Below are 57,671 nucleotides of genomic sequence, written 5' to 3' on the forward strand. Positions count from 1 at the left end.
TCATACAAAACGTGCCTCTCGCAAATGTAAGAAATCGGTGCAGTATTATGCAAGCATACTATTTTTCAGCGATCATTTTATCCATGAGGCTGTTGAATCCGACGACAAACTCGTCGTAGTATTTGCCGGTTCCGGGGCCGGAAAAGCCGGTGTGAATTTCACGCACCTTTCCTTTCTTATCAATGAAAATCGTTGTGGGATAAGACATTACCTTATTCAGCATGGGCAATGCTTTGGCAGTAGCTTCATCGGTATTTGTACCCGCAAGTACAATCGGATAATCGATATCGAACCGGCTGATCATCCGCTCGATCTTCGGATTGGAAACTTTCGGATCATCGGAACGCTCAAAGGAAAGACCGATAAACTCTACGCCGCGATCTTTGTTCTTTTTATACCAGGGCGACATAAAGTTGGTTTCATCCATGCAATTCGGGCACCACGAACCCATGATCTGGATCACCACGGGTTTACCGGCAAACCGCGGATCTTTTAAAGTCCATACTTTTCCTTTTGAATCGGCAAACTTAAAGTCGACTGTTTCAAACCCTGGTTTCAGGAAAGTAAGTTTCGCGGCATCCGGAAGTTTCGCATTCGGATCAAGTTTTGCCTCCCAGGTTTTGTACGCTTTCACGCCGGACCACATGGAGCCTTTCAAAATACCATCCTGGATGGCTGCTTTAAATAATTTGGCATTTGAACCATCAAATGTGGAAAGGTAGAGGCTATCCCCATTTACGCTGCCTGTGAGGAAACGGTAGTCGCCGGTAGTCGTCAGGAATGAGCCGGAGACATCGGTACCTTGCTGTGCCAGATTGCCAACTGCCTGCGTGGAATCACCTTTATCATCGATAAAATAGGTAGCCCATTTACCCGAAACATTTTTGGAGCTTTTGGCCTCGCCCGGTTTAAAGAATTTATACGAATCCCCAAATTTCGCTTCAAAAGGCAACGCCCCGGAAATTACACCGTTTGCCAGGCGGTAGTAAATGCCTTTCAGATGACTTTCTTCGGCTTTTGCGACGATTTTAGCATCGAAAAGCTGCATCGGTATCACCAGTGAATCGTTTTCAAAATAGGCTGTATCGAGTTCCAATTTCTCTTCTCCATTCAATGCGAAAACCTGATACGTTTTGCCATCCTGATTTTTTGAAATGTCGAGTAAAAGCGGAAGCTGCTGGTTGTCACGACTTAACGTCGCGCGCCAGGTACCGGTTTTCAAATTCGCCTCGGAAGTGGATTTGCAGCCGATCTGCGTGATTGAAATCAATAAAGCGACAACACAAATGATCAATCTCATAAACAGGGAATTAACATGGATACGTTAATGCAATAGTAAAATTAAATCCTCTAATACCGGACATTCCTACGCATTAAAATTGCTAAGTTTGTAACTGCCTGCTGGCAAAAAATAGTTCCTAAAACACGGGTATTAACAAATGGATCTGCAAAGTACTTATCATAAGCCGGTCATGTTGCAGGAATGCCTTGAAGGTCTGCAAATCAATCCGGAAGGTACGTATGTGGATGTTACATTTGGCGGTGGCGGCCATTCGCGGGCTATTCTGCAACAACTTACGACGGGCAGACTGCTCGTTTTCGATCAGGATCCGGATGCCGCCGCAAACGCTGCCGAATTCAAAGATGACAAGAGATTCACATTCATCGCATCCAATTTCCGGCACCTCAAACGTTACCTCAAATTACATAAAGCCGAAAAGGTCAATGGGATCCTGGCCGACCTGGGCGTCTCTTCCCACCAGATCAACACGCCGGAGCGGGGTTTTTCAACACGATTCGATGCGGACCTGGATATGCGGATGAACCCGAACAGCGAAAAAACCGCACGCGAAGTGATCAATACGCGATCGGCAGCGGAGTTACAACGGATTTTGGGAATGTATGGAGAGGTAATGAATGCAAAAACGGCGGCCGAAGCTCTTTCGATCGCCAGGCATAAATCCTCCATTGAAACGGTAAATGACCTGAAATCCATTTTAATGAAATATGCGCCGAAACATCGCGAGAATAAATATTTTGCACAGGTTTTTCAGGCATTGCGCATTGAGGTAAACGACGAATTGAGCGTCCTGGAAGAGTTTTTGACCCAGGCTCCGGAGGTTCTTGACGTGGGCGGCAGACTGGTAGTCATGTCGTACCATTCCCTCGAAGACCGGCTGGTTAAAAACTTTATCCAGAAAGGAAAATTCTATGGAGAAGTTGAAAAGGATTTTTACGGAAATGAGATCAAGCCTTTAAAAAGCATTACCCGAAAACCAGTGGAAGCATCTCAGGAAGAAGTAACTGAAAATCCCAGGGCGAGGAGCGCGAAGTTGCGGGTCGCGGAGAAGGTTTAGGGGTTGGGGTAGTTCGAAATTGTCAGGTATCGTCATTGATTGTCATTTGTTGTTTTTCCAATACAATCTGAACCAGAAACAACTTCGAACCAAACCATTCCAAACTAAACCGAAACAAAACAAAACAAAACCGAACCATATCGAACCGAAGTGACAATAAATGACAACCAGTGACTACAAATGACAACAAGTGACCATAACAACAAGTGACAATTTCTGACCACAAGTGACTTTTAAAAATGCCCGAAAACAAAAAGCGCCCCAAACCGATTCCACCAAAACCACCGAAGCCACCGAAGAAAAAACGGGAGTATCACCTGTTTAACTGGCTGAACCGGTTTTTGCCTTTGGACAAGGTTTTCGGGGAAAAGATGCCGGGAATGGAAGAAAGGTTACCGGTCAAGTACTTTTATTATTTTGGCTGGATCGTCATCCTTCTTGTTGCTTACGAACGCATTGGATTTCAGTCGGAACAATATGTGCGTAATAGCATCAAACTCAAACGGGAAGTGGACGATCTGCGCGCCGAGTATACATCGATCCATTCCGAGTATATGAAAAGCGGAAAACAATCGGTGGTTATCGAAAAAGTCAAGGACACAGGTTTGCAGGAAGACCTGAAACCTCCCAAGAAAATTATTATCAAAAAGGAAGAAAAATAAGGCTTTTCATCTCAACAAATCATGAAGAACGACATTGAAAGCGGGCAGAATAACAAGAAAGCCCTGATCAACCGTGCGAGGACCGTCGGTTGGCTTTTGTTTGGGCTGGCCATTCTGGTTTTTGTAAAGCTCATCCGCGTTCAATATTACGACGAGTTCAAAGGCAAAACCTGGGCCGAATATTCTGAAAAAAACGACCTGAAACTGGATACCATCCCGGCAATGCGGGGTAATATTTATTCCAATGACAACAGTCTCCTCGCTACCTCATTACCATATTACTACATCGGTCTGGATACGAAAACCTCCGATTCGGCATATTTCTACAATCATGTTGATGAACTTTCCTCACTGCTAGCAAAAAGTTTTGGCGAGAATACGGCAGCAGGCTACCGGCGCAAAATGATCAGTTACCGGGTTAGCAAAAGCAAAAGATATTTAAGATTAAAAAGCAAAACGATCACCCACCTGGATCGTGAAAAAATTAAGAAATGGCCATTTTTTGTCAAAAACAGAAAAGGAGGCGGCGGCAAATTTGAGACGATTTACAAACGTTACAAGCCCTTCAGTCCGATGGCCGACCGCACGATCGGCGGCATCGATGCCAAAAGCGGCCGGGGTTATATCGGATTGGAAGCCAGTTTCGATAAAAAGCTTGAAGGCAAACCGGGAGTTGGCTGGGTGGAAATGGTGGAAGGCGGCATTAAAATCCCGGTTGGAGATGCATTGAATGTACAACCGGAAGCCGGCAGGGACATTTACACTACGCTCGACATGAATTTTCAGGATATGGCTGAAATTGCATTGCGGAGAAAGCTGAATGAAATGGATGCGGACTTCGGCTCGGTCGTGATTATGGAAGTTAAAACCGGCGAGATCCGGGCAATGGCCAACCTTACCAAACGCGGTGAACATCAGTACGAGGAAGTTTTCAATTATGCCCTGGCGGGTAGCAACGATCCCGGCTCCACGTTTAAGCTGGCGACGATGGTCGCTTTGCTCGAAGAAACGGGCATGGATCCCGACAAAGTGATGGTGAATACGGGTTCAGGCGCAATGCCTTTTAAAAATCACGTGATCCGCGACGCGCACCGGGGTGGATTCGGCACCATTACCGCATCCCAGGTTCTGGAAAAATCTTCAAATATTGGAATCGTACAGTTGATGCTCCGATATTTTGCCAACAAACCTGACAAATATCTTCAGTACCTCAAACAATTTCACCTGACAGCTCCCACCGGCATTCAAATGAAGGGAGAGAAACCGCCGCTGATCCGTGACCGCAGTTCCAAGCTATGGAGCAGCTACTCGCTTTACTTCATGGCACACGGGTACGAAATGCAAATGACCCCATTACAAACGCTGGCATTTTACAATGCGGTCGCGAACGACGGATATTGGGTGCGGCCGATGATCGTGCGGGAAGTAAGAAATACGGGTGAATTGGAAGATAAGATGGTGCCATATGTGGAGGAAAAGCCGATTGCATCCATTGAAACAATAAAAAAGGTAAAGAAAATGCTGGAAGGCGTAGTAAATAACGGCCTGGCCAAACACATTAAAAGTGATCTTTACGATATCGCCGGAAAAACCGGAACGGCCCGAAAGTTGATCAACGGCGTTTATACCGAAGGGAAAAACTATACTTCGTTTGCCGGATACTTCCCCGCCGATAAACCCAAATACAGCTGCATTGTCATTATTGACAACCCTAAAAGTTCCGGCGCGGATTATACCCGTTATGCGGGAAGCGTGGCTGCGCCGGTTTTCAAAGAAGTTGCCGACCGGATTTATGCATCGAATGTAAGCATTCAAAAACCCATAAAAGATTCTGTCCCGGAAACTTCAAATAACGTGAAATGGGCGGGAAGAACTTCTGATCTGAAAGTGATCAGCAGCGAATTGAACCTCACCCCGGTCCCGGAAGGTGCGGAATATGCCTCGGCCTCACTTTACAAAAAAGGCAAAACCAACTGGCAGCCAAAAAGTTTTGAAGGAGCAGAAATTCCTGATTTGCAGGGCCTTACTATGCGTGACGCTTTATACATTCTTGAAAACAAAGGCTACAACGTTACATTCAAAGGTTCGGGTAAAGTAGTGGACCAATCACTCCCTCCGGGCACCAATAAATCGGGCGGCAAAACGATCCTTTTAACATTACAGTAATTCCATTTATGGAAAACAATTCAGAGAAAAATTTAAGCAATCTGTTGAACGAAGTGAAGGACGCGCGCGTGCTGGGTTCGGCAGATATTTTAATAAAAAGCCTGATTTTAGATTCGAGAAAGGTTTTACCCGGAAGCCTGTTCGTTGCATTGCGGGGCACTCAAACCGACGGTCATCAATTTATAGGTACCGCCACAAGCCTCGGCGCAGCAGCTATCCTTTGTGAAGAACTTCCCGAAAATACCAGCGATCAGGTCACCTACATGGTGGTCCCCGACTCTGCTGCGGCGATGGGACTTATTGCGGCAGCTTTTTATGGACATCCCTCGAAACAACTTACATTGGTGGGTGTTACCGGGACAAATGGCAAAACTTCCGTAGCAACCTTTCTATTTCAACTATTTCGGGCATTGGGTTATCGCTGCGGGCTGTTATCGACGGTCCAAAACCAGATCGAAGACGAGGTCATCGCATCGACCCATACCACACCGGATTCCATTGCATTGAACCAGTTGCTTGCTCAAATGCTGGCAAAAAAATGCAGCCACGTGTTTATGGAGGTGAGCTCGCATTCGGTGAGCCAGCACCGCATTACCGGGTTACATTTCGCCGGCGGGATTTTTACAAACATCACCCACGATCACCTCGATTTTCATAAAACATTTGATAATTACATTAAAGCGAAAAAAGGCTTTTTCGATGCACTTCCGAAGTCCGCATTTGCGCTGGTGAATATCGATGACCGCCGGGGGGCCGTGATGGTACAAAACACCCAGGCTAAAATCGAAACGTACTCATTGCAGACACTGGCAACTTTTAAAGGAAAGGTCATTTCTGATACGCTGGCAGGTATGCATATGGAAATTAATATGCAGGAAGTCTGGTTCAGGGTAATCGGGCGTTTTAATGCCTATAATTTGCTTTCCGTTTACGGGGCCGCATTGCTTCTGGGAGAAAATGCCGAGGCGGTTCTCACCGAGCTTTCAAACCTCAAAAGTCCTCCCGGAAGATTCGAACAGTTCCATTCTGCCGATCAGATCGTGGGTATCGTGGATTACGCGCATACGCCCGACGCACTGGAAAATGTACTAGAAACCATCGCGCATTTGCGGAGCGGAAATGAAAAAGTGATCACCTTGGTCGGCTGCGGTGGAAACCGCGATGCTCAAAAACGTCCGAAAATGGCTGCGATCGCCTGTAAATTGAGTAATAAAGTCATTCTTACTTCTGACAACCCTCGGTTTGAGGATCCATTGGATATATTGGAACAAATGAAAAAAGGTGTCCCGCCATTGGATTACAAAAAAACAACCGTTATCCCGGACCGTCGTGAAGCTATTTTTAAGGCAGGGTTAGAAGCTGAACCCGGCGACATTATCCTGATCGCAGGAAAAGGCCATGAGAATTACCAGGATATCAATGGTGTAAAGCATCATTTTGACGACAAAGAAGTGTTACAGGAAGTGTTCATAAAACGCCATTTTAATTAACATGCTATATTATCTATTCGACTACCTCGACAAGCATTTCAACATTCCCGGTGCCGGGGTTTTCCAATATATTTCGTTCAGGGCACTAGGAGCTACGGTTTTATCTTTGTTCATCGCCGCTACTTACGGAAAAACGATCATCAATTTCCTGAGAAAAAAGCAAATGGGCGAGTCCATTCGCGATCTTGGACTGACCGGCCAGATGGAAAAGGCGGGAACACCGACTATGGGCGGATTCATTATTCTCGCATCTCTGCTAATCCCCGTTTTGCTTTTTGCCAAACTAACCAACGTTTACATCGTTTTGCTGATCATTACCGCACTTTGGACGGGTTTGATTGGTTTCGTGGATGATTATTTAAAGAAATTCCGGAACAACAAAGATGGGCTGCACGGCAAGTTTAAGATCGTAGGCCAGGTAGGCTTGGGATTGATTGTAGGCATGACGCTTTCCTTCAATGACAGCGTGAGGATCAGGATCTACGAAAAGCCGCTGCTGAGCTCCAACCTGGGTGAGATACAAAGGTATCGGGACATCATCCATCCCACGGTCACCACAGTCCCATTTACCAAAAACAGTGAATTCGACTACAAGGCGCTGCTTTTTGGCTTGCCCGAGGAGTATACCTGGATCATTTACACCATTGTTGCGATATTCATCATCACTGCAATTTCAAATGGCGCCAACATTACCGATGGGATCGACGGGCTGGCGGCAGGTGTTTCGGGGATCATTGCACTTACATTAGGTGTGCTGGCCTATTTGTCGGGTAACACTAAATTTTCGCAGTATCTGAATATCATGTACATACCCAACTCGGGTGAGCTCGTAATTTTCTGCGCCGCATTTATTGGCGCGTGCGTCGGGTTTCTGTGGTATAATGCGTACCCTGCCCAGGTTTTTATGGGCGATACCGGAAGTCTAATGCTGGGTGGTGTGATCGCGGTAGTAGCCCTGGCGATCCGTAAAGAATGGCTGATCCCGATTATGTGCGGCATATTCATTATGGAAAACGCCTCGGTAATCCTGCAAGTCAGCTATTTCAAATATACGAAGAGTAAGTACGGGGAAGGACGAAGGATATTTCTCATGTCGCCGCTGCACCATCATTACCAGAAAAAAGGCATTCACGAATCGAAGATCGTGACGCGTTTCTGGATTGTCGGGATTATCCTGGCGATTCTGACGCTGGCTACTTTGAAGTTGCGGTGACCCTTCTCCCCCACCCCCTCAAGGGGGCTTAACTTTTGATTAGATTAGCCCCCTTGAGGGGGTGGGGGGAGAAGGGGAAATCACTACCTCCCCACAGCTTCACTATATCTCCTCGGATCATAACCTTTTGCGAAAAGCGGATATTGATCGAAAATACGTCTGACAACGCTTCTGTAATGGTTATTTGAGTTTTCAACACCTTTGAAAATTCCGGAGGCGTAACCTCTCCAGACTACCTGATCGCTTTCTGCATCAATTAGGGAAACGATAAGTGTTCCTTTGTCCAGGGCATATTTGATCGGCTCATAACGGAATCCGTCATTTTCCGTATCCACCCAGTTTTTGATGACCGGCTGCATATAGCCCTGATAGCGAAGGTTGTCGTAGAAAATTCCGTAATTGACTAGTAACGTTGGTTTTTCGGCGGTGAGCTTGTAGCCTCTCACCTGCATTTGTCGCCGGATCGCCTCGTAAATTTCTGTGCAGAGGTTATTGGTATCTCTCTCACATTCCAGAAACGTATAGGAAGAGTAATCTTTAAAATTCGTCTCGTAACTATAATCGTGCTCAACAAACACCTTTCTCCCACTGGAACAACCAGCGATTATAATTACCAATAGTAAAGCGGAATAAGTTAAAATAGACCTCAGCATAAGTATTTTAATTTGTCAGGTTGTAAATAAAAATATATATCAGAATGTATAATACACCATTGACAACCAACAACTTATAACTGACGTTTTGTAAAACTACCCCAAATAATAAGCTATTGATTTACGCATTTCAGAAGCAGTAACCACGATATCATATGCACATTGCCCCGCTCCTTCCAGCAATGAAAACCGCACTTCCTTTCCTTTATTTTTCTTATCCTGACGAGTTAATGCAATGATTTTCTCAACATCCTCAGGCTTAATGTTCACTTTACCATATGTGGCAAAAAGAAATTCTTCAATATCCGTCAACGTTTCCTGGTCAATCATTTTCCGTTCGAATGACAGGTAACTTTCCATGATCATTCCCACTGCGATCGCTTCTCCATGATACAGTCGCTGACCGGCTGGTTTATTTAAAAAACACGTTTCAACCGCGTGTCCGAGTGTGTGTCCGAAATTCAATATTTTCCTCAACCCTTTTTCCGTCGGATCCTGCTCAACAACCTGCTGCTTAATTTGCACGGAATGCGCGATCAGGTCCACCCAATTCTGTTCTTCAAAATCCTTTTGCCTGATTTCATCCCACTTTTTTGAGTCCGCAATCAGGCAGTGTTTAATAATTTCTGCAAATCCGGAGCGTATTTCCCTTTCCGGTAAAGTTTTCAAAAAAACCGGATCGATCAGAACTCTTTTCGGAATATTAAAAACACCAAGATGATTTTTAAATCCCTGAAAATCAATCCCAAGCTTCCCTCCAACGCTGGCATCGACCTGCGAAAGCAGCGTGGTCGGCACCTGTATAAAATCTATTCCACGCTTGTAAACTGCCGCACAAAATCCCCCCATATCACCCATTACCCCACCACCTACATTAATCACCAACGCATGCCTGTCAAGCTCTTCTTTTGTGAGCGCCTCCCATATTTTTTCACAGGTCGCCAGTGTTTTATATGCCTCACCAGGTGAAACGGTAACCACACTATGTTTTGGCAAAACAGCCTTCAAACTTTGATAACAATGCTTTTTTGTATTGTTATCGGCTATTACAACGATTTTTGAGTATTGAAAAGAACTTAGGAATTCCGGTAAGCTTTCGCTTATCGGAGCAATTACAACAGACTGATTCATTCGAACTTAAATTGAGACGAGCTCATCACATTTACGATGAGTGCAGCCAAATGGATGCGTAGACTTCCTTCTTCCTGAAATAATATTCTGGAAATCCAATTTAAAGATAGGAATTATTATGTTTATCATGTAAACAAATGGGTTTTGTATCCCAAGAAATTTTTTCCACACTTCACATTCGTTCCACAGTGGCTTTTATGCCTCCCGGTTTCCTTTTTATTTCGTAAAATTGCCGGTTCTTAAAACCCAGTTACAAATTCAGTTTCTTAATTATATTCTCAACAAATGAGTACGCCGCTGATTTCAGGAATTCAACAAGTAGGAATAGGGGTTCAGAATGTGCCCGATGCGTGGAAGTGGTACCGTCAGGTGTTGGGATTCGATGTCCCGGTATTCGATGAAAAAGCGGAGGCGCCACTGATGATTCCGTATACAGGCGGCGAAGTACATAAAAGACATGCAGTGCTCGCCATTAACATGGCTGGCGGCGGCGGACTGGAAATATGGTCGTTCACAAGCCGGAAATCGGCACCGGCAAATTTCAAACTGCAACCGGGCGATCTGGGAATCAATGCGATCCGTTTTAAAGCTCCTGATGTGCAAAAAGCACATGAATGGGTTAAAAGTAAATCCAAAGAAGCGGTGGGACCGATTGTGAAGCTGCCGGAAGGAGAAGGTTTTTGGGGTGTTGATCCCTATGGAAATTCTTTTCAGATTACCAGCGATGCTTCCTGGTTTCAAAAAACCAAAAAACCAGTTGGCGGCGTGGCCGGGGTAGTAATAGGCGTTTCAGACATTGACCAGTCGGTTATTTTTTATGAAAACCTGTTGCAACCGATTGAGGTTATTTATGACGTCACCGGCACTTTCGACGATCTGCCCTCGTCCATTCCCGGGCAGCGTTACCGAAGAATGTTGCTTCGCAAAAGCTTCACGCCCGACGGTGCATTCAGCAAACTTCTGGGAGATATTCAGATCGAACTTGTGCAGGCACTGGATAGAATTCCTAAAAAACTATTTGAAAACCGTTATTGGGGCGATTGCGGCTACATTCACTTGTGTTTTGACACGTTGGATATGAATGCATTAAAAACAAAATTGCAGGCACAAGGCTACCCATTTACGATTGACAGTGAAAAATCTTTCGGAATGGAATCCGCAGCCGGTCGTTTCGCCTATCTGGAAGATCCCGACGGGACCCTCATCGAACTCGTCGAAACCCATAAAGTACCTGTTTTGAAGAAAATAGGCTGGTTTTTAGATATTCAAAAAAGAAAAAACCAAAAGCCTCTGCCGGATTGGATGTTAAAAACGATGAGTTTGAACCGGGTGAAGGATTGATTCTAACCTACAATTAACCATGTAAATTTGTATTTCAAAAGTCAAATTACATGGTTAACTAATACCTCCCCCCCAGCCAGGCCAGTAACCACAATCCAAAAAACAGCCCGATTCCGGCTGGCCAGCCTGCGATGAAACCGAGGATGATGGAAAGAACACCTACCAGTACCGGATAGAGATAAATCAGCATACCGAAAAGAACAGAATCGTAGAATACCGTTCTTTTTGTTAATTGGTCCGCTTTGTCTTTGAAGACTGAATAAATCGGCTGATGGATAAGCCGGCCCAGGCTTCCTAATGCGCGCTGGATCGCATTTCCGCGGGGCGGTACTTTGCATTCACCAAAAAAAGCATCCATTTGCAGCCTTTGCTCTTCTTTTGATAATTCAGCTGGCAACGTCAGGATTTGGGCGTTCATTCTTTTATCAAGCAACTCATTAAACTCTCTAAGCCATTTTTCGTATTCAGCCGGACTGGTCTGAATATCTTCCTGACTAATTATTTCTCCAAATCGTAACGAAACCCGTTTGCCAGGCCCGCGGAACTGATCGTAATTAATACCCGTCGGAAGAACCTTCATTGCCGGAAGCGCATCGTCGCCATACCAGGTTTTATAAGCCATTCTTGCAGTACCTTTTCCCAGCGGCCGCAAACGCCATTCATTCACACAAACTCCCTCCGAAAAAACAATGACGACATCGCCCTTTTTCAACGCTGCGTGACTTTCATCAGCCGTAACATCGTAGTTTTTAACATATTGCCGACCTTCCGATCCTCGGAAAACGGGGATGAGGTTGATCTGCCGCAACCAGAATGCGATAGACGGTTTTTTGAAAGCATCCCCTCTCGCAAGCGTATGTATTTGTTTTTTGAGTACCGCACCAATCACCAGTGCGTCGAAAAATGAATCGGGATGGTTGGAGGCCAGTAATATGGGCGAGCCTTCCGGAAGTTTATCAAAATAGCGGACACACAGCTTTTTTAGATAAATAGGCAGTGCCAGCCGGATCAGGAAACGTGAGAAATAGTAAAACAAAATTGCAAAGGTAAGTTTTTACAAAATTATGAGATTATAGGCTCCTTCTAAGTTGCTACCTTTGAAATTATTTAACAATGCCCGTTATCGGATCGTCAACAGCTAAATAGCCTAACAATTTATCAGGAATGCGCTTAAAAGACTATCCCCAGATTATCCGTCAGGCCTGGACTGGTTTCGACAATTCCATTGGGGTGAAATTTGTGGAAGACATCAGTGCCAAAGTGTCGACAAATCACGTGTTCAGGGTCACGCTGGACAATGATGATAAGGTTATTGCCAAGCTTTCCTATTTCGGCAAATACGAACATTTTAAAGAAGATCACAAGATCATTCAGGCGCTTTCGAGTAACCTTTTATACCCATTTGAAAATGTGCTCGCCAAGTCGCTGGTAAAGAATAATCAGGTTTATACCTATCGCTACCAGGAAGATTTTGTGGATACCTGGGTCGTTTTTTACAATCCGATCCGCGTAATGAACCGTCTTCCCAGGCGGCTTAATGAAGATCAGATCAGGAAGTTAGGTAATGAAGCTGCGAAATTCCACCTTGCTTGTTTTCGGGCAAGTCATTCGCTCCCGAAGTCTTCAAAAAATCTTCGTACCGATATTCAACATTTGCTGGAAATACTTGAAAGTGACACGGGACAATACGAACACCGGGGTTATATCCACATTCTGAAAAAACAATGTGACATTTTCATGAAGAATATCCAACGCTTGAATGTTAGTTCTTTTGATTTAATGCCGGTTTTTGTTGACTGGAACATTGGCAATTTTTCGGTCACGGAAGATCTCAAATTCTATTCGCGTTGGGATTACGACTGGTTTCGCGTTTCATCCCGCATCATGGATTTCTACTTTTACAGTCGCGTGGTATCGAATGTAGGCGACCGGACGGTTTTCAGCTATTTAATGGGCCCGTTAATGGAAGACCGTTTCATGATTTTTCTTCAGGAATACCACAAGGTTTACCCATTAACAGAACGTGAAGTGCGGTTTATGAAAGAAGCATATCGCTTTTTTATCTTGAATTATGTAATCAAATACGGCAAGTATTTCTTTCACAGATCGTACTGCGCCAAATTGCAAAAAGAGGCTTACGAACTTTATTTTCCTTCAATAGACGGATTCGATGCAGATAAGATCCTTCGCGCATTAAATATCTGACACACTATTCACCACTCTACACTTCCATTTAAGACACCAACTCATGATCCTCGATAATTTCAGATCCGTAATTTCTAAATATGACGTCATTTTCTTCGATGCCTTCGGCGTTTTGAAAACCTATAATGGGCTCATTCCGGGCATTGAAAATACATTTGCATATCTGAGAGAAACCGGGAAAGATTTTTATGTTGTTACCAATGATGCATCGAGGGGGCCGGAGGAGCTGGCCGCAAGTTATGTTAAGTTGGGGATCAATGACGTTACACCCGATCGCATTATTTCGTCAGGAATGCTGGCAAGAGAATACCTCGACCTGAAAGTTCGAAAAGGCATTGTTGCCTATTTGGGAACCGAAAATTCGGCGCATTATATCGAAACTCCGGACCTGAGAACATTATCCATCCGAACACTGGATCTGAACGAAGTCAACGACATTAATGCATTGGTGTTCCTCGATGACGAAGGTTTTGATTGGAATACGGATTTGACAAAAACCCTGAACCTGCTCCGCAAACGCAATATCCCGGTGATCGTTGCAAATACGGACAAAACCTATCCCGCCTCAAAAAGCAGGTTATCCATTGCCGTGGGTGCATTGGCGAAGATGATTGAAGATACCATCGGCCGACAGTTCATACGTTTCGGAAAACCCGATCCGCAGATGTTTATTTTTGCTTACCAGCATATCAAAAACTATCCGAATGTGAGTAAAAGGGACATTCTGATGGTGGGAGATACGTTACATACCGATATTTTGGGTGGGAATAAATTTGGTTTGGACACTGCGCTTGTGTTGACGGGCAATACCCAGGCCGAAGATGCGGAAGTAAGGATCCGCGCCACCGGCATTATCCCTACTTACATTTGTGTTTCGGCGGTGGTTGAATAGAATTTACTCGCTTTTCAGGCTTTCAACGGGATATTTAATCAACGTAATATTCTTTTGCGCGTTGCTCTTCTTGTTCCGATTCCAGCGATTTTCCAAGCATATTCAATATCGCCGCACGTTTTTTATGACATTCGGCAGCGATATAGGAATCCGGAAAAGAACGGACCGAGCGTGTAAACAGATCGTATGCTTCCCGTAAAGACATTGTATCCTTTTTCGACATCAACCTATTCGCTTCCTCGAAATCCTGTTTCCACTGTTTGGCGATCGGCGTCATCCGTTCAGCTTCCTGAAATACCTTAAATGGCGGAATAGCCGGCACATTGGAATTTTTAACTTCTATTTTTTGAATTGGTTTTGCAAAAAAGGCCTCAATTGCTTCCGTATATGCGATTGCTTCATTCCGATTGTGTTTCTCTGATTTTAGTTTCTGTTCTTCCGCCGCATTGGTAAAAAAAGACGCTTCCGCCAAAATAGCCGGTATTCCGTATGTATTCCGTAAAACGGAAGCTCCCGCCTCGGCAAAAACGGTGAAGTCCGATACCAGGGAAATGGGCGATTTTGGCTTGTGCATGTACTTTAATAACTTGGCTCCAAGCAGTTTCCCAAATGCGACACTAGCCAGGTTTTCAGACTTATTACCATGAAAATAAATGATCGGGAAGTTGACAGAGGAATCTGCAGTTGCATTATGGTGAATGGAAACTAAAAGGTCTGCTTTGCTCTCAACGGCCATTTTTGAACGGTCCGGCAGCGGCACTACTTTATCTTCGGTCCGCGTCATGATTACTTTTGCCCCTTTTTCTTCGAGCATTTTCTGAAGCATTAAGCCTACCCTCAAATCAATCCATTCTTCCCGTTCGCCCCCCGGTCCCACCCGGTAACTGTCCGTTGCTGCCGTTCCACCATGCCCGGGATCGATACAAATGGTTTTTCCTTTGACCGGGCTTTCGTTTTTTTGACCAAAAGCATTTAAACTGACCAGAAATATGACTGCTAAGAATACCTTATTCATCGGATTGTCTATTTAATCATAAAATATACAGCAATCGTCTGATAGCCAAGCAATCACAGATTATTGATTTTGTTTCTCCGATTTCCTGCTATTTTTGCCCGTAATTTTCCTATTTAATTACTCAAATACACACACCATGTTAGCTAAAACGTACGGCAGTGCCGTCTTCGGCGTGGACGCCACCATCATTACCATCGAGGTAAATGTAGGTCAGGGACTCGGTTTTTATATGGTTGGACTCGCCGATAGTGCGGTGAAGGAAAGCCAGCAACGGGTCGAAGCTTCTCTTAAATACTTTGGGTATAAAATGCCGCGGCAAAAGCTGGTTGTGAACCTGGCGCCGGCCGACATTCGAAAGGAAGGTTCCGCGTACGACCTTCCCATTGCACTCTGCACGCTTCTCACTTCCGAACAGCTTACCTGCGAGCTGAGCCTGGAAGATTACATCATTCTGGGAGAATTGTCACTTGATGGGATTCTGAGGCCGATCAAAGGTGTTTTGCCGATTGCGATTGAAGCGCGTAAAGCCGGTTTCAAAGGAATTATTCTACCTGCTGAGAACGCCCATGAAGCCGCCATTGTCAACAACATCGACGTGATCCCGATCGAGACTTTAACGGAGGCGATCGCTTTCTTTGAAGGGAAACTTGCGATCCCGCCCCTGAAAGTGGATACGCGCGATCTGTTTTTCTCCTCCCAAAACGAGTATGAAGCTGATTTTGAACACGTTCAGGGACAAGAAAATATCAAACGTGCGCTGGAAATCACAGCTGCCGGCGGTCATAATGCGATTATTATCGGACCTCCGGGAGCGGGGAAAACCATGCTGGCAAAGCGCATTCCAAGTATTCTGCCTCCATTAAGTTTGCCGGAAGCCCTGGAAACCACTAAAATCCATTCTGTTGCGGGAAAGCTTGGGAAGCGTGCAACCCTGGTTTCACGAAGACCATTTCGTTCGCCGCACCATTCCATTAGTGACGTTGCATTGGTAGGCGGCGGCGGATATCCTCAGCCGGGTGAAATATCCCTGGCGCACAATGGAGTCCTTTTTCTCGACGAGTTGCCGGAATTCAAGAGATCGGTTCTGGAAGTCATGCGTCAACCACTGGAAGAACGGAGAGTAAGTATTTCGAGAGCCAAAATGACCGTCGAGTTTCCGGCCAATTTTATGCTGATCGCCAGTATGAACCCGTGTCCGTGCGGTTATTACAATCATCCCGACAAAGAATGCGTCTGCGGGCCCGGCGTGGTTCAAAAGTACCTCAACAAAATCAGCGGCCCATTGCTCGACCGCATTGACCTGCATGTAGAGGTAACTCCTGTTTCCTTCGAGCAGATTTCATCGACCCGAAAATCTGAAAACAGCGATCAGATCCGCGAAAGAGTCATTGCGGCACGCGAGCGGCAGACGGAACGATTCAAAAACCGAAAGGAAATTTACTCTAACGCGATGATGACGCCGGAAATGGTGAAAGAAATCTGCGTGATCGAAGATGTAGGAAAAGCACTTTTGCGGAAAGCAATGGAACGGTTAGGCTTATCTGCCCGGGCTTATGACCGCATTTTGAAAGTCTCCCGCACCATCGCCGACCTGGCTGGAAGTGACGAAATCAAAGTCGAGCACCTTGCCGAAGCCATTCAATACCGGAGCCTGGATCGGGAGAATTGGGCTGGATAAGGTAGTTAATCAGTAATTTTTAAACTATAAATTTATTAAATTTGGAAACACTACTTTTAGAAAGCCAATTTTTAAAAACTGAGATGGGTAAGCGAATGGTGTCAGACATCCTCAACGAACCGGACGCATATTTTGTAGTCCAGGCGGTAACTGATGTCTTGAATAAAGAACGTGACCGGCGAGCTAAATTTTATAACGACATTACCGAAGATGATAAAATCGAGTTTATTAACGGTGAAATTATTGTTCATTCTCCGGTAAAGCTGGGTCATAACTTCGCAACAACTATGCTTTCCAGGGCGCTAAGTATCTTCGTGGGAAAATTTGAGCTCGGTTTCGTGGGAGTTGAGAAAATTATGATCACTCTCACTCGTAATGATTATGAGCCAGATATCTGTTTCTTCATCAAAGAAAAGTCAAGTCATTTTACAAAAAATCAGACACTTTTCCCGGCTCCAGACTTTGTAGTTGAAATTACTTCACCGTCTACCGAAAAGCGTGATCGTGGCGTTAAGTTCAAAGATTATCAGGCGCATTCAATAGAAGAATATTGGATTATCGATCCGGATCAAGAGACTTTAGAGCAATATCACTTGAAAGGTGAAGAATACGAGCTTGTACTCAAATCCGCCATTGGAACAGTGACCAGTTTTGCAATACCTGGTTTTCAGATTCCTATTCAGGCGATCTTTAATGACGCTGAAAACCGGAAAGTAATTCAGAACTTCTAAATTTTCGGCGCCAATCCACTCAAAGTTCCTCTATACTTACTCCTCCCAATTCCTGAAATAGCGTTTGCCAGTAATGCGTGACGTGCGGGTTGTTTTCTTTGGTCGAAGCTGTGGGTTCAAATGGCGAGACGATGGTTACCTGGGGAGAGCCAATCGCATATTGATCCAACTTTTTCGTATCCGCTTTCGCGTCAGCCTCGGCTTCTGAGTCACTTTTTGGAGGATTAATGTGGAAATCCCTGCGGTCAGCGCCTTTGACACTTTCAATCATATCGCTGAAATAATATACTTTCACTTCCGAGCCACTTTCACCCGCCTTCGCGATCACAGGCAAACTAGCCCAGATATCCGTCGATAAATTGGACGCTCCTGTATTTTGCTGGTTCAATTTCGTTAATAGCTGGCGCAGGTAAATGCCCTTTTCTTTTTGCAGAGATAGCTGAAATGCAGTTTCAATTCCCTCGCGGTCCGTGGCGTTTGCAGCCGACATATCATCTTTCTCACTCCTCACAGTCAGCGACAATGCTCTGGCTTTAGAGGTATTTTCATGAATAAAATACACTTCCAGCTTATCGCCTTTATTCTTCATGTTGTTGTCAATAATGTCTGTCAAAGCCTGGCGGTACTTTTCATTAACGTAATTTTTATCGACGTGTACGCTCTGGGTTTTATCTAAAAAAACAAGTGTGTAAACGGGTGCATCGGGGGCAGCCTGTGTTTGTTCTTTTTCGCCACCGCACGATGAAACTGCTACGGATAATGCGATGAAAAGGATAAGTTTTGCCTGTCGGCTGAATTTTCTGAAAAAAGGGCGATTTGTTTTAGGTCTCATTTTTAAATATTTAATGGCTAAACTAATTGGTTCTCAAATAGAACACAACGGCAAACGGGTGTGAATGCTAAATATTTCATTAAAAACAGAAAACCCTTCAAAACGTGTGCCTTGAAGGGTTTTATAAATGAATATCTTCTTAAATCTATTTATTCTGAGCCTGGATCAATTCAACGATTTCTTCCGAAATACCGGTTGATGAATAGCCGCCGTCGTGATACAGATTTTGCATGGTTACGAAACGCGTCAGATCTGAGAATAAAGTAATGGCGTAATTGGCGCAATCGTCGGCCGTAGCATTGCCTAATGGGCTCATTTTATTGGCAAAATCATAAAATGCATCAAAACCTTCGATTCCTGAACCTGCTTTTGTTTTGGTAGGAGATTGCGAAATCGTATTTACGCGCACATTCTTGGCTTTCCCGTAACGATAGCCATAGCTGCGGGCAATGCTTTCCAGCAATGCTTTGGCTTCGGCCATATCACTATAAAATGAGTAGGTACGCTGAGCAGCAATGTATGACAATGCCACAACCGATCCCCATTCGCTAAGTGCGTCCTGTTTTTCAGCAACTTGCAGAAATTTGTGTAACGAGATCGCAGATATGTCAATGCCTTTTTGAAACCAATCGTAGTTCAAATCACCGTACTCTTTTCCTTTGCGAACATTCAACGACATTCCGATTGAATGCAGAACGAAATCGATTTTGCCGCCCAGGATCTCAACAGATTTTGTGAACAGGTTTTCAATATCTTCAACAGAAGTGGCGTCGGCAGGAATGATCTGAGCATCGCATTGTTTCGCCAAATCATTAATCGCGCCCATTCGCATGGCGATCGGCGCATTGGTTAACGTAAAAATGGCACCTTCTTCCTTTGCTTTCAGCGCAACTTTCCAGGCAATCGAATTTTCATCCAGTGCACCTGATATAATTCCTCTTTTTCCTTTTAATAAACCGTAAGCCATGTTTTCCTTTTATTGATAATTAACTAGGATATATCCGTTTAAGGCGGCAAAGTAAAGCATTTTTACCGGGTTAAACCAGTTTCAGCACCTCCCCAAAATTCCGCCGGCTGTGAGTTCAAGGTTGTAAAACTGCCTTTTCTACTGGTTTCAGACGCAGCTTTTCCTGAAAAAACTGATCTGTCGCCTGATAAACACCCTTTACATCTTTCGATCTCAGACGGGATGCAATCACATGGTCGCCACTCTCCGGGAAGGATTTTTCAACCTTCATTTCGGCCGGTGTACCCAGTTCCTGAAACATCTCTTTGATCGCTTCCACCGACACCACTTTATCCTGCTCCTCTTTATTTTTGTAATAATACCCTACAAAAACCGGCATTTTAACCTGCTCGTAAATGTCCCGCCGCGCAATCGCATCCATCATTTGCTGCAAAGTAATCAGGCCATTTGAATGGTATCCCTGAAGCCAGTATTTGGCTTGTTCGGAATCCTCGTCTTTGGTAATGTTGTGGTCGCCCATCACCTGGTGCAAAATTTTCACCCCCCAATGCCCCGTGATGAGTTTCAAAGAAGAATTCGCGACGGCCATGCAGGGCGAATAAAGAACGAGACCTTTGATCTCGGGATGCGTTGCCGCGAGATACACCGACAATAATCCTCCCGCCGAAGTACCGATCACAATCACACTATCTCCGATTGCTTTTCCGATAGCCAGTGCGCGTTTTGCCCCCGCCAGAAAGTTGGCTGGTGTGAGATCTTCAAATGCGTCGGGGTCGCTGATACCGGCGTCGTGCATACGTGCCAGATATAAATTCACGCCATATTTTTTAGCGAGGTCTTTATGGATTGGATCACCTTCCGCCCAGCTTGCACCGAAACCATGAATGTATATGATGCTATAAGGTGTTTTTGTCTTGTTTGCACTATCCGCCCAAATGATACGCGCCTCATTGTCAGGCTTTTTCATTGGAACAGCATTTTCCGTTCGTTTCACTTCTTCATCCAGCTTTTCCAGATCGGAAGTGATGGTAGGCAAAACAGGTGTAAGCTTTGCCTCAGGAACTCTGGGGCCAGACACAAATACAATACCCAGAATGGCGATCACGGCGACAATCCAAAGAAGTAATTTTAACATTATTTATGACGGATGAAGGTTTTACAAATACCAAAGATCACTAGTTTTAAGCGCACAACCGGTAACTTATCAAGTATCGGAGTGATTTCTGAGAGAAGTATTATTGACCCATCTCTATACTCTCAAGATACACTTTTACTATCTTGCAAACCTAATTAATTGCCATTCAGATGCCAAACCTCTTACTCGTGGAAGATGATGCCAACCTGGGATCTTTACTTCAGGAATATCTGATCGACAAGGGTTTCCCCACCGACCTGGCAACGGACGGTCAAAAAGGCTGGCAATCTTTCGTCGACAAGGAATACGACCTCTGCATTTTTGATGTGATGATGCCAAAAAAGGATGGTTTTTCGCTCGCAAAAGAGGTAAGAATGAGTGGACGGGATGTACCCATTATCTTTTTGACGGCCAAGTCCATGAAAGAAGATACCATGCAGGGTTTCCGGGTTGGCGCGGACGATTATGTGACCAAACCGTTTGACCGGGAAGAACTACTGTTGCGGATCGAAGCCATTCTGCGGCGCTATAAAAAGCAGCCTGATTCCAAGGAGGAATCAAAAATTTACCAGGTGGGTCAATATATTTTTGATTACGGCCACCAGCAGCTGACCGCGAATGATAAGTCTGCCAGGCTTACCAGCAAAGAATCCGAATTACTCAAACTGTTTTGCCAAAACCTCAATCAACCCATTAGCCGCAGTTTTGCATTAAAAACCATTTGGGGCGACGATTCTTATTTTAATGCGAGAAGTATGGATGTTTACATTACCAAACTACGCAAATACCTCCGCGAAGATCCTTCCATTCAAATTATGAACCTTCACGGTGAAGGGTTTAAACTGCTGGTCGGATAACCCAGGAACTTCAGTTTTCAACGGTTGGTTTTCTTAAAACAGTAATTAAGCCGCACAAAAAAAGCCGACAGCCGACAGCTGATCGCCGAAAGCCAATTTATGATCAATTTATCTCGTCGCCCCCGACGCAATAGAAAATCTGCCGGAATCAGAGACCTGGTTCAGGAAACCACTCTTCAGGTTTCCGATTTCATTTATCCGATGTTTTTGCAGGATGGTACCAACCAAAAGGTTGAAGTGAAGTCAATGCCGGGCATTTACCGTTTTTCTCTCGACAACCTGCTGGAAGAACTGAAAGAAGTTACCGATCTCGGAATTCGCGCCATTGACCTGTTTCCCAATTATCCAGAAAGTAGGAAAGACCGGTTTGCCAGCGAAAGTTATAATGAGGACACTTTTTATCTCAAAGCGATCACTGCCATTAAGGAGCGTTTTCCTGAGCTGGTAATAATGACGGATGTCGCCATGGATCCATATAGCTCGGATGGTCACGATGGGTTGGTTGAAAATGGCAAAATTCTGAATGATGCGACTTTGGACATCCTCGGAAAGATGTCACTGGCGCAAGCGCGGGCTGGTGCGGATATTCTCGGGCCGAGTGATATGATGGATGGCCGTGTCGGTTACATTAGAAAGCATTTGGATGACAATGGTTTTACAGACGTAAGCATCATGTCCTATTCAGCCAAATATGCGAGTGCATTCTACGGCCCATTCCGCGACGCACTGGAATCTGCACCAAAATTTGGTGATAAAAAAACCTACCAAATGAGCCCCGCCAACAAACGGGAAGCATTGCTCGAAGCACAACTTGATTTTGCGGAAGGCGCTGATATGCTGATGGTTAAACCTGCATTATCTTACCTCGATATCATTAGTTTGTTGGATCAGAACTTCGATATTCCCATCGCAGCCTATAACGTTTCAGGTGAATATGCGATGATCAAAGCGGCCTCTCTAAATGGCTGGCTCGATGGCGAACGGGCGATGATGGAGGTACTTATGAGCATCCGCAGGGCCGGCGCCAAATGCATTCTGACGTATTTCGCGAAGGAGGCGGCGGTGATTTTGAATAGGTAAAATGTTTATATTTGTTCAAAACAAATAGAGCTATGCAACACACTTTTCGAATAAATACTTCCCAGCTTAGCCCAAAATTCATTGAGCTAATTCAATCCAAGTTTGAAAGCAAGGATGTTAAAATTGTTGTTGAGGAAGTCAACGAAGTAAACAAAAATCTGAACACAGCAGAGAGAAAACGATTTCTCGATCACCGAAAAAATCATCCATCATTACATATTTCAAATAAGGATGATTTCAATGCGATCGTTGATGACGTAAATCTTGACTGATGACCTATTTTGATTCAGATGTGATCTTCAATTACATTGTAACACAAGATCCTGCAAAAAACCAGCAGGCCAATCAGCTTATTCTTGAAGCGATTACACGCAACGACTTCGTAATTTCTACATTAGTAGTGAACGAAGTAGGATATGGCTTGGCCCGCTTCAATGTAGAAAATCAAATCATTAAGTCGGAACTTGATTATTTGATTTCGCTAAACATGACTTCCATTCATCAGCAGCATTTGTCGAGAGCTTTGTATTTGTCAGAAGCAATTGGCTTCAAGCATATTAATGATTGCATTCATACTGCTGTGGCTGAGAGTATAGGTTGTGACACGTTTTATCCCTACAATAAATCGGATTTCAAACGCATTCAACGTTACACCGATCTCAAAATCGTTATTTTATAATAAATCAAAGCCATTATTTATATGAAAAGATTCTTTCCGCTCATCGCACTTTTTACTATAAGTCTTCTCCAACCAACCTTCTCCCAAAAGAAAACCCCGTCCCCTCCCGAATTTCAGGCGAAAAAGTCAGAAGCTGAGGCGCATATGCGTTTTTTGGCGGCGGATGAACTTCTTGGGCGGCGGACTGGCGAGCAAGGCAATTTGGTTGCTGCCAGGTATATCGCGGAACAATTCCGGAAATTGGGAGTCGTGCCTGTTCCGGGGAACCCGGGTTCGAATACGGTTTCTTATTTCCAGAATGTTCCTTTTGAAAAACTAGGTGCGGCGGGTGCCGGTGAAATCACGGCCGATGCTGAAATCCTGAAAAGCGGCACCGACTGGATATTGATGAATGGGGATGAAGCAAACCTGAAAGCACCGATCGTTTACGCAAGTTTCGGTCTTGAAAATGCAGCCAAAAGCTGGGACGATTACAAAGGCCTGGACCTGAAAGGCAAGATCGTACTCGTGGAAAGTGGTACTCCTGAAACGCAAACTCCGGCTGAAATTGTAGCCACATCGAATGAAAAACGTAAAATAGCAGCTGACAAAGGGGCAATTGCGGTGATCGAACTATTCAATGCGCCTATTCCGTGGAACGTAGTTATGCGGGCTTTTGGCGGAGAAAAAATGTCCGTTCTCGAAGGTGAAAAAGCAACCGGCCCTGCCATCCCGCACGCGTGGGTAAATGGGAAAGAAGCGAAGTTTGCCCGGGCTTTACGTGCTGCAAAGGAAGTGGATTTCAAAACTTCGGGTAGAAAATCGAAGATCGTGAACAGTTACAATGTAGCCGGACTGATCCCCGGCAGCGATCCCAAATTAAAGGAAGAATATGTATTATTAACTGCTCATTATGATCATGTCGGGGTTGGAAAACAAGGTGGGCAACCATTTACGCCAGAAGATAGTATTTTCAACGGTGCGCGTGACAATGCATTTGGTGTTGTTGCCTTACTGACCGCAGCAGAGGCATTTACAAAAACTCCACCAAAACGGTCGGTACTCATCATCGCGCTGACCGGCGAGGAAGTGGGACTATTAGGAAGCAAATACTACGCCGCACATCCACTCATGCCGTTGAACAAATGCATTTTCAACATGAATTCAGATGGTGCCGGTTATAACGATACAACCATCGTCTCTGTCATGGGTCTCGACCGGACAGGCGCGCGTGCCGAGATTGAAACAGCCAGCCGAGCATTTGGATTGGGCGTATTCGCAGATCCGTCACCGGAGCAGGGATTATTTGACAGATCGGATAATGTCAGCTTTGCCAAAGAAGGCATCCCCGCGCCAACGTTTACACCTGGCTTCAAGGAATTTAATGGCGATATCATGAAAAATTACCACCAGGTTTCGGACAATCCTGAAACGATTGATTTCAACTATCTGCTGAAATTCAGTCAGGCATATACCTATGCTACCAGGTTGATCGCGGACCGGAAAACGGTTCCACAATGGTCAGCAGGCGATAAATATGAGCCGGCAGCTAAGAAACTATACGGAAAGTAACAAATCCAATCAAGAACCGAGGTCGCATTGAAGGCGGCCTCTTTTTTTTACCTAATTTTTCAGGATCAGGTACACACCGGCTACAAGTAATATCGCCCCTGCAATGCGCGGCCAAGTGATTTGATGTGCTGCAAATCCCTGAAAACCAAAGTGATCAATCGTCATCGCGGCGATCATTTGACCTGCAACAACCAGACAAAGCATATTCGCCGGGCCAATATCTCGAATAATGAAGATCACGGTCAGCACATAGAATGCACCAAACACACCTCCCATAAAACGCATCCAGGAAACCTGCTTGAAATCATCCAACGAAGGAATAGGATTTTGATTAAAACACGCAAAAGCGATCAGCAGAACCACAAATCCGACGAAAAAGGAAGTTAACGCCGCCAGGATGGGGTTGTTAATGGATTCGCGAAGCTGCGCATTTACTCCGGATTGAACGGTATTACTGATTCCAATCAGAAAAGCAAAAAGTAAGAAAAGCCAGTTCATGTGCGTTGCAGAAGTTTTTTACTTTTTTAATTCACTAACCTCATCCGGATCCACTGTTTTGAACTGACCGTAAACCCGAAGAATGATAGCCAGAGCAACGGTAACTTCCGCAGCGGCGACCACAATCACAAACAGCGCAAAAAGCTGGCCACTCAATCTTTCAGGATCATGTCTGCTAAATGCGACCAGATTGATATTCACCGCATTCAACATCAATTCGATTCCCAGCAAAATGCCGATAAAATGGCGTTTGGTCACTGCTACTGCCAGTCCAATGCAAAAAAGTGCAGCTCCCACCAGTAAGTAATGTTGTATCGGAATGTGGTTCATGGCATTGGGTTACGGTTCATCGCAAGATATGCTGCTCCAACCAGCGAGACAAGAAGCAAAATGGCGACAATCTCAAACGGTAACAAGTGGCTGGTCATTAATTCCACTCCAATTGTCCGGATCGTCGATTTGCTGGTCATGGAATCACCCGTCATTTTGAAATCCGACGAGAATATGATTTTAACCAAAACAACAAAAAAACCGGCTCCCAGCAGAAACCCCCAGGTCTCCCGCCGGATCAGGATTTCCACGCGGTTATGTCTCGACGGATCGTTACTCTTATTTGCTTTTTGAGTGAGCATGATCCCAAAAATGAGCAGAACGAGGACTCCGCCCACGTAAATCATAATCTGAGATACTCCAAGAAAATCCGCACCTGCCAAAACATACAATGCCGCGACTCCTAAAAAAGCCAGGAAAAGTGCGAATGCAGCATAAATGAGGTTTTTTGAAAATAAAATAAAAAGTCCCGACGCAATCGCCAAAGCTGCAAACCCGTAAAATGCAATTGCCTCCATATTGTCTGATCTACGCTATTTCAATTGGATTACTCCTTCGATTTTGGCTTCATCGTCGGCCGAAATGCCGGTTTTGGTTTCACTTCATCTGACTTATCTTCTGCTTTCGGTGCCTCATTTATTTCTGTTTTCGGCTCTTCTTTCGCTTCCACCACTTTGGGTTTCATTGTCGGACGAAATGCCGGTTTTACGGCCGCTGATTCACTCGGCACAGATTCCACTGGCGCAGCTCCGGCTGGCGCAGCTCCGGCTGGCGCAGCTCCGGCTGGCGTTTCCGATACCGGTTTTTCATTATTTTCTTCCGAAACCACTTTCGGCTTCATCGTAGGTCGAAATGCAGGTTTTGGAGCAACTGATGCAGCCGGTGCAGCTTCTGCTGATGTTTCAGAAACCGGTTTCTCTATATTTTCATCCGAAACCACCTTCGGCTTCATTGTGGGACGAAATGCAGGTTTTGCAACAACGGGTTCAACCGGAGAAGACTCTGATGGCGTTTCAGAAACAGGTTTTTCAGTACTTTCTTCCGAAACCGTTTTCGGCTTCATACTTGGCCGGAATGCTGGTTTTGGTGCAGCGGGCGCAGTTTCGGCTGGTGTTTCAGAAGTTGGTTTTTCCGTACTCTGCGGTTGTTCAACATTTTCAACGGGAGCTGCTTTCGGTTTCATTACCGGTTTGAAAGCAGGTTTTGTCGCCGGTTTTGCAACTTCCTCAACAGCCGGACCTTCCATTTCGGCGGCAGCTTCGGACTCTTGTGGTTTTGGTTTAATGGTCGGTTTGAAAACCGGTCTGGCCGCAGGAGCTGGCGTTGGTTCAGATGCGGTAACAGGCTTGGCGGCTGCTTTCAAAGCTTCCTTTTCCTTCTGAAACTGATCTAGTAACTGGCGTTTTTCCTCGGCTTGCTCGGGCGTCAGATTGGCGTAATTATAAACCATATCCCTCACGTCCAGCTCACTATAATCAAACGTTTTGGTCATGGTGAGACATTCTGTCGGGCAAACCGTTGTGCAAAGGCCGCAGTAGCAGCATTTGGCCATATCGATATCAAACTTCGCCGCGTAAAGCCGGATCGGTGAACCGTCGGATGCTTTACCCACTTCCTCAATTGCCCTGATCGGCTCAATCTCAATGCAATCCACCGGACAAACTTTCACGCATTTGTCACATACAATGCAATCGTCCATTTCATTGTGCAGCCGGTAACGACCGTTGTCCGGAATGGGGATGGTTTCCATCGGGTATTGGATGGTAACCATCCCCTCCTGCTCATGATAGAAGTCCCCCGAGCGGATATCGCCCTGCTTCCGACGGTTGCGCGCGCCCCACAAATGCCGCAGCGTAAGCCGCATACCGCCAATTGTGGTACTTATTCCTTCCGATATATTTTTGAAATAACTAGACAAATCGATTCCGTTAGCGCAGAGCTTTACCCTATTGCAAAGATAGAGTTGTTAACCAGATTTTCGGGAAATGCATTCCCCTGATTTTCACTTACTGACCAATTCACTGATATATTTCAAATATTCCTTTGCCAAAACATCCCTGTCAAAATGGGCTTTTGCATATCGATAGCCATTTTCGCCGTGCTTTTTTATCAACTCGGGGTTGTCCATGAACACGATTACTTTTGCGACAAAATCGGCAACATTTTCAGGCTCGGCGTACAAACCCGCATTTGCGCTCTCCACCAATTGCCGTGACACTCCGTCGATGGCCATTAAAACCGGTTTTTTACAGGAAAAATAATCGAAGGTTTTATTGCTGTAAACCGTCTTGAAAATATCGGTTTTTTTCAAAACAGATGTTCCGATATCAGCGGCCGATATGTACTTAAAAACCTCCATTTTAGGTACTGGATCCATAAACAGGATGTTTTGCAATCCCCGATTTGCAGCTTCATTTTCAAGCTCGCCTTTCTTCGCACCATCCCCGATCAGCAGAAAAAAAGCATTTGTTTCCTTTAATTTTTCGGCTGCATCAATCAGTTGTACCAAATGATTAGCAATTCCATGTGCACCGACATATATAATGATGAACTGGTCGTGCAGCCCGAGTTCTCTCCGAAATTTTTCGCGATCAAAATGCATTAAAGCCCGATCTGATAGACTGAAATCCGCCGCATTTGGGATGAAAATGATCTTTCCATTTTGTACGTTTTTTTGTTTAATCAAAATGTCTTTAAAGGCGGGTGTGACTACATTAATCAACCTGGCTGTTTTATAAAGTTTTTGTTCAAACCAATGAGAAAGCCGGATTAGATTTTTGTTGGTCAAAACACCCGTTTCAATGGCGGATTCAGGCCATAGATCTCTGACTTCCAGCAAAAAAGGGATTTTCTTGACCCGGGATAAAAATAGAGCCGTTATACCTGTAAAAAGTGGCGGGCTGGTTACCAGGATCAAATCGTACTTTTTCGGGGCATAAAATAATCCGGCCCAAATGGAGGAAAAAACGAAGGATAAATAACCGAAAAGTCTTCCGGCGAAAGATTGATTTCCATGTAACACGTGGCACCTGATCACTTTAACGCCATTTGCATTCATGCTGATTTCAATGCGATTAGCTGACTTTTTTCTGGGGAAATTCATGTAGTGCCCAGTCCCGGCCAAAACGGTGACCCGATGCCCGGCCCCAACCCAAATGCGCGCCATCTCATTCCAACGCGACCCGCCAGGTTCGTGATCTTCGAGGAAATACTGGTGAATCAGGAGAATGTGCATGATGTTCAGCTCAGATTTTCATACGGATGATTGTTTTGATATACCTCCCGAAAGTTGAAAAAACCAATCTCCGGGACTCCACTTTTGCACCATAGGTTTCAGAAAACCATCCTTGCGTCTCCGTAACCATTATTTCATTCTTGCTTTCGCCAAAAGCTTTGATTTCGAAATGATCAGAAAAAGATGGAGACGGGTGCCAGATCTGGTGCATTTCGATCTGGCTGGGCACGTTTTCAACAAAATCCTCGACAACCCAATGTAGCTGACCGCGCAGCTTCACCACTTTTCGACTGTGGGTAATGCCGGGCCCGATTGCTTTATAACCCTGAAATGCCGCCTCAATGGATAGGAACTTACTTTCAACCCGCGTATGGCCGCCAGCGATTTTGATCCAATCCGTCCAGGCGAATCTGGAAAGCCTCGTCATTTGGTCATACTTCCCCAACATAACCGTGTTATGCGATGCGGTTCCTGAAAAATAGCTGATGATCGTTTCGTTTGCATTGTACAAACAGGAACCGGCATCACGCAGGATATTTTCGCCATTTACCCAAATATCGAGATGCAGATTATCCGATTGAAAAGGCCTGTTTGAGTAAAATCCGCAGCGTAGAAAAGTAATCGTCGGATCGTCACGTAAAACATAGTAACCGCCTTTCGGAAAATTGTATCTCCCAGTCGCCTCAACTTGAATGGGCCTAGCCTTTTGACACGATATTCGATTCGTTAACCAGTCCGCTTCCTCATTCCAACAACCAGTTCCGTACGGTAAAGCCATCGCGAGTGCCGTGGCCAATGCAGTTAATTGAGGCCGAAAATCGCGAAAATGGCAAGCCGTCAGCGGAAAGAACAATGCACCGTCGCTGTGACCATAATGAGGTAACATTCCTGTTTCCTTATCCTGACAAGACAGCAGGAAGAACAGCGATTTTTCCGCACGCTTGTAAACAATCCGATCAAAAAAATCTCCATTTAGTTTTGCTAATGTTAAAACCCACGTCAGCAATTGCACGGCCACGCGATGGTAATTCATCGAAAATTGAAGAAAAGTCCCATCCTCATAAATTTGATAAACGATCTCTTTTTCAAATGCCGTTTTACCTTTTTGCTTCCACTTTTTGCTTTCAGGAAAAAAGGGTAATAGTAATCCGGCCAAATACAGTCCGGCCGTTTCCGTGAGTGCGTGGTTGTTTCGCACGGCGATTAATGCAAAACTGATATTTTCTTCCACCCGGCGCATTTGCTGGTAAATGCTGTTTATGATTTTATCAAAACGCAGCTGATTCAGTGAATTGGAAAACCGGTAGTAATGCAAAGCAAAAAGCCAATTCAGAGCACGCAGAGATATTTCCTGTCCACATTTCCAGTTCGGTCCGCGATTGACAGGATTTTCATCAATCCAGCTTTCAATCAGGTTAAAAACCAGTGTGGATTGATCTTTCTCAAAATGAAAATCACATCGGATTATGTCGTAGAGAAAGCAAAATCTCGATTTTTCCCACACATATTTTATGTCGCCCGCCCCATCAGCGAAGTCCTGGATTTGAGACCAGTGAGTTTCCCGGGAGTATGTAAATCCGGTTTTAGGATTGGTATGCCAATCTTTCGCAGTTAACCATTCGCCGTAAAAATATCGGAACCGATTTTGACTGATATTCGCGACATGTTCCCTCAAATGCACCAGCGTTTTATCTCTCGGCATTTCAAAGTTGGCCGGATCGAAAAAGAATTGTAACGGTAAGTTCCGCCATTCTTCTAGCGAAATGAACGTTTTAGGTTTTGGATTTACAGCAAATCGAAGCTTTAATAATCCTGTTTTGCATTGTATTTGGTAGCATATCCTGAAAATGGAATAGCACCAACCCATATTCCGGAGAAATTTAAAACAGCCCCAAATGCGATCTGACCAGCGTTTTATCATGGTACCTGGATCCAACAGCGCTTTTCATAACTTTCCAGCGCGGCAAAAGTCGCACGTGTGGTATTTACGATCTCGTGAAAGTCAATGTGCGGGTTTCCACCTGTTTTTAATGTTTCCCAAAGTCTGCAAAACTGTTCTTTGTGACCTTTATCTTTTGCTGTTTTAAGACTCGAAAAACCTTTAAAACCATAACCTGTCAGCCGACAAAAATCATCCAGGATCAAAGTCCGGCCGCCTGAATACACCTCCACCCGTTCCTTTGAATAAGATCGGTGACCATTGGAAAAATAATTGACAATTCCGGTCGATCCGTTTGCATAACGGAGCATGATATTGGCATTTTGTAAACCTGCGTCACCCGGTTCCTGAGCTGCATTCATGCAAACTTCAACGACCCGATTTCCGGTGAGATAGCTGATCAGGTCAATGAAATGACACCCTTCGCCGAGAATGCGGCCCCCTCCCACAAGCCGGTCGTGAATCCAAGATTGGGCGGGTATGTGCCCTGCATTAACGGTAATCACAACATGCATGACTGAGCCACCGAGCAGGTTTTTTATTTTGCGGGAATGAGGCGAAAAGCGACGATTGAATCCAACAGACAGACTTTTCCCCGATTTTTCGTAAGTCTTGATTATTTCCTCCAAATCTTCGGGGAATAATGCAAGCGGCTTTTCTACAAACACATGTGTATTGGCCTTCAAAGCATCTACTACCATTTGTGAGTGCAGATCGTGGCGGGTTGCAATGATTACTAAATCCACTTCCCGGTCACGGAGTATTTCATGATAATCGGCCGTCGCAATCGGAATTTTATATCTGGCAGATAATTCGGTGGCATGAAGTCCGCCCGCGCTGGCTATGTACTTGATACTGGCATTTTTAATGAGGGGCAGCAATGTACTGCGAACGTAATTACCAGCTCCAATAATGCCGGTTACCACCTCGGTTGGAGGAAATAATGAACCGGAAGGTCTGCATGATTTTTGATTGCAAACCGTTCCGGGATAGTCGATCAGGATTGCTATATGATGATTCAGATTTTGATAAATACTTTCGAAATCAGGTAATGCGACTCTCCTGGAAATGAGCGATTTGACATTTAAGGCACCGGAAGAAAGCATTTCGAGAATGGCGCAAAAATTCCTGTTTTCAGTCCAGCGGACAAGGCCAACCGGATAATCCACGCCATTTTCTTCATAATTCTGGTCATAACGTCCGGGACCATACGAACAGGAAACCTGGAAGGTCAGCTCTTTTTCGTAAAAATCCGCCCGGTTTATTTTCAGTCCGACGGACCCTACCAAAACGACTTTTCCACGTTTCCGGGAAATCCGTGCGGCGAGAGAAATAATGCCATTGGATTCCGAAGCCGCAGTGATCAGCACGCCATCGGCGCCGATTCCATTTGTCGATTCATTTATAGTGGTTTCGAGATTTTCGTGCGAAGGATCGAAAACCGTAATCCCTTTTTCGGCAGCAATGTATCTTTTATGCGGGTCCGGCTCAATGCCGATCACACGACATCCATTAATGGTAAGTAGCTCAGCAGTAAGCAAACCGATTAGCCCAAGTCCGATCACGACAACGGTATCACCCATTTGAGGTCCCAAAAGCCGGATTCCCTGCAAACCGATCGCGGCTACGACGGTAAAAGAAGCGTCTTCATAAGTTACATTTGAGGGGATTTTCGCCGCAAGATTCACAGGCACGCACACTACCCCGGCGTGCGGCCCATTACTCACTACCCGATCCCCGATCCGAAAACTTTGTACACCTTCCCCAATCGCAATCACCTCACCAGCATTGCAATAGCCCATCGGCACACATTGCGCGAGCTTGTTGGAAAGTGCTCTTAATGTCGGGAAAAGACCGTCTGTTTTGATCTTGTCAAAAACCAATCTGACTTTTTCGGGATGCTGTCGGACTTTGGAAATGAATGCGGCTTTACTGAATTCGACCAGCATTCGTTCGGTACCGGTAGACACCAGAGTATTGTGCGTCCGGATCAGAATGCAGCCTTTTTGAACAATGGGGGATGGGACTTCCAGCAATACGGTTTTCCCGATCCGCAGATTTTGCGCGAGTTGTTTCATGAAATAGTGTGTGATATTCGTAAATGTCCGCGATCGAAAATTTACGAGAGTAAATGCAATCGCAAAGTTTTAATATTTTTGATGAATTCCAATTTTGCAGTAAACACAATTCACAAATCCGGTTGACAGAATGAAAAAGCACCTTAATGTTGGTATCGTTGGTTACAAATTCATGGGCAGGGCACATAGTAATGCATGGAAAAAGGCTCCGCTCTTTTTTGATATTCCGGCCATACCTGTCTTGAAAGCAGCTTGCGGCAGACATCAGGAGTCATTAACGGAGTTCGCTGAAAATTGGGGCTGGGAGGAAACGGAAACGGATTGGAGAAAGCTGATCGCCCGGCCGGATATTGATATCATCGACATTGCATTACCGCAAGATCTCCATTATGACATTGCAATTGCTGCGGCTCGGGCCGGAAAGCATATTTTTTGTGAAAAACCACTTTCGATGAACAGTCGGCAGGCGGAAGAAATGTTGAAAGTCTGCGAAGAAAATAAGGTAACGCATTACCTCAATCATAATTACCGGAGAACCCCGGCAGTTGCGTACGCGAAGAAAATGATTGAAGCAGGGAAAATCGGACGGATTTTTCACTGGCGTTGCGCCTATCAGCAGGATTGGATCGTGGACCCTTCCTTTCCATTAACCTGGCAATTAAAAAAAGAAACGGCTCAGGCTGGTCCGCAGTGGGACCTTAACTCGCATGCGGTAGATCTCGCGCATTTTTTGGTGGGAGACATGGCTACTGTTTCGTGTCTTACCACCAATTTTATAAAAGAAAGACCATTGGCCGATGAAGCGTCGGTCGGGAATCTTTCGGCACAATCGTCCGGGACGGAAATGGGGGAAGTGACCGTCGAGGATGCGGCATTGATGATGGTTACTTTTAAAAATGGCGCGATCGGCTCATTTGAAGCAACGCGATTTGCCAGCGGCCGGAAAAACCGGCTTTCATTTGAAATTTACGGCAGCAAAGGAAGTCTCACATTCGACCTGGAAAGGATGAATGAGCTGCAATATTTTTCACGGGAAGATGAAAATGGCGATCAGGGGTTCCGTACCATTCTCGCAACCGAGGCGGTGCATCCGTATGCAAACCACTGGTGGCCAGCAGGTCATATCATTGGGTATGAACACGCATTTGTGCATTCGGTCGTCGATTTCGTCAAAGCAATAGAAGGAAACACGTCCATCAAACCTGACTTTTCAGATGGGTTGAAAATTATCAAGGTTCTGGAAGCGGGAATACAATCCTCGGAGACGAAGCAGCAGGTAAGTTTGTAGCCGGCTGCGCCTTTTGTAAAAAACAAAATCATGGTTTACGGCGTCGAACGTGTTACTAATTCCGGAAAAATGTGGGTGAAAATGCTGCTAATTTTTGTTTGTTTGGCGGCAACCCATTCCAGTCAGGCTCAGAACAAAAAAAGCAGCCGATCCATCTACGCAAAGGATAATCTGATCGCGTGGTGCATTGTTCCGTTTGACTCCAAAAACCGCGGGCCGGTGGAACGTGCCGAAATGCTTAACAAGCTTGGTATCAACAAGCTGGCGTACGATTGGCGCGAAAAACACATTCCCACCTTCGATGCCGAACTGGACGCATTAAAGTCGCATAAAATCAAGCTGCAGGCATTTTGGCTGTACTCCGGACCCGAGCCCGAAACGGACAAGAATTTCAAGATTATCCTCGATGTGTTGAAACGCCATCAGGTAAAAACGCAGATCTGGTGCATGATCGGCGGCATTAAAGATCTGGATCAAATGTCACAGCAGGAAAAAATCAATGCACATGCCCGGGCAGTGGCCTACATTGCCGACAAAGCCGCAGAAATTGGTTGCAGCGTGGGTTTATACAATCACGGCGGCTGGTTTGGAGAGCCTGAAAATCAGCTGGAAATTATCAAATACCTCAATAAACCGAATATCGGGATCGTATATAACCTGCATCACGCGGAAGAACATCTTGAAACATTTCCGAGGTTTTTTCCAAAAATGCTGCCGCATTTAATGGCGTTTAATGTGGCAGGACTTATCAAAGGAAATCCGGGGAAAGTGGTGCCCGTTGGACAAGGCAATGCAGAACTGGAATTGATGCGCATTGTGCAAAACAGCAGCTATAATGGCCCGGTAGGCATTATTAATGAAGAATTCGCGCCCGATGCCGAGGATGGTTTGAGAATCAATATGGATGGAATGCAGGTAATTTTGAAAGAACTGGGGGATAAAAAAGCGTTGAAAACGTATCAGTAAATATCCGATATCACATTACCATTTTTTTGATAAAACCCTTTGCACGATTTTCTGCAATTCCGCGGCATAAATGGGCTTCCGAATGTAATCGTCTACGTATCCCGTCGCCATTGCCCGGTTATAATCGTCTGTATCCGTGGATGAGCTGATCATGAAAATGGTAATGTTCCTGCTAAGTTGGGATTTGAGTTTGGCAAATTCATCAATAAACTGCCAGCCGTCGAGTATCGGCATGTTGATGTCGAGCAATATCAATTCGGGCAGCCGGGTTTCCTGATCCTTGTATTCGGTCAGATAGTCGATGGCGTCCTGACCATTTTCGAAAAAAAAGCAGTCACTGGCGACCGGCTCTTTCTCGATCATTTTCTTGAGGAGGAAGGTAAATACCGGATCATCGTCGATCACGCAAAGTCTTTCAAGCGAATTCATTAAATGTGATTTTAAACGTAGTTCCCTGATTTTCTTTACTATACACTTGTATTTTCCCTCCCTGCGATTCGATTTGATTTTTAATCAAAAAAAGACCTACTCCGTGCGCGTCTTTGTGTTTGTGAAAAGTTTTATATAACCCGAAAACCTTGTCAGCATGCAAATCCATGTTGATCCCTTTTCCACCATCAATATATTTAAGTTCTTTTATTCCATCCCCATTCAGATAAAATTTCAGGGTAATGTGCGCCGGCTCGTTGTCTTTTTTATATTTCAGACCATTTGAAATGAGGTTCATCAGAATGCTTTCCAGATAAACCTGCGGAAAAATCACTGTCTCAAGATCATAATTTAAATGCACCTCGGAACCACTATCCTTTATACTCTCATCCAATACCGATAAAACCTTATTCGTAACGGCGTACATGTTCAACTCTTCACTTTCAAGCTTGTTTTCCCGGATTTTGATAATTTGGGAAAGATCGTCGAGCGTGTTGTTCAGGTGGCGGGACACATTCCTTACTTTCTGAAAAATTTCCAGATTAGTGGCGTCCAGCGCCGATTCATCCACAAAGCTTGTGAGCAGTGCCATGTTACTGGAATGGTTGCGGAGATTGTGGGACAAAATGTGTGTAAAGTTTTTGAGCTGATTGTTTTGTTGCGCCATCTGGTCGATGGATTTGATGAGGTTCAATTCCGATGTTTTATACCGGTCGATATCCATGATAATGCCCCTGATCTTCGTGACCTCGCCGTTTTTATCAGACAAGGCATCGCCGGAAAAACGTACCCATTTGATACTATTGCTGGTACGCATTAAAAATTCATGGTCCCAGACCGGACTATTTTCCGACGAGTTGAGCAATGCGAGCTTGATCGTCATTTGATCCTGCTCGTTAAAAAAACTTAGTAAGTCTTCCTCGGTGCGGATGCCGCAATTCGTTGTTTCAAAGATTTGACCAGCGGTTTTTGTCCAGTTGAATTCTTTTGTTGCCAGATCGTATTCCCAGCCAGCCAGTCGCCCAACTTCACCGGCTGCGGTAAGCAGATATTCACTTGCAGCCAGCTTCTCCTCAACAAGATTCCGCTCCTCAATTTCCTTTTTAAGATCGTCAACCGACCTGATCAACAAGATATTAGGGAAGATTTTGAATAGAAAAAAAACTGTTGAAAGTGACACGCCGGCAGTGAGAAACCGCACCAATGCACTCAGCCGGTAAACGGGCACCCAGAAGATAATGGCGTCTATGAAATGTGTGAGGCCGCAGAGCACTATGAATGCGACAAAAAGCCAAATGGCGTGCGGAAACGGAAAGTCTCGTCGTGTGAGCGCGACGCGCATCAAAAATATGGGGATGAGGAAGTATGCAGCCCATATCAGGAGATCAGAAATGATGTAGAGCCAGCCATGAAAGTCGGTCCACTCGCCGCAATACCATCTTGCGGGCCAATGCTCCGTACTTAAAATCCCTTTAAAGAATCCGGTAAACTGCTGTGACAGATCTGCCTTTTGAGACGGATTGAGTACTGCGGCACTTTGGCACATACGGATACTGTCCGCACTGGTTACACACAGTGATAAGTCCGGGTTCATATTTATTTCTTGCTGGTCTAGAGAACGTTGTCTTATCCATCCAATCAGTTATTAAAGCAATGTAGGATCAAACTTTAATCTGATGTAACAAATAAAAGGTTCCAAGATACATATTCGCAGGATTGCGGCGCCAACTCGGGAGGAAGATTTTGAGAAAAGTGGTGCGGAGGGTAGTTTGGAGCTTATGAGGCAGATCTAATGAGGGAGGTACGAGAAGCAAACTGGTTTTCACCGAACCTACTTTTTAAGGAAATTTTTTACCTGGCTTAACCTTCTGCGTGCTGCTACGGCAACGGCCTCAGACGTTTGATAGTCAGTATACCGAGCCGTATGGCAAGAATCAATAAGTGCCTTGTAAGCAGAATATGCGTTGTATATATGTATTTTTACAAGTTCAGCAATAGCTGTATGCTTACTCGGTTTCTCTGAACCTTTAAAATTTTTGAGATAGTACTCGTTAAAGGATCTGTAAACATTATCTCCGACTTGAAGTGGAAAAATCTCATGTTGAACATAATGCATAGCAGAGTAAAATGCAGTAGTTACTACCCAGTCGTGAAAGGATACTCCTTCTTCATTGGGGCCGGTTAATAAGTGATCGCACGCTTTTTCATTGTGCTCGGCATGTTCTCTGCTCATTAATTGCCAGTGTATCTAAAAATAAATCCATCAGCAGTTAAACAGTCAACATTAAGTCGTTCGCTGAAAGGGCAAAGGGTAACATCCACATTATAGTAATCCGAAGCCTCCTTCTGCTGCAACTCTCCAATAAAACTATAAATGTCCAATATAACATCACTTAAAAACTCGCTTTCTGGTAAAGTGATTAGAATTTCGTAAAATTTTTGCGAGGCAATCCTTAAAAATATATCTCCCGGATTAAAGCCATGTTTCCGAAAATTATCCAAAATACTGGCTGTTACTTCTGATGATCTCTGTAGATTTTTACCGATTTGGTCTGCAGCCAGCGAGGTTTCCGTACGCTGTCCAGCATCCTTCCCTTTAAAATAAGCCTCAATGACGTGGTCACTGGAAAAAAGCAAGTCCCTGTCAGGCGTAGCCTTCCAGCCGTCACGATCAACGATTTCGAAAACTTGTTCTTGTGTCATATAAGAGGAAATAAAATAGTATTCTTTTTAAAATCAAATTGTTACGTACTGTATCTAGCGACAGTTGAGCGATGCCAAAACTAAATTAGATCATGCTCTTAAACTGACCGCAAGGTATAGACTGCAAGATTGATATTCTAATAACGATAAAAAACAATCATCCACCTGAGGTTTTAAATATTTCTGGAGAATATTATTCAGCAGGAAACAGCATATAGAAACTCATTTAGACGACCATTTGCGATTGTAGGCTAATTAGTAGGCTGGCAATAAAAAAGCACCTAGCAAATAAATGCTTATTTTTTCTGTGGGAGTTGAGGGATTCGAACCGCGCGGGCAGATGCTCTTTTGGTTATTCAATAAAAACAAAAAAAGCACCGATTTCTCGATGCTTTTTGAACTCTGTGGGAGTTGAGGGATTCGAACCCCCGACCCTCTGCTTGTAAGGCAGATGCTCTGAACCAACTGAGCTAAACTCCCCTTTCCCGTCGTTTGGGAGTGCAAATATGTGGGACTAAAATTAAGTCTGCAAACTTTTGAGCGAAAAAAAATGAAATAATTTGCAAAATCCTGAGGATCAATGGACAACTATTCAAAGTTTAAATACAGCGTTACCGTGTGCGTCGTCATTTTACCGATCCCATTGCCAATGGAATTTTTCGCAGGTGAAAAAGCATTGGTTAAACCATGAGAAAAACGCAGCTCGGGAGCGAATTTGAAGAATTCAAAAAACTGTTCGTACCCGACACCGTAGTCCAACGAAACATCGCTAGACTTGGTATCCAGCCTTCCCGAACCTCCGCCGCGGTTACGTTTCACATTCGTTTCGATGCCCAACGTAACGCCGGCGATCATATACATTCTCGAATTTACCCGCCGAAGTGATTTGTATTTCAGCAAAAGCGGCAGCTCGATCCAGGTAGATTCCCGCTTCTCTATTTTTTCCGTTCCATTCGGATAGCTGAATTTCACGTCGCGGTTATATAGGGACACCGATGGCGTGGTGCGCAAATCAAAATGCTCGGTCAGAAATGCATTGATCGCAAATCCCATACGAAACGCAAATTTGGTAGGGGATTGAATGACAAATGCAGAATCTTTGGAAATAAAATCCGAATTGTGCTTGATGTTGAACCTTGTAAATGGGACAGCGAATAAAATGCCGTAATGGATCGGCTTATCATCGTAGAATTCCAGGTGTTTGCGCCTGTAACCAATGCCCTGCGCCTTTATTTCCTGGGCCGTCATCAACAGCAGGAGAATGCCGAATATTACTTTTGCCCGATGTAAATTGAACAGATCCCGAAGGTAAGTGATATGCATTTGGTGTTTATGAAACCTGCTTTTTTAAAAATTTCAAGGAAAGCTTCTCCATCGGGAAACGCCTGGACAGATTCTGGCAGATACGTATATGCCGCGATATCTTTGGAGACCGTTTTTCCGATTATTGGCAATATGTACTTAAAATAAAAATTATAAAACTGCTTGAAAGGAAAGCTGCGGGGCTTGGAAAACTCCACTACCACGCAATTTCCTCCTGGCTTCATCACGCGGTTCATCTCGGTCAGCCCTGCCAGCAGATTCTGAAAATTACGTACTCCAAACGAAACGATAATCGCGTCAAAATAATTGTCCGCAAAACTCAAACTTTCGGAGTCGCCGCTCTGCAATGTGATGATATTTTGCTTGCCTAATTTGGCGATTTTCTCACGTCCAACAGCCAGCATTCCCTCCGAAATATCGACGCCAATGATCTTTTCAGGGTTTAATGCGAGTGCCTCGATCGCGAAGTCACCCGTGCCTGTCGCTATGTCCAGAATGATTTTGGGCTGCTGTTTTTTGAGGAGTTTAATGGCCCGTTTTCTCCAGTAAATATCCACTCCGGCACTTAATACGTGGTTGAGCAAATCGTATTTCGGCGAAATATTATCGAACATTTCCGCCACCTGCTCACGCTTGCTGCCATCCTTGTCTTTATAGGGAACTACGCTCATTTTTTCTGTCTTATCATGCATTAACAAACAAAACTAACAGATAATTACGGTTATCTGGTGGGTATTTTTCATCAAAATGGATTGAGAATGATGACCAAAAGCACAAAGCCGCGTCTAAATAGTACATGAGCAAATATCCCTCATTTAACCACCACGATGCGTCTGACTTTACTTGCCAGCCTTTTTTGCCTAACCACTTTATTCGTAAATGCGCAACGTTCCTGGCGAAAACCATCGTCGAATGGGATCAGTATGAAAAAAAGTTATAACAAGAAAGAGAAGCTCCCCCACTCACTGACATTTCGCGGAGGATTAACCCAGTTTTTTGGCGAGCTCAATGAACAGGATATGCACGGCACGACGGGCATTGGTTTTGGCCGGGCATTTACTAAAAATGTGGGTTTGCAGCTGGATTACACGGCGGGAAAGACCGGTGGTGAAAAGCTTCCTTTCTTCAATTCCTATTTTGTGACTGAATATAATACGCTCGAAGGCATTGTAAAATGGAATCTCACTGAGCAGTTTAACCGTTTTGAGCCAGGTCCGGTGAATTGGTTTGTGTACGGCGGTGTCGGGCAGATTTGGTTTACATCAAATGCATTTGACATCGATGATAATGCATTACTGCGGTTCACAAACAGCAAATTGAGCGCACGGAACCCGCTTTTTTTACGGTGGGGAAAACCGAAAGGTCCGGTCGGGATTCAAAAAACGCGGGAAGGAATTCTGCCGCTGGGCACTTGTATCGACTACGAACTGTTACCAAAATGGAAGATCGGGATCGATTATCGCTTTTATTTTGTGAGAACCGACAAGCTGGACGCAACCTCAGGCCAGAGTTTGGCCAATCCCGAAGAAAGTACGTCATATAGTAGCACGCCGAACGATAAATTCAGCTTTCTTGCAGTCTTTCTAACGTACCGATTTGGAAAACCAAAGTAAATTTTAGCCGCGTTGTTATGAGTTTTAATCCTGTCAAATACAAGTTATACCCAACCCTTTTGAACGTTTACGACCGTTTCGAAAAAGGTTATATCAATCAGGATGAACTACTTAACCGGATCAATCGCGTACCTGTATCTCAGACAGCAGCTCAGCGAAAAGGTGCTTCATTTGAAGAAGCGGTGATCAAAGGCATTGACGAAGAAGAATTTGACCCGGAAATTCTGGAAAAAGTGCGGGCGCTGCTTCCCAGACCGATGCTGAAAACGCAGTTTTACTGTGAATATCAGGTTGAAGATGTTCTGCTTTATGGGTATGTGGATGTTTTAGGTAAACTAATGGCTGTCGACATTAAAACGACAAACAACTACATTCCAGGCTGTTACGCGATAAGCCACCAGAATTTCTACCTGCCTGCACTACGTACAAAAGGCGTGCGAAACCTGCGTTACATTGTGACGGATTTCAAAGAAGTATATCAGGAAGATTACGATCACACGCTGGATTTCGCGCACCAATTGAATCAGATTAAATCCTTTTGTGAGTTTCTGGAGGAGAATCGGGAGCAGATTACGGATAGAAGGATTTTCGGAGGATGAATGTGAATATACCGGTCATGAACGGGCAAAAGCAACCAATGCGGCGTAATTTCCCTTATCTGCTTCCCGCAATGCATTCAGGTAAACTGATCTCAGATCGCTGCTCTTAGCCAGGTTTTTGCTTCCCCAGGTAAATACTTCACGCCCAAATACCTTCTCAATGATGATATCCGCAATGAGTCGGGAATGCCGCCCATTTCCATTTGAAAAACAGTGAATTGATACGATTCGATGTTTGAACCGAACCGCGATTTCGTCCGGTAAATAGGTTTGATTCTCAACCCAAAATCTGCAATCACCCAATAGCATTCGCAGATCTGTTCCGATCTGATATTTGTCTACACCAAGATTTTTATTAGAATTTCTGAAAGTCCCCGCCCATTTCCAGACTCCGGCAAGCATTCTTTTGTGAAGTAACTTTATAAATTCCTCCGTCAAAATTTCGGCAGCAGTAAATTTCCTTCGGCGTTCAATCGTCCAGCGTATCGCTTCCTCAATATTACGTTGCTCAACTTCATCCAATTCCCCTCGAGTTGTCACGGATTCGATAAGTAATCCTTCCTTTTCATCTTGATCTAGTGGTGTTTGGGCTTCGCCATATTCTAAATCTAATCCCATAGGCTTCTCGGTATTTCACGTTTGATTTCCTGTGTTAGTTCTTCAACTGCTTGTTTTAAACGTGAGTCCGAGTTTTCCTGATCTTCCAATTGCATTGTCGTAGATGTCCTTTTTACGATCTTTTTCGCGAGTTTCCTCGCCCGATCCTCAACCATCTTTTCCAGACTTTCTTCTTTGGGAACAAATCCGTAAACCAGTTTCATATTAAGTGCGTCACCTGCCTCCCGAAGTGATTTTAGGGTGATACTCTCATCACTTTCGCGATTTTCCATTTCCTTGATCGCCTGCGGCGTTTTGGACAATCTCCCGCCCATTTGCGCGAGAGACATATTAAACGCTTTTCGTAACTGGTTAATCCATCCCCGTGACGGTGGCAGAACCTGATCTAATGCGGCAAAACTTTTCAGTTTCGCATCAAGCTGCCGAATAACAATGAGATGATTATTTGGGACCTTCATATTTTTGCAATGATATTATCAATGCAAATTTAAATGTATTTGTTTAAATTTAAACATTTTTTTAAACATATACATTTAAATCAAGATCAAAAATTAAATATATAACTTTAAAATTCGCTATTGTGTTTTGCTACACTGCTCATCTGACCAAGATTTCGTCTTCTTCCAGACATTGCGACAGAAACGCATTGGCAGACGTTTCAGAATAATCCTGCAGAAAACATTTAGCCGACTCAATATTAGAAAACTTCGCTACTCTTTCAAGCATCAGTTCAGTGCCAGCCGAGTTAATGACGAATGTGGTAATGCGGACGATTTCTTCTCCATTTTCTGTGAATTCACGGTGGAGACAGATTTCGGTTTGTGTTTCGGGGAGTGTGATGATTTTGAAGTTCATGTGGTTGAAGTTTGTGTTTTTTAGTGAATATTTCCTTTAATGAGAATTAAAATCCCTGAAATGGCATTCGTTCAATTCTAAAGATGATATTTTTAGATTCTTTTAAACTTAAAAGATTTAAATCAATTTATACACGTATTTTTATCCTTAAAGCTTAATTAATTATCTTTCAAGGATATAATTATCTCTTATTCAGTTTGTTAGATTTTTCTAACTTGGCTGAATGAAAACAGACAAGCGCATATATAATCGCGTCAAAGCCTATCTTGCCCTCAAACAGATCAAGAACAAGGTGCTTGCTGAACACCTGAATGTCAGCCCGCAGACAGTATCAAAATGGTGTACCAACTACAGTCAGCCTTCTATTCCAGAGCTTTACAAAATTGCTCTCTTCTTAAATATCGATGTGGTCGAGTTATTAGAACCGATATCTTCTTTTACTTCTCAAAAGTAGAATGTCCTGAGAAGACATTGCACAACGGATTCGTTGTCTTTTTCCCGAAATATTCATTTGTTAAAAACCTTAACTCAAATTTACCTTAGTTCAGTTTTTTGCCATTTTACTGAACTAACATTTTCCTTAGTTTAGTTTTTATGCCAAAAACTAAACTAACAAGATTTTTAGTTTAGTTTTACATTTATTTTCTAAACTAAGCGATCTGTTCGTTTAACTTTTTGGTTTCATGAATAATTTTAAAGCAGGTTCGTATACCAACCAGGGTTACTATAAAAGTTTTCAACCCGAAAACATAAACCGCGACTGGCTGGTGGATGATATGCAGCTACTTAGTCTGCTAAGTAAGGCTGACAGAAATCTTGGACGATTGGATATGTACTCCGAATATGTCCACATTGACCTCTACATTCGAATGCACATTGCGAAGGAAGCCACTCAATCCTCCAAAATTGAAGGTACCCGGACTAATATGGAAGAAGCTTTTCTGGAAAAAGATGAGATTTCGATGGAGAAACGGGATGATTGGGAGGAAGTGCAAAACTACATCAGCGCAATGAATGAGGCTGTTAAGCAATTGCATACGCTCCCATTTTCGTCACGGCTGATACGTCAGACACATAAAATCTTACTTCAGGGAGTGCGTGGTAAGCATAAGCAGCCCGGTGAATATCGTACGAGCCAAAACTGGATTGGCGGAGCTTCCATCAACGACGCGGTATTTGTGCCGCCGGTGCATACTTCCATTGCGGATCTGATGTCTGACATTGAAAAATTTGCAAACGACGAAATCAACCCATTACCAGACTTACTTAAAATTGGGCTGATCCATTATCAATTTGAGACGATTCACCCATTTCTGGACGGAAACGGAAGGGTCGGCAGGCTGCTTATAACCCTTTATCTCGTTGACAGAGGAATACTTAAACAGCCGATACTATATCTGTCAGACTATTTTGAGAGAAACAGGACTTTGTATTATGATAACCTAATGCGCGCGAGGACACACAATGACATTAATCAATGGCTGAAATTTTTCCTGGTTGGGATCATTGAGATTTCGAAAATTGGTGTCAAGACTTTTGACGGGATTCTGCAATTAAAACGAAGTCTTGACACAAAAATCCAAACCTTCGGAAACCGCGCGGGCGATGCCAAGAAAATTGTAGACTATCTCTATGAGCAGCCTTTGATAGATGTTTCCCGGATTGAAAGCATTACCGGGAAATCGAAGGTTACCAATTATAAATTGCTGGCAGATTTAGAGAGATTGGAGATACTACAAGAAGTTTCGGGTGCCCAACGCAACAAGCTTTATGTTTTCAGAGATTATCTGGATTTGTTCCGATAAACAAACGCACTATCTCTAATCATCTTTAAACTTTTAACCTTCACAGGAAATAATAGCCGCACTAATTGACATCAGCAACCCGAATTAATCCCATACTACCCAGCTCAACAATCAGGATTATTGTCCGCCATTTAGCCGCCTGGTAAATGTTGCATTGCCGTTTATTCACTCGATTCAGGCGGGTTTGTAAAGTATTGGATATTTAATGCAGCCATCCTACGTGGCCTTAATTATTCATCCTTTACAAACTATTTATGAAAAGAACTTCTCCCTTTCGGCGGATCACGTCGTGCATTTCATTTCTCTTTGTTTTCGTATTCGCATTTTCAACACAATCCTGCCGCGACGACTTTGAGAGCAAAAATCCTCCCCAGCAAACTCCCGCAAACAAGGCTGCCGGAACAGAAAACAAAATGATCAGTTACGATCAGTTTTTGAAGCAGATTAAAGGTTTTGAAGACAAAGAAGTATACAATCATTTCAAATCGAATGCAGAAACCAGCCTTCGTACCAGCGAAGAATCACCATTAGATTTCCGGGTTAAACCAAGTACTACAGACAGCGTAAGAAGGATTTCGGTTAACAATCACACGACGTATACCATTCCCGTACATCGCAGATCACACACCGGTGAAGTGTTTCGAAACATTATCATAGACTCCACGGATGCCGGCGCGAAGACATATATAGCCTGGTATTTTCCCGACAAAAACTGGATCAAAGAGTACAAACGTGATCGCAGACGAAGTTTTTATGGACGCGTGATCATGAAAGATTATGATCTGCCTTCTGACGGCCGATCTGGCGGGCGGGTAAATCTGGTACCGGTCTGCACTTCCGTGATGGTATTGTCTGAGGTTGTCGAACATTTATGCTGCCATAATGCGCAGCACGTTTCATGCAACTGTGCAAACAATAGCAAATACTACTTTGAATACCTATACAGCACCGTAACCACTTGCATTGATGTCTATATCCCCCCATTTGGCGGCACGCCCGGCGGTGACTCAGGAGGAGGCGGAGGCACAATCCCAAATCCCGGCGGAGGTTACGATCCCTGCAATGGCGGAGGCTTACGAACTTCAACAAATCCGTGCAATCCAAACCCGCCGAACCCCGGCCCGGTAGTTGTAGCCAATGCGAATGTATTGCCGCTGATTAATGTTGCGGCATCGAAGGGTATCAGCTTCACGTCAACGGAGATTGCTGTGCTGAATTCGCAAAGTCCGACTATGATTACCAAGATAAAGGATTTGATTTCGGCATTTGGAAGTTCGGCTAAGACCGACTTTGAAAATTTGATAAAAACACTAACAGGCAGTGCCTTGACTAACTCAGAGAGAGAAGCCTTAGATGCTCTGGCTGACAATATTGAAGGTTACAAAGTCCTGATGAGACTTATGTATGCTGCCAATGCTTATGCTGCCCAAGCTTATACTGGTTTGAAGTATAATTTCTCCGTAATTGTCTGTGACAATTGTAAAGCGAATGCATTCAAGCATGCATTGTTTTTGATCTTCAATGCTGAAACTTTCACAAAAAACTCCGCCGTTACACTTGCAGGTGCACATGAATCTGGGCATGCTGGCATCAATACAAAAATGGATGAAAAAAATAATGCAGCAGGGAGTTCGATATTCACGCAATTTGCAGGAATTGGAACAGCATCACAATGGGCCGACCGGGTCAAAGCAGCGACAGATTTGGGACAACATGGGCTAGTATTTGTAAAAAACGAAATTTTAGTAAGTACGAAGGAAATAGATCCGCTTTGTCCGTAACCAGATGTGGAATAATCCTAATGTCAAACCACCAGCACCTAATGAAAAAATTTCTGTTTACCGTTGTTTTCGGTATCGTCGTTCTCGTTTTACTTACTACCTCCTGGAAAGCTGATGGCACATGCGATCAGATAGAAAAGGTAAGTTTTAGAGGGATTCATTTTCAATTTCCTATCAAAGTACGTGGCGCGCTGCAGGCTCCGATGGGTCAATTTTCACGGCATTACACTTGGTTACAAACTGATTCAATCGGTGGCAGAAACATCTGTGGTAAATGGTTTTTTGAATGGGATTCCGATTGGAAAGAACAAGAGCCAATAACCGAAGCGTTTAAAGAAAAACTGACCTACGGTGTCGCCTTCGAATTAAGGGAAGATAGTTGTAAAACTGATCAAGAAATCGTGAAAGAAATTCAAAAGATTTATCCTGGCAGCTTCAGTTATTTCGAAAAATATGATACTAAGTATTATAAATGGGAGCGGAATTGTCTGACCATTTTTGTTAAAAGAACACACCTGTACCCCGAAGGATATAGTGTACCAGAAGTGTCCTTTTGCTACGGACTTAATTCTTCGCAGATGGCGATATACGGAGACTATACCGGTTACATCAATAATTACCCTGACTAATCTTATCGACATCGGTAATGATAAAGAATGCGTTGCTCATAATATTTGGTATGGTAATGTCATGTTCAGGCGAGCGGCTAAGTACATGTGAAAAGAAGGAACAAGTCACATTTCGGGATATATCGTTTCAGTTTCCGATCACTGCTTACCAAGCATTGCAGTTCTCGGGAAAAATTTCAACCAATGGAAACGAATTAGTCCAGACAGATTCTATTATGAAGAATACATCTGCCAGCTGGTTCTATGAATCTCGACAAAACAAATACTATAAAACAGACTCCATAAATCATTTGAAAGATGCTATGATTTATGGGGTCACGTTCATGTTATGGGCCGAGCAGGATAAAACGGACGAGCAGCTCATTGAGGAATTAAACAACGACTATCCAGGAAATTATCAATGCGTAAAAACAGTTTGACCTTAAATACTACATTACTAGAAGGGGATGTTTAACGATCATCATTAAGAGGGAGCAGTACCATAAAAACCCATTTCCTCCTGTTTCGTTTTGCTACGGGCTCAGCGATTTACAACAAAAGTATTATGGCAATTCAACGGGAAATTGGGCCGGTTTTGAATAAAAGCTGCCTCCCAAATTGTAACTATCACTAATGAAAAAGTGTCTAGGCATCCTCGCTTTAATTATCATCATTTCCTTTCTATTTTTAATCTCCCGGAGAGTTGATGGAACCTGCAATCAGGTGGAACAGGTAAATTTCAGAGGGATTCATTTTCAATTCCCTATGAAAGTACGTGGTGCATTGAAAACACCAGTGAGTGGATTTTCAAGAAATTTTACGTGGCTTCAAACTGACTCTATCGGCGGTAAAAATATCTCCGGCAAGTGGTTTTTCGAATGGGACACCGAATGGAATGGGAAAAAGCAAGCACTAGAAAGAATCAAAGAGAACCTGATTTATGGTGTTGCATTCGAACTTCGTGAAGACAGTTGCAAAACCGATCAAGAAATCGTTACAGAGATTCAAAAAATTTACCCAGGCAGCTACAAGTATTATCAAGAAAATGGACTTAACTATTATATATGGGAACGGGACTGTCTGGCCATTTTTGTCAAAAGGACGTACCATGAAGGACACAGTATACCGGAAGTCTCTTTTTGTTATGGACTTAACTTTTTGCAGGCGGATATGTATGGAAACAAAACCGGTTACTTTAATAGCTCCACTGACTAACCAGGTTTTTCCAGCATACAAATATGAAAAGACTTTTGCTTTTCCTTGCTCTCGCTATTCTCGTCCACGTCTTACTTACTACTCCGTGGCGGGTCGATGGAACTTGTAGCCAGGCAGAGCACGTGAAGTTCAGAGGGATTCATTTTCAATTTCCAATGAAAGTGCGTGGCGCGTTAAAAACTCCCATGAGTGGATTTTCCCGAAATTATATCTGGCTTCAAACGGATTCTATTGGTGGTAAAAACATCTCGGGGAAATGGTTTTTCGACCGAGACAACGAATGGCAAAAACCAGAAGATATAACGGACATTCTAAGAGAAAAATTGATCTATGGTGTCGCATTGGAGCTTTATGAAGATAGCTGTAAAACTGACCAGGAGATCATTACTGAGATACAAAAGGATTATCCGGGCAACTATAACTATCACGAAAAATATGACTATAAGTATTTTACATGGGAACGGGACTGCTTGACCATTTTTGTGAAAAGGATATACCCTGACGGTAAGGGTTACAGTATACCGGAAGTCTCTTTTTGTTACGGACTTAGTTCTTCACAAGCGACGATGTACGGGAAGTACACCGGCTTTATTAATAATTACCCGAATTAGCTGTTCTATTGATCTCAACAATTATAAAGAATGTGAACGTCTTAACGATTGCAGCTACCACTTATGAAAAGGTTTGTATATCCCCTCCTGAAAAGGTTTTTGAACACCCTCGTGAAAATGTTTCTGTATACTCTGGCTTCCATCATACTTGCGCTCGTCATTTTTATGGCCCCCTGGCGAACTGATGGGATATGTGATCAGGGAGCAAAGGTGAATTTCAGAGGAATCCAATTTCAATTTCCTCTAAGAGCGCGTGGCGTGTTGAAGACCCCGATGAATGGATTTTCGCGCTACCAGAAGTTTCATTTTGTTACGGACTTAGTGAGTCGCAGGCAGCTATATATGGTCCATACACAGGTTACATGAACAACTATCCTGACTGGCAATGTTACTAATGTCAGTAAAGAAAGGAGTATTGAAAATATCTAAAAACAAAAAAGCCGCTGCGATTGCTCGTAGCGGCTTTTTCTGTGGTGATGGACGGAATCGAACCGCCGACACAAGGATTTTCAGTCCTTTGCTCAAACCTAAATATTACAGTACAGACAATTATAGTTTTCTGATTATCAATATCTTATACTTGCATTGGTGCGATATGGTTCCATATGATTTCATGTAATACCGCGATTTGTTTACCAATAGTTTACGACCAAATTACTTATCTTTACTTCATTGATGCATTCTAAGACATGAAACGATGGCGACAATTAAAGCCGTAATCAAACCGGATAAGAAAAAAGACGGGACTTATCCAATCTGCATAAGGATAACCAAGGATCGAAAAACAAACTATGAATCCTTAGGTTATAGCGTCACTTCTGAACAATGGGACGCTGCCAAAGGGGTGGTTAAAAAAAACTACCCAAACTCTGTTCGCTTGAACAATCTAATAGCCAAGCGTATTTCCGAGTTAAGCGGAAAAGCAATCGAACTTGAAACGGAAATGCATGAAGTTACGGCGAACTTCATTAAAAAGAGCAACAAAAAGACGACAGCCGCGACATTCCTTTCTCAGGCAGAACTATATCTGTCTAATCTAAAAAGTGCCGGAAAATACAACCAATACACGGCTGACAAACCACGTGTTAAGCATTTCAAAGAATTCCTGAAACGAGATATTGCATTCCAGGAAATCGAGGTGTCTACCCTTGAAAGCTTTAAAACCTACGTGAAGAGCATTTTGAAACTTTCTGAGAGGTCAGCTATGAACCATTTGTCCATGGTGCGCTCGGTGTTCAGCTTTGCTCGAAAAGACAAGATTATTAAGGCGGATAACTCACCATTTGGTAAGGGGAAAATGATCATAAAGTTCCCTGAATCTGGAAAAATGGGTCTTAACGTCGAAGAGATCAAGCGTCTTGAAACAGTTGCCCTGCCAGATCGACCAAATCATTGCCGGAACCTCTGGCTATTTTCCTTTTACTTCGCGGGTATGCGCATTTCTGATGTACTGCGACTTCGCTGGAGCGACTTTCAGGACGGACGGCTATTCTACGTGATGGGCAAAAATGACAAGGCGGGAACTTTGAAAGTTCCTGAGAAGGCCAGCAAAATACTTGAACAATACTTACCAAAAAAGACCAGCATTTCCGATTTTGTGTTTCCTGAACTTAAGGGTGTTGACATTAATGACGCCTTTATCATGGAAAGGACAATTGCTTTTAAAACCAGCGCAATTGACAAATGTCTTAAAAAGGACGTAGCACCGGTGGCAAAGATTGATAAAACATTGACTATGCACATTGCTCGTCATTCTTTTGCTACGGAAGCCGGTGATAAGGTTAATATACAAATGCTACAAAAGCTTTACCGACATGCAAGCATTGTCACAACCGTAGGATATCAATCTGCTTTCATAAATAAGGATGCCGACGATGCATTAGATGCCGTTTTGAATCCTGCCAGCGTGACCAAAAAGGTAAATGCGCGGAAATCATCGGTACGTAAAATGGTATCCAAAAAATCTGAATTATCAGATTAGTATTCTTTTCGAAAACTGACCTTTTACTTCTGGTTTTAATAGTGGTGTTCTCAGTTAAACAGAAATAACCCTGAATGGATGGAAGTTATTTGTATTCATGATACCGCTTTTTACGCGTTAATTGACAAGGTTGTCGAGCGCGTCCTGCAAAAGCAGGCAAGTGTGCCAGACAAATGGATATCCGGTACAGAGGCTATGCAGAAGCTTCGAATTACTTCAAAGACAACTCTTCAAAAACTACGCGACGAAGGCAGCATACGATACACGCAACCTGAAAAGAAAATTATCTTGTATGATTTAGAATCCATTGACAAATACCTTGACAAAAATTCACGTAAAACCTTTTGACTATGGAAGAAGAAGAACCGACGAAAGGGTACATCCGGGGATTTAACAAGGGTTATTTATTGGCCAAACTTGAACCGGAATTAATGGATCTTATCCTGGCATCGCAACCAGAAGATATTAAGAATGACTTTGTTACTGCGCTTGTTCAAGGCAAGAAGCAGTATGATTTGGAACAGGCCGTCATCCAGGCCGAGCTAAATGAATGGGAGGACAAGCTCAGAATAAATCCGAAGAAAGACGATAAAGAGCTGCGAACAGATCATGACCGATAATTTCCTGAAAGGATTATCTTTTTCTTATAGGTAAATTTTACGTCTGCGGCTTGTTAGTTCAACACAAAGGTAGTCAAGCTTCATTATTGTAAAGGGCTGCGCAAGTTCCTCGTGCCTCGAAACCCTTGACAATAATTACACTTATTCCTGTTATGGTATTGATCAAACAAGCCGAAAAAATATTATTTAATTTTTACTGGTTTAGTGAACAATCTGTTTCAACTGGGTTACTGGAATAATTTTATAGGCACTGACGTCAAGATTAATCCCGACGCTATGGATAATTACTTCAATCACCTACCCAGTGCTAAGTCAACAATCGAACATGCTGACGAGGCAATTAGGCTTTCCAGCCAATCGGCGATAATTAATTCTCAAATACGACAGAGAATTAACGAGATAAATAAGAAGGCCGACAATCTGGCAGAAAGACTAAAAAGCAAATTATAACTTATAAATCGAATTCATAGCGACTTCAGTATCCTTTCGTAGTCCTTTTTCACTTCCTCATCCATAGCTTCTAGCTTTCTTAACTCTTTTAGAAATTCTAGCTTTATCTCTTCTGGGAGTTTCATATATGCCTTTATCAGTTTTAGCGCAGCATCGGTCATTTGGAATATATTTTTTTGTGCAAATATAGAATTGCCATAATTGTTTCCTTTTGCAGGTCTACTAATTCATCCTCTTCATCGCAGATCTCTCTGGGATTTTAAAGATATTGGCCTTGTAACTTAGAAACCCTTGTGTTTTGGACGCACTAAGCTGTGCTTAGGGAAGACGTCTGATGCAAGTTCCTTTAACGATACCAAAATTCCTCCAACACAGCTTTCTTCACTGCACTAACACAGCTTCATTAACGGTGATGTTTAACGAAAATGGTTTCTTCTTACCGCCGTCCGAAAGGGCACTGGCTCATTTAAATTCCGTTGTAAGATCATTTGATGATAAGAATGATCCAAAGCACCAGTGCCGCTCACGCAAAAGCCTATTTTTCGCAATCCTTGTCTAAGTCTGATTATTATATCAATGATCAGGAATTGAATGGACGTGTCCAGGGAAAATTGGCCGAGCGTTTGGGTTTGACAGGCTCGGCAACAAAAGACACCTTTTTTGCCCTTTGCGAGAATATCCATCCTTTCACCGGTGAGCAACTGACACCCCGTACTAAGGACGAGCGGACTACCGGCTATGACATCAATTTTCATTGTCCGAAGTCGGTATCCATTTTGCATGCTTTATCCAGTGATAACCATTTATTGAAAGCTTGCAGCACGTGCGTTCAAGCAACAATGAACGATATAGAAGCGGACATCAAAACTAGGGTTCGTAAATCTGGTCAATACGACGACCGGACAACAGGTGAATTGATATGGTCAGATTTTGTCCACCAGACCGCTCGACCGGTTGATGGTCACCTCCCCGATCCTCACCTGCATGTCCATTGCTTTGTGTTCAATGCGACTTGGGACGAGCAAGAGCAGCTTATAAAGGCAGGTCAATTTCGAGACATCAAAAGGGACATGCCTTACTATCAGGCGCGTTTTCACAAATATCTTTCCGATCAATTAATTGATCTTGGTTATGATATCCGGCGAACTGATAAATCTTTTGAGATCGAAAATGTACCCAAAAGTGCAATAGACCTGTTTTCTAAGCGAACGGATGAAATTGGCAGGATCGCCAAAGAAAAAGGGATCACTGATATAGACGAACTCGGCGCTTTGGGTGCCAGAACAAGGGCTAAAAAGCAAAAGGGCTTAAGCATGGATGAACTGAAGGCCGATTGGCTGAGGCAAATCCATGATCTAGATACGCAAGAGGATCAGGGCAAGCGGATAATCCGCAATCCTCGTGGACAACTTAGAGAGATATTACATGCTAAAGACTGTGTCGATCATGCCGTGCAGCATAGCTTTGAGCGCGTTTCCGTAGTGCGCGACCGGCGTCTGCTTGCAACCGCATATCGCCATGCAATAGGCGATAAGGTGGTGAAACTGGAAGAGATTACCGGTCTCATAATGCATGACAAGCGGCTGATCCAAATTGAAGATCATGGACAAACCCTTATTACCACGAAAGAAGTCCTGGCTCAGGAACAGCATATGGTCAAACTGGCCAAGGCAGGCCAAGGCAAGCTGCGTCCATTGTACCCGCAGGCGCCTGACATGACGCTAGACGGCCAGCAGCGCGAGGCCGTCAATCATATTCTGACTACTACCAACCGGGTTTCGATTGTTCGTGGTGCGGCTGGGTCTGGCAAGACAACACTGATGCAAGAAGCTGTAAAACTTATAGAGGAATCTGGGAAAACAGTTATCGTCGTTGCCCCAACGTCACAAGCTTCTCGCGGCGTCCTGAGAGACGAAGGCTTCAAGGAAGCCGAAACCGTTTCACGATTGCTTGTGGATAAGAAGATGCAAGAGGCAATTACCGATCAGGTTCTATGGGTGGATGAAGCTGGACTTCTCGGTACGCAGGATATGACGTCGTTGCTGGAACTCACCACCAAGCAAAACGCACGTTTGATCTTGGGCGGTGATACTCGTCAGCATTCGTCAGTAATTAGGGGTGATGCTTTGCGTATCCTCAATACGGTTGGTGAGATTACAACAGCCGAGGTAAGTAAAATTTACCGGCAGAGGAATGTGGATTACCTCCAGGTTGTTCAAAATCTTTCTCAAGGACAGGTTAAGCCAGCCTTGGCAAAGCTGGATGAAATGAAATGGATCAAAGAAATTGACCCGCTAAAGCCGAATGATCAGTTGGTCGCCGATTTTTCTAATACAATCAAGTCCGGTAAAACCGCACTTGTTGTATCCCCTACTCATAAACAGAGTGAGGATGTAACCACAGTTATCAGGGAACAACTTCGCGCAACAGGCGTACTTGGCAAGCGGGAGATAATGATGAAACGTTTAGTCAACCGCAATTTGACTGGAGCCGAAAAAAGAGATTGGCGAAATTTAAACATTGGTGATGTTATTCAATTTAACCAAAATGTACCAGGAATTATTCGTGGTAGCCGGTGGACTGTTGAAGAGACAAATAACCATCAAGTTTTGATCCGTAGCAAAGAAGCCAAGGAAGCCCTACACTTGCCAACCGAAAAAAGTGCACATTACGACGTTTACCGAGAAAAGGAGCTGTTACTATCACAGGGTGACATTGTCCGTATAACAAGAAATGGCTTCGATCAACAGGAAAAACGTTTGAACAACGGACAAATGTTAAAGGTCACATCGGTTAATAAAAATGGACAGGTCGAACTTTTGAATACAGCTAGTAAAGCAAAGTACAAGCTCGACAAAGATTTCGGACACTTGAGCCACGCCTATTGCATCACAAGTCATGCGTCTCAGGGAAAAACGGTGGACGAAATTTTCTTGTCACAGCCAGCAAGCACCTTTCCGGCAACAGACGCCAAGCAACTTTATGTGTCTATATCACGAGGACGTGATAAGGCACATCTCTATACAGATGACAAGGAAGAGCTCCTTTCGTGTGCGTCACGCTTGGGTGACCGTCTTTCTGCCTTGGAACTGTTGGCAAAGCGTCGTGACATGGAAGGCGTTGTTATGCAACAGACACGTTTGAACATGCACAAGCCTGAACCGAAGAAAAGCCCAGCGCCAGCCAAGCATCTACAATCCCGTCATCCCCAACAAAGACATGGACTATGAGCCAGGACTTTGATCAGCGCATCGAGCAAATGCGTAGCGGTAATCCTGCCAAACCTGTGCAGGAGAAAAGTGCTGCGCCAGCGGAAATTCAAGGTACATTCCATAGTTATGGGAACGTGCGTAATCTATGCCTCGCATGGCCGTGTGGAAACCGGTCTTTTTTTAACTACGCCTATCTAATCAGGGCTAACTACCATTTGGGGGAGGATTTGAATGTGATCCACCTCGGCTTTTCAGGACAGAACGTAATTATTAAGGGCTATTGTCTGGAAAAGCTGTTTACCCAATTGATCGACCATTTGCCGCGAACCATTACCGCCTTAGATACAAGATATATTTCGATTGAAGATGTTGATGAAGTCATTGTGACTGATATTCAGATTGAAACGCAGCAATAAAAAGACCGGGCAGATTGCTCTGCCCGGTAAGAAAGTTATTCTTTTGGGTTGTTTTTGCGGATAGTCATTGGAGTTTGGCCACCTGTGCTATCGACTAAAATGTTAAGACCTGTACCATCCTTATGTTCCCAGCCAACACCTACCTTTTGCCATTCTGGCTTATCACCGCCACAATCCTTCAAGAAAAATACGGTATGGGTTGGGTTTTTCTTTTCAGTTTGATTTTCAGTTGTCATCAATAAATCTCCTTTGTTTGGTTGTTGATGATGGAAGCAAAAATAGCGGATAAGGACGTGACAGCTCCCAGTAGCGAAGCGGAGTCGTAGATGATTTTTATTGCATAAAAATCAGGGATAAGCGCCAGCACGTATGTTTCGCTATGCTGACAGCATATAACGACAGACCAAATAAAGCAGATTTGATCTCAACGAAATCAATCTTAAAAAAACTTACTCCCATAATATTCTCCTATGACGGTTGAAGGGAACGGACAAATTCAACGGCTTTTTGAGCATAGGAAGCTGCTGAAAAGATCAAACGTTTGTCGTCTTTCAACGCCTTGAGCCAATGCTGAATATAAGCTGCATGTCTCTCTTGGGGCATCGGTTCGAAGCCTAAATGAGCTGCCAGAAAACAGGCTCCGATTTCTGCTACAAGTTCTTCTTTAGCATATCCTTCATCCCCAAAATGTTTACGGCCTAAATCGCGGTTTAATCTCGTCGTGTGTTTTGTCCAATGAGTAACTTCATGGGCTAAAATGGCATAGTAATCTTCAATCGTGTTGAAACTTTCAACCGGTGGCATTTGAATGCGGTCAGATAACTGAGAATATGATGCCTCTCGCCCTGTATAGATAATGGATAATTTTTTTCGGAAGCAGTTGCCCAAAGCAGGATGGTGTTAATGCCAGTGTAGGGGATATTGTTCCAACGAAGCGGCAGATTGACCGTCGCAGACATGTTCTGTGAATTCCAGGGCTGACGCCAGGTCAGATTTCCCCGTTCCAGATCGGACATGATTTTATTAGTTACACGAGAATAAATATCAGTTTGGATTTGAGGTTCTTGGATCAAGTCTTGCTCCTTTTCGATGTTTCAAAATGGTGAATTGAGAATTTGAGATTTCCAATTCTCCCTCGGTCTCAGGGTTCGGGGATGGAATAATCCGGTGTGCAAGCGAACAAACGGCAAGAATTTTGGTAGGGCGGGGAATGGCGAAGCCAGGCGAAAATTCTTGTTGGTGCAGTGAGCGGCACCGGATATCATTCCCGACTTAAATCCGGATGCCGGGGGGAAAATGAAATAATCTCAAACTATCCCTTTGGAAATGCCTTTGCAGGATTTGAGATAGATGCCACGTGCCATTCATTGACATCCTTGTAAGGTGCATACAAATTATTCATGCGTACATGCTGAATATCTTGTTGGGTCTTCAGGAATTCGGAGAAAAGGCGCCCAGCGTTTTCTCCCGCACGGTCATTGTCCAACCAACTATTAGCAATTTTGTATCCATAGTTTTGGATGTACGGAAAGGCTCTAGATAAACAGACAACAGAATTGAGAATTATACTGTCGCCATCAAGATATTCGATACCAAATCTTGAAACGGCAGAAAGATAGTCCGTGAATCCCTCAAAGAGATGAACGCGATTTGCCGGATATTTCTTGGCTCTCACGAAACTGATCGTTTTAGGTTTTGTACTGCCTTTAAAAAAGGAGTTATGCAGTTCATATCCTCCCTCCTCGTTCTTAAAACCGAGTGCGTAAAAAGTTTTTCCGGTTGCCTTATTATTCACCAACACTTGTTGCAAATGCTCCGCTGCAATATTTTCATTGATACCTCTAGACTTAAGGTAATTGATAA

The 57,671-nt window shown here is 43.9% G+C and carries 58 protein-coding genes and 1 tRNA gene (1 of these 59 only partly in view); 30 read left to right on the forward strand and 29 right to left on the reverse strand.

What is annotated here, in order from left to right; genetic code table 11:
- Positions 1-58 precede the first annotated feature (58 nt).
- Positions 59-1,300: a peroxiredoxin gene (locus LZG72_RS07600; protein WP_233869714.1), complete on the reverse strand. Its 1,242-nt coding sequence runs from the start codon at positions 1,298-1,300 to the stop codon at positions 59-61.
- A gap of 139 nt (positions 1,301-1,439) precedes the next feature.
- On the opposite strand from LZG72_RS07600, the gene rsmH reads away from it, so the two are divergent.
- From rsmH to mraY, 5 genes are all read left to right on the forward strand, one after another.
- Entirely contained in the window at positions 1,440-2,357 is a 918-nt protein-coding gene (gene rsmH, locus LZG72_RS07605) for a 16S rRNA (cytosine(1402)-N(4))-methyltransferase RsmH (RefSeq protein ID WP_233869717.1), read from the forward strand.
- Positions 2,358-2,596: 239 nt separating this feature from the next.
- Positions 2,597-3,019, forward strand: coding sequence for an FtsL-like putative cell division protein (locus LZG72_RS07610; protein WP_233869719.1), 423 nt, complete (start codon positions 2,597-2,599; stop codon positions 3,017-3,019).
- 21 nt (positions 3,020-3,040) lie between these two features.
- Entirely contained in the window at positions 3,041-5,185 is a 2,145-nt protein-coding gene (locus LZG72_RS07615) for a penicillin-binding protein (protein ID WP_233869722.1), read from the forward strand.
- A gap of 8 nt (positions 5,186-5,193) precedes the next feature.
- On the forward strand, positions 5,194-6,675 hold the full coding sequence (locus LZG72_RS07620) for a UDP-N-acetylmuramoyl-L-alanyl-D-glutamate--2,6-diaminopimelate ligase (protein ID WP_233869726.1): 1,482 nt from the start codon (positions 5,194-5,196) through the stop codon (positions 6,673-6,675).
- A gap of 1 nt (position 6,676) precedes the next feature.
- Complete coding sequence (mraY, locus tag LZG72_RS07625) at positions 6,677-7,888, forward strand: phospho-N-acetylmuramoyl-pentapeptide-transferase (protein WP_233869729.1); 1,212 nt, start codon at positions 6,677-6,679, stop codon at positions 7,886-7,888.
- An 83-nt stretch (positions 7,889-7,971) separates the two neighbouring features.
- On the opposite strand, the gene LZG72_RS07630 is transcribed toward mraY, so the two are convergent.
- Positions 7,972-8,547, reverse strand: a complete 576-nt coding sequence (locus LZG72_RS07630) for a DUF4136 domain-containing protein (protein WP_233870473.1) — start codon at positions 8,545-8,547, stop codon at positions 7,972-7,974.
- A 90-nt stretch (positions 8,548-8,637) separates the two neighbouring features.
- Entirely contained in the window at positions 8,638-9,672 is a 1,035-nt protein-coding gene (gene aroB / locus LZG72_RS07635; RefSeq protein WP_233869732.1) for a 3-dehydroquinate synthase, read from the reverse strand.
- A gap of 285 nt (positions 9,673-9,957) precedes the next feature.
- On the opposite strand from aroB, the gene LZG72_RS07640 reads away from it, so the two are divergent.
- Positions 9,958-11,013, forward strand: a complete 1,056-nt coding sequence (locus LZG72_RS07640) for a VOC family protein (protein WP_233869735.1) — start codon at positions 9,958-9,960, stop codon at positions 11,011-11,013.
- A gap of 58 nt (positions 11,014-11,071) precedes the next feature.
- Here LZG72_RS07640 and LZG72_RS07645 read toward each other — a convergent pair whose 3' ends face one another.
- Entirely contained in the window at positions 11,072-12,049 is a 978-nt protein-coding gene (locus tag LZG72_RS07645) for a 1-acyl-sn-glycerol-3-phosphate acyltransferase (RefSeq protein WP_233869738.1), read from the reverse strand.
- A gap of 128 nt (positions 12,050-12,177) precedes the next feature.
- Here LZG72_RS07645 and LZG72_RS07650 point away from each other — a divergent pair, with 128 nt between their 5' ends.
- The gene (locus LZG72_RS07650; protein WP_233869741.1) at positions 12,178-13,218 is read left to right on the forward strand and encodes a hypothetical protein; all 1,041 of its coding nucleotides are present in this window, start codon (positions 12,178-12,180) and stop codon (positions 13,216-13,218) included.
- 43 nt (positions 13,219-13,261) lie between these two features.
- Positions 13,262-14,110: a TIGR01459 family HAD-type hydrolase gene (locus tag LZG72_RS07655; protein ID WP_233869744.1), complete on the forward strand. Its 849-nt coding sequence runs from the start codon at positions 13,262-13,264 to the stop codon at positions 14,108-14,110.
- Positions 14,111-14,144: 34 nt separating this feature from the next.
- Here the strand turns inward: LZG72_RS07655 and LZG72_RS07660 are convergent, their stop codons facing one another.
- Complete coding sequence (locus tag LZG72_RS07660) at positions 14,145-15,125, reverse strand: N-acetylmuramoyl-L-alanine amidase (protein ID WP_233869747.1); 981 nt, start codon at positions 15,123-15,125, stop codon at positions 14,145-14,147.
- Positions 15,126-15,261: 136 nt separating this feature from the next.
- Between LZG72_RS07660 and LZG72_RS07665 the strand changes: the two genes are divergently transcribed.
- On the forward strand, positions 15,262-16,803 hold the full coding sequence (locus LZG72_RS07665; RefSeq protein WP_233869750.1) for a YifB family Mg chelatase-like AAA ATPase: 1,542 nt from the start codon (positions 15,262-15,264) through the stop codon (positions 16,801-16,803).
- A 41-nt stretch (positions 16,804-16,844) separates the two neighbouring features.
- Entirely contained in the window at positions 16,845-17,534 is a 690-nt protein-coding gene (locus tag LZG72_RS07670) for a Uma2 family endonuclease (RefSeq protein ID WP_233869754.1), read from the forward strand.
- 19 nt (positions 17,535-17,553) lie between these two features.
- On the opposite strand, the gene LZG72_RS07675 is transcribed toward LZG72_RS07670, so the two are convergent.
- The 3 genes from LZG72_RS07675 to LZG72_RS07685 all read right to left on the reverse strand — a co-directional run bounded on the left by LZG72_RS07675 (position 17,554) and on the right by LZG72_RS07685 (position 20,468).
- Complete coding sequence (locus LZG72_RS07675) at positions 17,554-18,366, reverse strand: hypothetical protein (RefSeq protein WP_233869757.1); 813 nt, start codon at positions 18,364-18,366, stop codon at positions 17,554-17,556.
- 145 nt (positions 18,367-18,511) lie between these two features.
- A complete protein-coding gene (locus tag LZG72_RS07680; RefSeq protein WP_233869760.1) occupies positions 18,512-19,333 on the reverse strand; it encodes an enoyl-ACP reductase in 822 nt (273 codons plus the stop codon).
- Between the two features lie 115 nt (positions 19,334-19,448).
- Positions 19,449-20,468, reverse strand: a complete 1,020-nt coding sequence (locus tag LZG72_RS07685; protein WP_233869763.1) for a carboxylesterase — start codon at positions 20,466-20,468, stop codon at positions 19,449-19,451.
- A gap of 170 nt (positions 20,469-20,638) precedes the next feature.
- Between LZG72_RS07685 and LZG72_RS07690 the strand changes: the two genes are divergently transcribed.
- The 4 genes from LZG72_RS07690 (at position 20,639) to LZG72_RS07705 (ending at position 24,635) form a co-directional block, all read left to right on the forward strand.
- The gene (locus LZG72_RS07690) at positions 20,639-21,325 is read left to right on the forward strand and encodes a response regulator transcription factor (protein WP_233869766.1); all 687 of its coding nucleotides are present in this window, start codon (positions 20,639-20,641) and stop codon (positions 21,323-21,325) included.
- A 99-nt stretch (positions 21,326-21,424) separates the two neighbouring features.
- Positions 21,425-22,405, forward strand: a complete 981-nt coding sequence (hemB, locus tag LZG72_RS07695) for a porphobilinogen synthase (RefSeq protein WP_233869769.1) — start codon at positions 21,425-21,427, stop codon at positions 22,403-22,405.
- Positions 22,406-22,676: 271 nt separating this feature from the next.
- Positions 22,677-23,084: a PIN domain-containing protein gene (locus LZG72_RS07700; RefSeq protein ID WP_233869772.1), complete on the forward strand. Its 408-nt coding sequence runs from the start codon at positions 22,677-22,679 to the stop codon at positions 23,082-23,084.
- Positions 23,085-23,105: 21 nt separating this feature from the next.
- On the forward strand, positions 23,106-24,635 hold the full coding sequence (locus LZG72_RS07705) for a M20/M25/M40 family metallo-hydrolase (protein ID WP_233869775.1): 1,530 nt from the start codon (positions 23,106-23,108) through the stop codon (positions 24,633-24,635).
- Positions 24,636-24,686: 51 nt separating this feature from the next.
- Here LZG72_RS07705 and LZG72_RS07710 read toward each other — a convergent pair whose 3' ends face one another.
- The 7 genes from LZG72_RS07710 to LZG72_RS07740 all read right to left on the reverse strand — a co-directional run bounded on the left by LZG72_RS07710 (position 24,687) and on the right by LZG72_RS07740 (position 32,715).
- A complete protein-coding gene (locus LZG72_RS07710; RefSeq protein WP_233869778.1) occupies positions 24,687-25,133 on the reverse strand; it encodes a DMT family transporter in 447 nt (148 codons plus the stop codon).
- 18 nt (positions 25,134-25,151) lie between these two features.
- Complete coding sequence (gene nuoK, locus LZG72_RS07715; RefSeq protein WP_233869781.1) at positions 25,152-25,463, reverse strand: NADH-quinone oxidoreductase subunit NuoK; 312 nt, start codon at positions 25,461-25,463, stop codon at positions 25,152-25,154.
- Positions 25,460-25,981, reverse strand: coding sequence for an NADH-quinone oxidoreductase subunit J (locus tag LZG72_RS07720; protein WP_233869784.1), 522 nt, complete (start codon positions 25,979-25,981; stop codon positions 25,460-25,462). Before LZG72_RS07720 ends, nuoK begins: the two co-directional genes overlap by 4 nt.
- 29 nt (positions 25,982-26,010) lie before the next feature.
- Positions 26,011-27,327 carry a 4Fe-4S binding protein gene (locus LZG72_RS07725; protein ID WP_233869787.1) on the reverse strand — a complete coding sequence of 439 codons (1,317 nt, stop codon included), beginning with the start codon at positions 27,325-27,327 and terminating at the stop codon, positions 26,011-26,013.
- A 138-nt stretch (positions 27,328-27,465) separates the two neighbouring features.
- Positions 27,466-28,698 (reverse strand): glycosyltransferase family 4 protein, encoded by a 1,233-nt coding sequence (locus LZG72_RS07730; protein WP_233869790.1) that lies wholly within the window; start codon positions 28,696-28,698, stop codon positions 27,466-27,468.
- A 10-nt stretch (positions 28,699-28,708) separates the two neighbouring features.
- The gene (locus tag LZG72_RS07735) at positions 28,709-30,565 is read right to left on the reverse strand and encodes an alginate lyase family protein (protein WP_233869794.1); all 1,857 of its coding nucleotides are present in this window, start codon (positions 30,563-30,565) and stop codon (positions 28,709-28,711) included.
- 50 nt (positions 30,566-30,615) lie between these two features.
- The gene (locus LZG72_RS07740) at positions 30,616-32,715 is read right to left on the reverse strand and encodes a bi-domain-containing oxidoreductase (protein ID WP_233869797.1); all 2,100 of its coding nucleotides are present in this window, start codon (positions 32,713-32,715) and stop codon (positions 30,616-30,618) included.
- Positions 32,716-32,845: 130 nt separating this feature from the next.
- Here LZG72_RS07740 and LZG72_RS07745 point away from each other — a divergent pair, with 130 nt between their 5' ends.
- Complete coding sequence (locus LZG72_RS07745) at positions 32,846-34,003, forward strand: Gfo/Idh/MocA family protein (RefSeq protein WP_233869800.1); 1,158 nt, start codon at positions 32,846-32,848, stop codon at positions 34,001-34,003.
- 81 nt (positions 34,004-34,084) lie between these two features.
- A complete protein-coding gene (locus LZG72_RS07750; RefSeq protein ID WP_233869803.1) occupies positions 34,085-34,969 on the forward strand; it encodes a sugar phosphate isomerase/epimerase in 885 nt (294 codons plus the stop codon).
- A 15-nt stretch (positions 34,970-34,984) separates the two neighbouring features.
- Here LZG72_RS07750 and LZG72_RS07755 read toward each other — a convergent pair whose 3' ends face one another.
- From LZG72_RS07755 to ubiE, 7 genes are all read right to left on the reverse strand, one after another.
- On the reverse strand, positions 34,985-35,398 hold the full coding sequence (locus LZG72_RS07755; RefSeq protein ID WP_233869806.1) for a response regulator: 414 nt from the start codon (positions 35,396-35,398) through the stop codon (positions 34,985-34,987).
- Positions 35,385-36,992, reverse strand: a complete 1,608-nt coding sequence (locus tag LZG72_RS07760) for an ATP-binding protein (RefSeq protein WP_233869809.1) — start codon at positions 36,990-36,992, stop codon at positions 35,385-35,387. The genes LZG72_RS07755 and LZG72_RS07760 overlap by 14 nt, the downstream gene beginning before the upstream one ends.
- 237 nt (positions 36,993-37,229) lie before the next feature.
- Entirely contained in the window at positions 37,230-37,631 is a 402-nt protein-coding gene (locus LZG72_RS07765; protein WP_233869812.1) for a hypothetical protein, read from the reverse strand.
- Entirely contained in the window at positions 37,631-38,101 is a 471-nt protein-coding gene (locus LZG72_RS07770; RefSeq protein WP_233869815.1) for a hypothetical protein, read from the reverse strand. The genes LZG72_RS07765 and LZG72_RS07770 overlap by 1 nt, the downstream gene beginning before the upstream one ends.
- 405 nt (positions 38,102-38,506) lie before the next feature.
- Positions 38,507-38,581 (reverse strand) — tRNA-Val (locus LZG72_RS07775).
- A gap of 108 nt (positions 38,582-38,689) precedes the next feature.
- The gene (locus LZG72_RS07780; protein WP_233870476.1) at positions 38,690-39,349 is read right to left on the reverse strand and encodes a porin family protein; all 660 of its coding nucleotides are present in this window, start codon (positions 39,347-39,349) and stop codon (positions 38,690-38,692) included.
- 23 nt (positions 39,350-39,372) lie between these two features.
- Positions 39,373-40,095 (reverse strand): bifunctional demethylmenaquinone methyltransferase/2-methoxy-6-polyprenyl-1,4-benzoquinol methylase UbiE, encoded by a 723-nt coding sequence (gene ubiE / locus LZG72_RS07785; protein ID WP_233869818.1) that lies wholly within the window; start codon positions 40,093-40,095, stop codon positions 39,373-39,375.
- Positions 40,096-40,251: 156 nt separating this feature from the next.
- On the opposite strand from ubiE, the gene LZG72_RS07790 reads away from it, so the two are divergent.
- Together LZG72_RS07790 and LZG72_RS07795 are read left to right on the forward strand one after the other, a co-directional pair.
- Complete coding sequence (locus tag LZG72_RS07790) at positions 40,252-41,037, forward strand: hypothetical protein (protein WP_233869821.1); 786 nt, start codon at positions 40,252-40,254, stop codon at positions 41,035-41,037.
- Positions 41,038-41,054: 17 nt separating this feature from the next.
- The gene (locus LZG72_RS07795) at positions 41,055-41,636 is read left to right on the forward strand and encodes a hypothetical protein (protein ID WP_233869824.1); all 582 of its coding nucleotides are present in this window, start codon (positions 41,055-41,057) and stop codon (positions 41,634-41,636) included.
- A 15-nt stretch (positions 41,637-41,651) separates the two neighbouring features.
- On the opposite strand, the gene LZG72_RS07800 is transcribed toward LZG72_RS07795, so the two are convergent.
- The 3 genes from LZG72_RS07800 to LZG72_RS07810 all read right to left on the reverse strand — a co-directional run bounded on the left by LZG72_RS07800 (position 41,652) and on the right by LZG72_RS07810 (position 43,109).
- On the reverse strand, positions 41,652-42,254 hold the full coding sequence (locus tag LZG72_RS07800; protein WP_233869827.1) for a mobile mystery protein B: 603 nt from the start codon (positions 42,252-42,254) through the stop codon (positions 41,652-41,654).
- On the reverse strand, positions 42,245-42,712 hold the full coding sequence (locus LZG72_RS07805; RefSeq protein WP_233869831.1) for a mobile mystery protein A: 468 nt from the start codon (positions 42,710-42,712) through the stop codon (positions 42,245-42,247). The genes LZG72_RS07800 and LZG72_RS07805 overlap by 10 nt, the downstream gene beginning before the upstream one ends.
- 139 nt (positions 42,713-42,851) lie before the next feature.
- Complete coding sequence (locus LZG72_RS07810; protein WP_233869834.1) at positions 42,852-43,109, reverse strand: hypothetical protein; 258 nt, start codon at positions 43,107-43,109, stop codon at positions 42,852-42,854.
- 223 nt (positions 43,110-43,332) lie between these two features.
- On the opposite strand from LZG72_RS07810, the gene LZG72_RS07815 reads away from it, so the two are divergent.
- The 12 genes from LZG72_RS07815 to LZG72_RS07870 all read left to right on the forward strand — a co-directional run bounded on the left by LZG72_RS07815 (position 43,333) and on the right by LZG72_RS07870 (position 55,808).
- The gene (locus tag LZG72_RS07815) at positions 43,333-43,563 is read left to right on the forward strand and encodes a helix-turn-helix transcriptional regulator (RefSeq protein WP_233869842.1); all 231 of its coding nucleotides are present in this window, start codon (positions 43,333-43,335) and stop codon (positions 43,561-43,563) included.
- Between the two features lie 229 nt (positions 43,564-43,792).
- A complete protein-coding gene (locus LZG72_RS07820; RefSeq protein ID WP_233869845.1) occupies positions 43,793-44,914 on the forward strand; it encodes a Fic family protein in 1,122 nt (373 codons plus the stop codon).
- A 254-nt stretch (positions 44,915-45,168) separates the two neighbouring features.
- The gene (locus tag LZG72_RS07825; protein WP_233869848.1) at positions 45,169-46,695 is read left to right on the forward strand and encodes a DUF6973 domain-containing protein; all 1,527 of its coding nucleotides are present in this window, start codon (positions 45,169-45,171) and stop codon (positions 46,693-46,695) included.
- Between the two features lie 41 nt (positions 46,696-46,736).
- On the forward strand, positions 46,737-47,324 hold the full coding sequence (locus LZG72_RS07830) for a hypothetical protein (RefSeq protein WP_233869851.1): 588 nt from the start codon (positions 46,737-46,739) through the stop codon (positions 47,322-47,324).
- A gap of 215 nt (positions 47,325-47,539) precedes the next feature.
- Positions 47,540-47,743 carry a chalcone isomerase domain-containing protein gene (locus tag LZG72_RS07835; protein ID WP_233869854.1) on the forward strand — a complete coding sequence of 68 codons (204 nt, stop codon included), beginning with the start codon at positions 47,540-47,542 and terminating at the stop codon, positions 47,741-47,743.
- 193 nt (positions 47,744-47,936) lie between these two features.
- Positions 47,937-48,518, forward strand: a complete 582-nt coding sequence (locus tag LZG72_RS07840; protein WP_233869857.1) for a hypothetical protein — start codon at positions 47,937-47,939, stop codon at positions 48,516-48,518.
- 23 nt (positions 48,519-48,541) lie between these two features.
- Positions 48,542-49,129 (forward strand): hypothetical protein, encoded by a 588-nt coding sequence (locus LZG72_RS07845; RefSeq protein ID WP_233869859.1) that lies wholly within the window; start codon positions 48,542-48,544, stop codon positions 49,127-49,129.
- A gap of 697 nt (positions 49,130-49,826) precedes the next feature.
- Positions 49,827-51,110: a site-specific integrase gene (locus tag LZG72_RS07850; protein ID WP_233869861.1), complete on the forward strand. Its 1,284-nt coding sequence runs from the start codon at positions 49,827-49,829 to the stop codon at positions 51,108-51,110.
- Between the two features lie 78 nt (positions 51,111-51,188).
- Positions 51,189-51,458, forward strand: a complete 270-nt coding sequence (locus LZG72_RS07855; protein WP_233869863.1) for a helix-turn-helix domain-containing protein — start codon at positions 51,189-51,191, stop codon at positions 51,456-51,458.
- Between the two features lie 2 nt (positions 51,459-51,460).
- Positions 51,461-51,730: a hypothetical protein gene (locus tag LZG72_RS07860; RefSeq protein WP_233869865.1), complete on the forward strand. Its 270-nt coding sequence runs from the start codon at positions 51,461-51,463 to the stop codon at positions 51,728-51,730.
- A 950-nt stretch (positions 51,731-52,680) separates the two neighbouring features.
- Complete coding sequence (gene mobF, locus LZG72_RS07865; RefSeq protein WP_233869867.1) at positions 52,681-55,410, forward strand: MobF family relaxase; 2,730 nt, start codon at positions 52,681-52,683, stop codon at positions 55,408-55,410.
- Positions 55,407-55,808: a hypothetical protein gene (locus tag LZG72_RS07870; protein WP_233869869.1), complete on the forward strand. Its 402-nt coding sequence runs from the start codon at positions 55,407-55,409 to the stop codon at positions 55,806-55,808. The genes mobF and LZG72_RS07870 overlap by 4 nt, the downstream gene beginning before the upstream one ends.
- Before the next feature lie 35 nt (positions 55,809-55,843).
- Here the strand turns inward: LZG72_RS07870 and LZG72_RS07875 are convergent, their stop codons facing one another.
- The 4 genes from LZG72_RS07875 to LZG72_RS07890 form a co-directional block, all read right to left on the reverse strand.
- Complete coding sequence (locus LZG72_RS07875) at positions 55,844-56,047, reverse strand: hypothetical protein (protein ID WP_233869871.1); 204 nt, start codon at positions 56,045-56,047, stop codon at positions 55,844-55,846.
- A 229-nt stretch (positions 56,048-56,276) separates the two neighbouring features.
- A complete protein-coding gene (locus tag LZG72_RS07880; protein ID WP_233870479.1) occupies positions 56,277-56,666 on the reverse strand; it encodes a zincin-like metallopeptidase domain-containing protein in 390 nt (129 codons plus the stop codon).
- Positions 56,561-56,824, reverse strand: a complete 264-nt coding sequence (locus tag LZG72_RS29330) for an ArdC-like ssDNA-binding domain-containing protein (RefSeq protein ID WP_233869874.1) — start codon at positions 56,822-56,824, stop codon at positions 56,561-56,563. The genes LZG72_RS07880 and LZG72_RS29330 overlap by 106 nt, the downstream gene beginning before the upstream one ends.
- A gap of 296 nt (positions 56,825-57,120) precedes the next feature.
- Positions 57,121-57,671 carry the 3' portion of a toprim domain-containing protein gene (locus tag LZG72_RS07890; RefSeq protein ID WP_233869877.1) on the reverse strand. The gene runs 379 nt beyond the window's last position, so only the last 551 of its 930 coding nucleotides appear in the window; the start codon falls outside the window, past its right edge; the stop codon is at positions 57,121-57,123.

Source organism: Dyadobacter sp. CY323 (assembly GCF_021390245.1).
Lineage (GTDB): Bacteria > Bacteroidota > Bacteroidia > Cytophagales > Spirosomataceae > Dyadobacter.

What these genes read in the sequence shown, in the direction of transcription:
- LZG72_RS07675 (WP_233869757.1), bottom strand. Translation starts at nt 18,366, where the DNA reads ATGAGACCTAAAACAAATCGCCCTTTTTTCAGAAAATTCAGCCGACAG.
- LZG72_RS07730 (WP_233869790.1), bottom strand. Translation starts at nt 28,698, where the DNA reads ATGCACATTCTCCTGATTCACCAGTATTTCCTCGAAGATCACGAACCT.
- LZG72_RS07790 (WP_233869821.1), top strand. Translation starts at nt 40,252, where the DNA reads ATGCGTCTGACTTTACTTGCCAGCCTTTTTTGCCTAACCACTTTATTC.
- LZG72_RS07600 (WP_233869714.1), bottom strand. Translation starts at nt 1,300, where the DNA reads ATGAGATTGATCATTTGTGTTGTCGCTTTATTGATTTCAATCACGCAG.
- mobF (WP_233869867.1), top strand. Translation starts at nt 52,681, where the DNA reads ATGATCCAAAGCACCAGTGCCGCTCACGCAAAAGCCTATTTTTCGCAA.
- LZG72_RS07705 (WP_233869775.1), top strand. Translation starts at nt 23,106, where the DNA reads ATGAAAAGATTCTTTCCGCTCATCGCACTTTTTACTATAAGTCTTCTC.
- LZG72_RS07755 (WP_233869806.1), bottom strand. Translation starts at nt 35,398, where the DNA reads ATGAATTCGCTTGAAAGACTTTGCGTGATCGACGATGATCCGGTATTT.
- LZG72_RS07825 (WP_233869848.1), top strand. Translation starts at nt 45,169, where the DNA reads ATGAAAAGAACTTCTCCCTTTCGGCGGATCACGTCGTGCATTTCATTT.
- LZG72_RS07740 (WP_233869797.1), bottom strand. Translation starts at nt 32,715, where the DNA reads ATGAAACAACTCGCGCAAAATCTGCGGATCGGGAAAACCGTATTGCTG.
- LZG72_RS07780 (WP_233870476.1), bottom strand. Translation starts at nt 39,349, where the DNA reads ATGACGGCCCAGGAAATAAAGGCGCAGGGCATTGGTTACAGGCGCAAA.
- LZG72_RS07820 (WP_233869845.1), top strand. Translation starts at nt 43,793, where the DNA reads ATGAATAATTTTAAAGCAGGTTCGTATACCAACCAGGGTTACTATAAA.
- ubiE (WP_233869818.1), bottom strand. Translation starts at nt 40,095, where the DNA reads ATGAGCGTAGTTCCCTATAAAGACAAGGATGGCAGCAAGCGTGAGCAG.
- nuoK (WP_233869781.1), bottom strand. Translation starts at nt 25,463, where the DNA reads ATGAACCACATTCCGATACAACATTACTTACTGGTGGGAGCTGCACTT.
- LZG72_RS07610 (WP_233869719.1), top strand. Translation starts at nt 2,597, where the DNA reads ATGCCCGAAAACAAAAAGCGCCCCAAACCGATTCCACCAAAACCACCG.
- LZG72_RS07795 (WP_233869824.1), top strand. Translation starts at nt 41,055, where the DNA reads ATGAGTTTTAATCCTGTCAAATACAAGTTATACCCAACCCTTTTGAAC.
- LZG72_RS07810 (WP_233869834.1), bottom strand. Translation starts at nt 43,109, where the DNA reads ATGAACTTCAAAATCATCACACTCCCCGAAACACAAACCGAAATCTGT.
- LZG72_RS07750 (WP_233869803.1), top strand. Translation starts at nt 34,085, where the DNA reads ATGCTGCTAATTTTTGTTTGTTTGGCGGCAACCCATTCCAGTCAGGCT.
- LZG72_RS07850 (WP_233869861.1), top strand. Translation starts at nt 49,827, where the DNA reads ATGGCGACAATTAAAGCCGTAATCAAACCGGATAAGAAAAAAGACGGG.
- LZG72_RS07870 (WP_233869869.1), top strand. Translation starts at nt 55,407, where the DNA reads ATGAGCCAGGACTTTGATCAGCGCATCGAGCAAATGCGTAGCGGTAAT.
- LZG72_RS07650 (WP_233869741.1), top strand. Translation starts at nt 12,178, where the DNA reads ATGCGCTTAAAAGACTATCCCCAGATTATCCGTCAGGCCTGGACTGGT.
- aroB (WP_233869732.1), bottom strand. Translation starts at nt 9,672, where the DNA reads ATGAATCAGTCTGTTGTAATTGCTCCGATAAGCGAAAGCTTACCGGAA.
- LZG72_RS07640 (WP_233869735.1), top strand. Translation starts at nt 9,958, where the DNA reads ATGAGTACGCCGCTGATTTCAGGAATTCAACAAGTAGGAATAGGGGTT.
- LZG72_RS07835 (WP_233869854.1), top strand. Translation starts at nt 47,540, where the DNA reads ATGAAGAATACATCTGCCAGCTGGTTCTATGAATCTCGACAAAACAAA.
- LZG72_RS07860 (WP_233869865.1), top strand. Translation starts at nt 51,461, where the DNA reads ATGGAAGAAGAAGAACCGACGAAAGGGTACATCCGGGGATTTAACAAG.
- LZG72_RS07770 (WP_233869815.1), bottom strand. Translation starts at nt 38,101, where the DNA reads ATGACACAAGAACAAGTTTTCGAAATCGTTGATCGTGACGGCTGGAAG.
- rsmH (WP_233869717.1), top strand. Translation starts at nt 1,440, where the DNA reads ATGGATCTGCAAAGTACTTATCATAAGCCGGTCATGTTGCAGGAATGC.
- LZG72_RS07805 (WP_233869831.1), bottom strand. Translation starts at nt 42,712, where the DNA reads ATGAAGGTCCCAAATAATCATCTCATTGTTATTCGGCAGCTTGATGCG.
- LZG72_RS07800 (WP_233869827.1), bottom strand. Translation starts at nt 42,254, where the DNA reads ATGGGATTAGATTTAGAATATGGCGAAGCCCAAACACCACTAGATCAA.
- LZG72_RS07735 (WP_233869794.1), bottom strand. Translation starts at nt 30,565, where the DNA reads ATGGGTTGGTGCTATTCCATTTTCAGGATATGCTACCAAATACAATGC.
- LZG72_RS07680 (WP_233869760.1), bottom strand. Translation starts at nt 19,333, where the DNA reads ATGGCTTACGGTTTATTAAAAGGAAAAAGAGGAATTATATCAGGTGCA.
- LZG72_RS07700 (WP_233869772.1), top strand. Translation starts at nt 22,677, where the DNA reads ATGACCTATTTTGATTCAGATGTGATCTTCAATTACATTGTAACACAA.
- LZG72_RS07845 (WP_233869859.1), top strand. Translation starts at nt 48,542, where the DNA reads ATGAAAAGACTTTTGCTTTTCCTTGCTCTCGCTATTCTCGTCCACGTC.
- LZG72_RS07690 (WP_233869766.1), top strand. Translation starts at nt 20,639, where the DNA reads ATGCCAAACCTCTTACTCGTGGAAGATGATGCCAACCTGGGATCTTTA.
- hemB (WP_233869769.1), top strand. Translation starts at nt 21,425, where the DNA reads ATGATCAATTTATCTCGTCGCCCCCGACGCAATAGAAAATCTGCCGGA.
- mraY (WP_233869729.1), top strand. Translation starts at nt 6,677, where the DNA reads ATGCTATATTATCTATTCGACTACCTCGACAAGCATTTCAACATTCCC.
- LZG72_RS07720 (WP_233869784.1), bottom strand. Translation starts at nt 25,981, where the DNA reads ATGGAGGCAATTGCATTTTACGGGTTTGCAGCTTTGGCGATTGCGTCG.
- LZG72_RS07665 (WP_233869750.1), top strand. Translation starts at nt 15,262, where the DNA reads ATGTTAGCTAAAACGTACGGCAGTGCCGTCTTCGGCGTGGACGCCACC.
- LZG72_RS07840 (WP_233869857.1), top strand. Translation starts at nt 47,937, where the DNA reads ATGAAAAAGTGTCTAGGCATCCTCGCTTTAATTATCATCATTTCCTTT.
- LZG72_RS07615 (WP_233869722.1), top strand. Translation starts at nt 3,041, where the DNA reads ATGAAGAACGACATTGAAAGCGGGCAGAATAACAAGAAAGCCCTGATC.
- LZG72_RS29330 (WP_233869874.1), bottom strand. Translation starts at nt 56,824, where the DNA reads ATGTCCGATCTGGAACGGGGAAATCTGACCTGGCGTCAGCCCTGGAAT.
- LZG72_RS07760 (WP_233869809.1), bottom strand. Translation starts at nt 36,992, where the DNA reads ATGAACCCGGACTTATCACTGTGTGTAACCAGTGCGGACAGTATCCGT.
- LZG72_RS07620 (WP_233869726.1), top strand. Translation starts at nt 5,194, where the DNA reads ATGGAAAACAATTCAGAGAAAAATTTAAGCAATCTGTTGAACGAAGTG.
- LZG72_RS07710 (WP_233869778.1), bottom strand. Translation starts at nt 25,133, where the DNA reads ATGAACTGGCTTTTCTTACTTTTTGCTTTTCTGATTGGAATCAGTAAT.
- LZG72_RS07725 (WP_233869787.1), bottom strand. Translation starts at nt 27,327, where the DNA reads ATGCGGCTTACGCTGCGGCATTTGTGGGGCGCGCGCAACCGTCGGAAG.
- LZG72_RS07685 (WP_233869763.1), bottom strand. Translation starts at nt 20,468, where the DNA reads ATGTTAAAATTACTTCTTTGGATTGTCGCCGTGATCGCCATTCTGGGT.
- LZG72_RS07745 (WP_233869800.1), top strand. Translation starts at nt 32,846, where the DNA reads ATGAAAAAGCACCTTAATGTTGGTATCGTTGGTTACAAATTCATGGGC.
- LZG72_RS07855 (WP_233869863.1), top strand. Translation starts at nt 51,189, where the DNA reads ATGGAAGTTATTTGTATTCATGATACCGCTTTTTACGCGTTAATTGAC.
- LZG72_RS07830 (WP_233869851.1), top strand. Translation starts at nt 46,737, where the DNA reads ATGAAAAAATTTCTGTTTACCGTTGTTTTCGGTATCGTCGTTCTCGTT.
- LZG72_RS07815 (WP_233869842.1), top strand. Translation starts at nt 43,333, where the DNA reads ATGAAAACAGACAAGCGCATATATAATCGCGTCAAAGCCTATCTTGCC.
- LZG72_RS07655 (WP_233869744.1), top strand. Translation starts at nt 13,262, where the DNA reads ATGATCCTCGATAATTTCAGATCCGTAATTTCTAAATATGACGTCATT.
- LZG72_RS07765 (WP_233869812.1), bottom strand. Translation starts at nt 37,631, where the DNA reads ATGAGCAGAGAACATGCCGAGCACAATGAAAAAGCGTGCGATCACTTA.
- LZG72_RS07660 (WP_233869747.1), bottom strand. Translation starts at nt 15,125, where the DNA reads ATGAATAAGGTATTCTTAGCAGTCATATTTCTGGTCAGTTTAAATGCT.